Annotated in this window: 49 protein-coding genes (2 of these 49 cut by a window edge); 12 read left to right on the plus strand and 37 right to left on the minus strand. The window is 53.0% G+C overall.

Annotated elements, in window-relative coordinates; all coding sequences use genetic code 11:
• Window positions 1–56, minus strand: partial view of an aldo/keto reductase family protein gene (locus tag QMF38_RS02535; RefSeq protein ID WP_281758563.1) — the 5' portion only. Its footprint begins 919 nt before the window's first position; 56 of the gene's 975 nt are visible here — the first part of the coding sequence; it begins with the start codon at window positions 54–56; its stop codon lies off the left edge, out of view.
• A gap of 164 nt (window positions 57–220) precedes the next feature.
• Here QMF38_RS02535 and QMF38_RS02540 point away from each other — a divergent pair, with 164 nt between their 5' ends.
• Window positions 221–880: an HAD family hydrolase gene (locus tag QMF38_RS02540; protein WP_281758564.1), complete on the plus strand. Its 660-nt coding sequence runs from the start codon at window positions 221–223 to the stop codon at window positions 878–880.
• 56 nt (window positions 881–936) lie between these two features.
• Here the strand turns inward: QMF38_RS02540 and QMF38_RS02545 are convergent, their stop codons facing one another.
• The 9 genes from QMF38_RS02545 to nadC all read right to left on the minus strand — a co-directional run bounded on the left by QMF38_RS02545 (window position 937) and on the right by nadC (window position 12,570).
• Window positions 937–1,893, minus strand: coding sequence for an ABC transporter ATP-binding protein (locus tag QMF38_RS02545; RefSeq protein ID WP_281758565.1), 957 nt, complete (start codon window positions 1,891–1,893; stop codon window positions 937–939).
• Window positions 1,883–2,869, minus strand: coding sequence for an ABC transporter ATP-binding protein (locus QMF38_RS02550; protein ID WP_006447132.1), 987 nt, complete (start codon window positions 2,867–2,869; stop codon window positions 1,883–1,885). The genes QMF38_RS02545 and QMF38_RS02550 overlap by 11 nt, the downstream gene beginning before the upstream one ends.
• Window position 2,870: 1 nt before the next feature.
• On the minus strand, window positions 2,871–3,761 hold the full coding sequence (locus tag QMF38_RS02555; RefSeq protein ID WP_232302132.1) for an ABC transporter permease: 891 nt from the start codon (window positions 3,759–3,761) through the stop codon (window positions 2,871–2,873).
• 47 nt (window positions 3,762–3,808) lie between these two features.
• Window positions 3,809–4,774, minus strand: a complete 966-nt coding sequence (locus QMF38_RS02560) for an ABC transporter permease (protein ID WP_006447130.1) — start codon at window positions 4,772–4,774, stop codon at window positions 3,809–3,811.
• Between the two features lie 58 nt (window positions 4,775–4,832).
• The gene (locus tag QMF38_RS02565; RefSeq protein WP_281758566.1) at window positions 4,833–6,947 is read right to left on the minus strand and encodes a peptide ABC transporter substrate-binding protein; all 2,115 of its coding nucleotides are present in this window, start codon (window positions 6,945–6,947) and stop codon (window positions 4,833–4,835) included.
• Window positions 6,948–7,421: 474 nt separating this feature from the next.
• Entirely contained in the window at window positions 7,422–9,035 is a 1,614-nt protein-coding gene (locus tag QMF38_RS02570; RefSeq protein WP_281758567.1) for a glycoside hydrolase family 9 protein, read from the minus strand.
• A gap of 189 nt (window positions 9,036–9,224) precedes the next feature.
• Window positions 9,225–10,184 carry a quinolinate synthase NadA gene (gene nadA / locus QMF38_RS02575; protein WP_281758568.1) on the minus strand — a complete coding sequence of 320 codons (960 nt, stop codon included), beginning with the start codon at window positions 10,182–10,184 and terminating at the stop codon, window positions 9,225–9,227.
• Window positions 10,175–11,707 carry an L-aspartate oxidase gene (gene nadB / locus QMF38_RS02580; protein WP_281758569.1) on the minus strand — a complete coding sequence of 511 codons (1,533 nt, stop codon included), beginning with the start codon at window positions 11,705–11,707 and terminating at the stop codon, window positions 10,175–10,177. Before nadB ends, nadA begins: the two co-directional genes overlap by 10 nt.
• Window positions 11,704–12,570, minus strand: a complete 867-nt coding sequence (gene nadC, locus QMF38_RS02585) for a carboxylating nicotinate-nucleotide diphosphorylase (RefSeq protein ID WP_281758570.1) — start codon at window positions 12,568–12,570, stop codon at window positions 11,704–11,706. Before nadC ends, nadB begins: the two co-directional genes overlap by 4 nt.
• Window positions 12,571–12,763: 193 nt before the next feature.
• Here nadC and QMF38_RS02590 point away from each other — a divergent pair, with 193 nt between their 5' ends.
• Window positions 12,764–13,708, plus strand: coding sequence for an SPL family radical SAM protein (locus tag QMF38_RS02590; RefSeq protein ID WP_281758571.1), 945 nt, complete (start codon window positions 12,764–12,766; stop codon window positions 13,706–13,708).
• A 37-nt stretch (window positions 13,709–13,745) separates the two neighbouring features.
• Here QMF38_RS02590 and QMF38_RS02595 read toward each other — a convergent pair whose 3' ends face one another.
• From QMF38_RS02595 to QMF38_RS02665, 15 genes are all read right to left on the minus strand, one after another.
• Window positions 13,746–14,765 (minus strand): ThiF family adenylyltransferase, encoded by a 1,020-nt coding sequence (locus tag QMF38_RS02595; protein ID WP_281758572.1) that lies wholly within the window; start codon window positions 14,763–14,765, stop codon window positions 13,746–13,748.
• A gap of 41 nt (window positions 14,766–14,806) precedes the next feature.
• Window positions 14,807–15,604, minus strand: a complete 798-nt coding sequence (locus QMF38_RS02600) for a thiazole synthase (RefSeq protein ID WP_281758573.1) — start codon at window positions 15,602–15,604, stop codon at window positions 14,807–14,809.
• A gap of 47 nt (window positions 15,605–15,651) precedes the next feature.
• Complete coding sequence (gene thiS, locus QMF38_RS02605; RefSeq protein WP_281758574.1) at window positions 15,652–15,852, minus strand: sulfur carrier protein ThiS; 201 nt, start codon at window positions 15,850–15,852, stop codon at window positions 15,652–15,654.
• Between the two features lie 5 nt (window positions 15,853–15,857).
• Window positions 15,858–16,982: a glycine oxidase ThiO gene (gene thiO, locus QMF38_RS02610; RefSeq protein WP_281758575.1), complete on the minus strand. Its 1,125-nt coding sequence runs from the start codon at window positions 16,980–16,982 to the stop codon at window positions 15,858–15,860.
• Window positions 16,982–17,668, minus strand: a complete 687-nt coding sequence (gene thiE / locus QMF38_RS02615; RefSeq protein ID WP_281758576.1) for a thiamine phosphate synthase — start codon at window positions 17,666–17,668, stop codon at window positions 16,982–16,984. Before thiE ends, thiO begins: the two co-directional genes overlap by 1 nt.
• 117 nt (window positions 17,669–17,785) lie before the next feature.
• Complete coding sequence (locus tag QMF38_RS02620) at window positions 17,786–18,715, minus strand: manganese-dependent inorganic pyrophosphatase (RefSeq protein ID WP_281758577.1); 930 nt, start codon at window positions 18,713–18,715, stop codon at window positions 17,786–17,788.
• 84 nt (window positions 18,716–18,799) lie between these two features.
• Window positions 18,800–20,344, minus strand: coding sequence for an MDR family MFS transporter (locus tag QMF38_RS02625; RefSeq protein ID WP_281758578.1), 1,545 nt, complete (start codon window positions 20,342–20,344; stop codon window positions 18,800–18,802).
• Between the two features lie 26 nt (window positions 20,345–20,370).
• The gene (locus tag QMF38_RS02630) at window positions 20,371–20,979 is read right to left on the minus strand and encodes a hypothetical protein (RefSeq protein ID WP_281758579.1); all 609 of its coding nucleotides are present in this window, start codon (window positions 20,977–20,979) and stop codon (window positions 20,371–20,373) included.
• 50 nt (window positions 20,980–21,029) lie between these two features.
• The gene (locus QMF38_RS02635) at window positions 21,030–21,836 is read right to left on the minus strand and encodes a bactofilin family protein (RefSeq protein WP_281758580.1); all 807 of its coding nucleotides are present in this window, start codon (window positions 21,834–21,836) and stop codon (window positions 21,030–21,032) included.
• Window positions 21,837–21,847: 11 nt separating this feature from the next.
• Window positions 21,848–22,471, minus strand: a complete 624-nt coding sequence (locus tag QMF38_RS02640; protein ID WP_281758581.1) for a YhbD family protein — start codon at window positions 22,469–22,471, stop codon at window positions 21,848–21,850.
• Window positions 22,472–22,617: 146 nt separating this feature from the next.
• Window positions 22,618–24,399 (minus strand): peptide ABC transporter substrate-binding protein, encoded by a 1,782-nt coding sequence (locus tag QMF38_RS02645; RefSeq protein WP_281758582.1) that lies wholly within the window; start codon window positions 24,397–24,399, stop codon window positions 22,618–22,620.
• A gap of 262 nt (window positions 24,400–24,661) precedes the next feature.
• A complete protein-coding gene (locus QMF38_RS02650; RefSeq protein WP_281758583.1) occupies window positions 24,662–25,105 on the minus strand; it encodes a DinB family protein in 444 nt (147 codons plus the stop codon).
• Window positions 25,106–25,227: 122 nt separating this feature from the next.
• The gene (locus QMF38_RS02655; RefSeq protein WP_281758584.1) at window positions 25,228–25,716 is read right to left on the minus strand and encodes a DUF1641 domain-containing protein; all 489 of its coding nucleotides are present in this window, start codon (window positions 25,714–25,716) and stop codon (window positions 25,228–25,230) included.
• On the minus strand, window positions 25,691–28,669 hold the full coding sequence (fdhF, locus tag QMF38_RS02660; protein ID WP_281758607.1) for a formate dehydrogenase subunit alpha: 2,979 nt from the start codon (window positions 28,667–28,669) through the stop codon (window positions 25,691–25,693). Before fdhF ends, QMF38_RS02655 begins: the two co-directional genes overlap by 26 nt.
• A gap of 179 nt (window positions 28,670–28,848) precedes the next feature.
• Window positions 28,849–29,220 (minus strand): DUF2294 domain-containing protein, encoded by a 372-nt coding sequence (locus QMF38_RS02665; protein WP_281758585.1) that lies wholly within the window; start codon window positions 29,218–29,220, stop codon window positions 28,849–28,851.
• Window positions 29,221–29,380: 160 nt separating this feature from the next.
• Between QMF38_RS02665 and QMF38_RS02670 the strand changes: the two genes are divergently transcribed.
• Together QMF38_RS02670 and QMF38_RS02675 are read left to right on the plus strand one after the other, a co-directional pair.
• Entirely contained in the window at window positions 29,381–30,271 is an 891-nt protein-coding gene (locus tag QMF38_RS02670; protein WP_281758586.1) for a TIGR01777 family oxidoreductase, read from the plus strand.
• A gap of 93 nt (window positions 30,272–30,364) precedes the next feature.
• On the plus strand, window positions 30,365–31,699 hold the full coding sequence (locus QMF38_RS02675) for an MFS transporter (RefSeq protein WP_281758587.1): 1,335 nt from the start codon (window positions 30,365–30,367) through the stop codon (window positions 31,697–31,699).
• Window positions 31,700–31,770: 71 nt separating this feature from the next.
• Here QMF38_RS02675 and QMF38_RS02680 read toward each other — a convergent pair whose 3' ends face one another.
• Window positions 31,771–32,322, minus strand: a complete 552-nt coding sequence (locus tag QMF38_RS02680) for a DJ-1/PfpI family protein (protein ID WP_281758588.1) — start codon at window positions 32,320–32,322, stop codon at window positions 31,771–31,773.
• A 223-nt stretch (window positions 32,323–32,545) separates the two neighbouring features.
• Here QMF38_RS02680 and QMF38_RS02685 point away from each other — a divergent pair, with 223 nt between their 5' ends.
• Both QMF38_RS02685 and QMF38_RS02690 read left to right on the plus strand, forming a co-directional pair.
• Window positions 32,546–33,208, plus strand: a complete 663-nt coding sequence (locus QMF38_RS02685) for a LytTR family DNA-binding domain-containing protein (RefSeq protein WP_281758589.1) — start codon at window positions 32,546–32,548, stop codon at window positions 33,206–33,208.
• Between the two features lie 241 nt (window positions 33,209–33,449).
• Entirely contained in the window at window positions 33,450–34,970 is a 1,521-nt protein-coding gene (locus QMF38_RS02690) for a succinate CoA transferase (RefSeq protein ID WP_281758590.1), read from the plus strand.
• 157 nt (window positions 34,971–35,127) lie between these two features.
• On the opposite strand, the gene QMF38_RS02695 is transcribed toward QMF38_RS02690, so the two are convergent.
• From QMF38_RS02695 to QMF38_RS02710, 4 genes are all read right to left on the minus strand, one after another.
• The gene (locus QMF38_RS02695) at window positions 35,128–36,624 is read right to left on the minus strand and encodes an aldehyde dehydrogenase family protein (protein WP_281758591.1); all 1,497 of its coding nucleotides are present in this window, start codon (window positions 36,622–36,624) and stop codon (window positions 35,128–35,130) included.
• A 126-nt stretch (window positions 36,625–36,750) separates the two neighbouring features.
• Window positions 36,751–36,999, minus strand: coding sequence for a non-oxidative hydroxyarylic acid decarboxylases subunit D (locus QMF38_RS02700; RefSeq protein WP_390853864.1), 249 nt, complete (start codon window positions 36,997–36,999; stop codon window positions 36,751–36,753).
• Window positions 37,000–37,002: 3 nt separating this feature from the next.
• Window positions 37,003–38,430, minus strand: a complete 1,428-nt coding sequence (locus tag QMF38_RS02705) for a non-oxidative hydroxyarylic acid decarboxylases subunit C (RefSeq protein ID WP_281758592.1) — start codon at window positions 38,428–38,430, stop codon at window positions 37,003–37,005.
• The gene (locus tag QMF38_RS02710) at window positions 38,390–39,016 is read right to left on the minus strand and encodes a UbiX family flavin prenyltransferase (RefSeq protein ID WP_281758593.1); all 627 of its coding nucleotides are present in this window, start codon (window positions 39,014–39,016) and stop codon (window positions 38,390–38,392) included. The genes QMF38_RS02705 and QMF38_RS02710 overlap by 41 nt, the downstream gene beginning before the upstream one ends.
• 114 nt (window positions 39,017–39,130) lie before the next feature.
• Here QMF38_RS02710 and QMF38_RS02715 point away from each other — a divergent pair, with 114 nt between their 5' ends.
• Window positions 39,131–40,021: a LysR family transcriptional regulator gene (locus tag QMF38_RS02715; RefSeq protein WP_281758594.1), complete on the plus strand. Its 891-nt coding sequence runs from the start codon at window positions 39,131–39,133 to the stop codon at window positions 40,019–40,021.
• Between the two features lie 67 nt (window positions 40,022–40,088).
• Here QMF38_RS02715 and QMF38_RS02720 read toward each other — a convergent pair whose 3' ends face one another.
• Complete coding sequence (locus QMF38_RS02720) at window positions 40,089–40,973, minus strand: methyl-accepting chemotaxis protein (protein WP_281758595.1); 885 nt, start codon at window positions 40,971–40,973, stop codon at window positions 40,089–40,091.
• 164 nt (window positions 40,974–41,137) lie between these two features.
• A complete protein-coding gene (locus tag QMF38_RS02725; protein WP_281758596.1) occupies window positions 41,138–42,877 on the minus strand; it encodes a serine-rich family protein in 1,740 nt (579 codons plus the stop codon).
• A gap of 462 nt (window positions 42,878–43,339) precedes the next feature.
• Here QMF38_RS02725 and QMF38_RS02730 point away from each other — a divergent pair, with 462 nt between their 5' ends.
• Window positions 43,340–46,093, plus strand: coding sequence for a hypothetical protein (locus QMF38_RS02730; RefSeq protein WP_281758597.1), 2,754 nt, complete (start codon window positions 43,340–43,342; stop codon window positions 46,091–46,093).
• A gap of 68 nt (window positions 46,094–46,161) precedes the next feature.
• Here QMF38_RS02730 and QMF38_RS02735 read toward each other — a convergent pair whose 3' ends face one another.
• Window positions 46,162–47,751 (minus strand): APC family permease, encoded by a 1,590-nt coding sequence (locus QMF38_RS02735; RefSeq protein ID WP_281758598.1) that lies wholly within the window; start codon window positions 47,749–47,751, stop codon window positions 46,162–46,164.
• A 390-nt stretch (window positions 47,752–48,141) separates the two neighbouring features.
• On the opposite strand from QMF38_RS02735, the gene QMF38_RS02740 reads away from it, so the two are divergent.
• The gene (locus tag QMF38_RS02740; protein ID WP_281758599.1) at window positions 48,142–49,632 is read left to right on the plus strand and encodes an aldehyde dehydrogenase family protein; all 1,491 of its coding nucleotides are present in this window, start codon (window positions 48,142–48,144) and stop codon (window positions 49,630–49,632) included.
• Window positions 49,633–49,716: 84 nt separating this feature from the next.
• On the opposite strand, the gene QMF38_RS02745 is transcribed toward QMF38_RS02740, so the two are convergent.
• Window positions 49,717–51,381: an ABC transporter substrate-binding protein gene (locus QMF38_RS02745; protein WP_281758600.1), complete on the minus strand. Its 1,665-nt coding sequence runs from the start codon at window positions 51,379–51,381 to the stop codon at window positions 49,717–49,719.
• A gap of 193 nt (window positions 51,382–51,574) precedes the next feature.
• A complete protein-coding gene (locus QMF38_RS02750; protein ID WP_281758601.1) occupies window positions 51,575–52,582 on the minus strand; it encodes a LacI family DNA-binding transcriptional regulator in 1,008 nt (335 codons plus the stop codon).
• A gap of 189 nt (window positions 52,583–52,771) precedes the next feature.
• Between QMF38_RS02750 and QMF38_RS02755 the strand changes: the two genes are divergently transcribed.
• From QMF38_RS02755 to QMF38_RS02765, 3 genes are read left to right on the plus strand one after another with little or no spacing between them, the layout of a single operon-like run.
• On the plus strand, window positions 52,772–53,650 hold the full coding sequence (locus QMF38_RS02755; protein WP_281758602.1) for a LysR family transcriptional regulator: 879 nt from the start codon (window positions 52,772–52,774) through the stop codon (window positions 53,648–53,650).
• A gap of 51 nt (window positions 53,651–53,701) precedes the next feature.
• Window positions 53,702–54,352, plus strand: a complete 651-nt coding sequence (locus tag QMF38_RS02760) for an MBL fold metallo-hydrolase (protein ID WP_281758603.1) — start codon at window positions 53,702–53,704, stop codon at window positions 54,350–54,352.
• A 16-nt stretch (window positions 54,353–54,368) separates the two neighbouring features.
• Window positions 54,369–55,763, plus strand: coding sequence for an MFS transporter (locus tag QMF38_RS02765; protein ID WP_281758604.1), 1,395 nt, complete (start codon window positions 54,369–54,371; stop codon window positions 55,761–55,763).
• Between the two features lie 139 nt (window positions 55,764–55,902).
• On the opposite strand, the gene QMF38_RS02770 is transcribed toward QMF38_RS02765, so the two are convergent.
• Both QMF38_RS02770 and QMF38_RS02775 read right to left on the minus strand, forming a co-directional pair.
• The gene (locus QMF38_RS02770) at window positions 55,903–57,213 is read right to left on the minus strand and encodes an MFS transporter (RefSeq protein WP_281758605.1); all 1,311 of its coding nucleotides are present in this window, start codon (window positions 57,211–57,213) and stop codon (window positions 55,903–55,905) included.
• Window positions 57,214–57,318: 105 nt separating this feature from the next.
• Window positions 57,319–57,671 carry the final stretch of a sugar phosphate isomerase/epimerase family protein gene (locus QMF38_RS02775; protein ID WP_281758606.1) on the minus strand. The gene runs 457 nt beyond the window's last position, so 353 of the gene's 810 nt are visible here — the last part of the coding sequence; its start codon lies beyond the right edge, outside the window; it ends in the stop codon at window positions 57,319–57,321.

A 57,671-nucleotide genomic window follows, 5' to 3' on the forward strand; every position in this document is an offset into this window, starting at 1 on the left:
CCGAGGCCCACTTCACTGACGCGCAGCCCACTACTTCCAATTTGACGATACCTCATGAGATCACCCTCTCGAAAGCATGCATGTGATTTTCATATTGTAAACGGTTCCGCCAGAATCCGAAAACATTGCTTCTCCCAGCATAGCGTGCTACGTTCGTAGAAGACGTCAAATCACCGATGGCAATTGCCCCCGAGCCCTCAGCTTAAAGGAGCCTATGCCCATGATTCGAGGCATCGTGTTCGACTTCGATGGAACTTTAATCGACACCGAATCTGCCTGGTACACCGCCTTTTGCGATCTCTACCAGCAACATCAGGTAGAGCTTCCACTTTCCTTGTATGCACAATGTATCGGGACAACCCATGATGCATTCGACCCAGTCGCACACCTGATCGCATCTGCAGAAATGCCCATCACCAAAAGCGAGATCGAGCGGTTTATTCAGCGCCGTCACCATGAGCTTATGCGTGAAAAAAGCTTGCGTCCCGGAGTGAAGAAAACCATAGAAACGGCTCGTACACTTGGCCTGCGCATCGGCCTTGCAACGAGTTCACATCGGGCGTGGATCGATCCGTTTCTCGAACGTCTGGGCATCGCGGATGCCTTCGATTGCATTCGCACCGCGGATGATGTCAAACGCGTCAAACCTGATCCCGCCCTCTACGATCTCACCCTTGCCTGCCTTGGACTAAAGCCAGATGAGGCTGTTGCCATTGAGGATTCTCCGAACGGCGCCCTTGCAGCCGTACGTGCCGGTATGCATGTACTATGTATTCCAAACGATGTCACTCGCCAGCTTCCGTTCCCCGAAAATTGCAACCATGTATCGTCTTTGGACGAGATCGATTGGCTAACCTGGCTGCAAGAACGAAACCGGTAGGATTCGTGGCGATACAAAAACCCGGCCGCACATGCCGCCGGGCTTTGCCTGCTTCTTCAGTTTGCCAAATGACATGTGACCGAGTGCTGACTGCCAACCAATTTGCGCTCTGGTTTCTTTTGACGACACACGTCAGTTGCAAAGGGACAACGCGGATGGAATGTGCATCCGCTGGGCGGGTTAAATGGCGACGGTATTTCACCCTGAATCGATGTCAGCGCCTGACGTTTGTCCGTGTCTTCCGGCATCTTCAAAATGGACTGCAGCAACACCTGGGTATAAGGGTGCGTCGGGTTGGCGAACAACTCTTCGGCCGGACCCTGTTCCACCACTTCACCGAGATACAACACGGCTACTTGGTCACTGAGGTATTCAACTACGGCCAAGTTGTGCGAAATGAAGATATACGTCAGATTGAAGTCCTTTTGCAGTTCTTGCAACAGTTGAATAACCTGAACCTGAATCGACACGTCCAACGCCGAGATGGGTTCGTCGCATATAACCAGCTTCGGATTTAACGACAGCGCACGGGCGATACCAACGCGTTGCAACTGACCACCTGACAACTCATGCGGAAACGCGTACTTCACCACGGTTGGCAAGCCGACGCGTTCAAGCAGTTCGTCGACGCGCTTTTGCCGCTCCGCCTTGGTTCCGATATTGTGAATCGCCATTGCGTCCTCAATTGCAGCGCCTATCGTCATCCGTGGACTCATGCTAGCTTGCGGATCTTGAAAGATAATCTGCATATCTCGGCGCAACGGGCGCATCTGTTTCGGTGTCAGCTTTGTGATGTCCTGGCCGTTAAAGACGATACGCCCCTCGTTGGCATCGAGCAGGCGAAGCACCAACCGCCCAAGCGTCGATTTGCCTGAACCACTTTCGCCGACGAGTCCCATCGTCTTGCCCGCGTCCAGCTGGAACGACACTTTTTCAACCGCATGCAGTTCTCGACCTTGCACGCGAAACCGCTTGGATACTTCCTCAACTTGCAGCAATGGACTAGATGGCATGAGCGAGGACCTCCTCCGCACGATGGCATGCGACATGGTGATTGGGACTGATTTCCCGCAGTGCCGGTAACTCCGACCTGCATCGCTCTGTGGCAAACGGGCAACGCGATGCGAAGGAACAGCTCTTGGGCGGTTCAGTGAGCGTCGGTGCCATGCCAGGAATCGGCGACAATTGGCGATCGCGCTGGCCTATTTCGATAATGGAATTCTTTAATCCCATCGTGTACGGATGAGCGGGTTGGCGCAGAAACTGACGAGTGTCCGCCATTTCCATAATCTGTCCAGCATACAGAACGATGATCCGGTCGCAGAAGTTGGTCGCCACACCAAAGTCGTGCGTGATCATCGCAATGCTCATCTGCTTTTTTCTACGTTGTTCTTGCAACAGGGCAAGAATCTGCATTTGAACGGTCACATCAAGTGCCGTCGTCGGCTCGTCCGCAATCAGCAGTTGCGGTTCGCAAGCGAGCGCGATCGCAATCATAATGCGTTGGCGCATTCCTCCTGAAAACTCATGCGGATAATTGCGAAAACGCGCTTTGGGCTCGGGAATGCCCATTTCATGCAAAAGTTGCAATGTGCGTTCAAACGCCTCGCGGCGTCCAGCGTATTGATGCGTCAACATGGATTCCATGATTTGATCGCCAATCCGCATGACTGGGTTCAAACTCGTCATCGGATCCTGAAAGATGACACCGATGTCGCGCCCGCGAATATCCTCCAACTGCCGAGGGCGCATCTTGAGAAGATCATGCCCCTGAAACTTTGCAGTTCCCGCCATAATCTTTCCGTTTTCCCGAATGAGGCCGAGGGCGGACATCAAGGTCACCGATTTGCCGGATCCGCTTTCGCCCACGATGCCAAGAGCTTCGCCTTCGGCGATGGAAAAGCTCACGCCGTTGACGGCGAATACCTCGTCTTCACCGCGATCGAACTGCACGCGTAAATCGTCAATTGCCAATAATGCCTCTGCCATCTCACATGCCTCCTTTCGGATTGAACGCTTCCTGTAAGCCGTCGGCTACAAATAGGAAGGATAGCAGCGTGATGGCGAACACACCGGCAGGGAAATAGAGCAACCATGGGAAGCCGAGGATATTAGCGCCTGCCTGGGCTAGCATATTACCAAACGATGGCATAGGTGGGTTTAAGCCCATGCCCACAATGCTCAATCCTGCTTGCGCAGTCAAATCGTACGGTATGCCAAAAGCCAGTGACACCACCATGCTTCCGACGACGTTAGGAAACATGTAGCGACGCGCAATGTGCCACTGGGGCGCTCCCAAGGCGCGAGCCGCTTCCACCATCTCGCCATTTCGCATGGAGAGGACCAGCGAACGAATGAGACGGGCATAACCCGCCCAACCAGGGACACCGATGGCGAGAATCATCGGAAAGATGCCCTTGCCGAGCAGTACCACTAGAATGAGGGCGAAAAAGAACGACGGCAACGCAAACATGAAATCGACGGCACGCATGACAATCATGTCGATGATGCCTCCGGACAAACCCGCCCATAAGCCCAGCACAATGCCAATAAGGAAACTCACGCAGGTCGCGCCAAGTGCAATCTCAAGCGCGTATCGAACGCTGTACAAGATTTGGCTGAAGACGTCGTACCCCACCGTGTCTGTACCGAACAAGTGCTGCCACGATGGCCCGGAATGCATGTGCAGAAAATCTGCATAGGTATAGCTGTACGGCGCAATCCAAGGACCGATAATCCCTATTATGAAAAAGAGAATGACCCAGCCGAGTCCGGCCACCGCAAAACCATTGCGACGATATCGCTGCCACGCGCGGTACATCGGCGAATTCTTCCGTGCCCGGCGCACTGACTGCTGGGATTGTGATACGGCAATTGCCACGTGAACATTCCTCCTATCCCGGCTTTGTCACCTGCGCAACGCGGCACTCACTGCAATTTGACTCTTGGATCCATCACCGCGTATATGACGTCGACAGCCAAATTCGTCAACATGATGGTTGCGCCCAAAATGAAGACCGCCGTGATGGCCAATGGGAAGTCAAAGTTTGTGAACGCCGTCGAAATCACCTTGCCGAGACCGGGTATGGCAAAGATGTTTTCAACCCATACAGTACCGACCACCGTGAATGCGAACTGAGGACCGATTACGGTGATGAGCGCGGTGAGCGAGTTCTTTACCCCGTGTTTAAGAACAAGAGGCCAATACTTGACACCCTTTGCTTTCGCAGTACGAATAAAATCCTGCCGCATGGTTTCGATCAGGCTACCTCGCATGTAGCGGGCTACCACACCGATATTTCCTGCAGCAAGAGACACCACGGGCAACACAGCTTCCGGAACGGTTCCCCATCCTGTAACAGGAAGCACATTTTGCCACACCACACCAAAGAGCAATACGAAGATAACCGCCAAGACGAACGACGGAATAGCCTGGCCGAACATAGAAAGAGTCGTGACCAAGTAATCAACCCACGTATTTCTCTTAATTGCAGCAATAATACCCATAGGTATGCCCACAACTACGGACAAAACCACCGATGAAAAAGCTAGAATCACACTGATAGGCAGAGCCGTCTTCAGCTGGGACATGATGCTAAGCGTCGGATTTTGCATTGAATTACCAAAGTTAAGCGTAAAAGTATGCCACTCGTAGAGAAGCACCTGATGCCAGAGTGGAAGATTTAGGCCATACCGGAGTTGAAACTGCTCCATGAGTTTCTGGTAGGCAGCCGGATCCTGAGCTGCAAGCGGAGCGAGCGACGACGCAAGCTGCGTCGTGTTCATGAACCCTCCCGGCGAGCAATACATCATGATATACGAGATGGCAATCACAGCCGCGAGCGTGATCACAATAGCCACAAAGCGCTTGGCGAAAAATTTGGCATAGAACATCGCTGGCCTCCTTCCGAAGCGCCCGTGGGCAAAGCCCACGGGCCGTCTTTACGCCACCTTACTTCGTGGACAAGTACTGGAATTGATAGAAGTTGCCCCACGCCCACGGGTTCGGTTGAGCACCCGTCACAGTCGAGCGTTCCAGGTAGTAGGTCTGGTTGTAGTACAAAGGAATGACCCATCCCTGCTGCATGAGCGAAGTCACGAGTTTACCTGCCCAAACGGCAGCTTGAGACGATTGCATGCTGTTCTGCTCATAAGCCTGCCACATGCGCCAATCGCGCTCTTGTGCGGACTCCTGCGTATCCCAATACACCTGCAAATCAAGCGCGCCGGTGTTGGTTCCACCGAGTGTCGTCGTGGCCGACTCAGGCGCAACAAACTCCCAAGCGAGGACATATGCGCCATGCTTTGCGCTGGCAGTCTTCGCGGACTTCCACTGCGCGACAATCGAGTTCCACTGCTGTTGCAACGACGGAGTACCCGGCGGGCTTAAGATAGCGCGCCACTGTGCGGGTTGTTCCTTCGTCCACTTCTCAATGATAGGAATGTCCTTTTCGACTTCCTTCTGAAGTGGGATCCAGTCATTCCAGCTCACACCGGTATTCGCATTCTGCGGGTTTCCATACTTCTGGACCGAGGTGGGATCATACGGTGTGTTGTACCACGGCAGAACGTGTTGGACCTGCTGCGGCGTCCATCCATAGTCGCCCGGGAAGTAGATGCCCTGGCTTGCCTGAATGTCCATGTTTGCAGGTTCAAACCAGTTCACAGCACCAGCGGCGACCACAAATCCAGGCTGAATCCCCTTAAGCGGCCCTTCCCACACAAGCGCGCTGTAATTGGTCTGGTTCTCCTGGATGATCTTCGTTTGGATGCCCAAGTTCTGTTGCAGCTCTTGAGAAATAGCTTCTGCTACAGGTACGCCTTGTTGGTTGACGTCTGGTACCGGAGCATATAGGTACAACACGGGTAAACCCTTGCCGTTTGGATAACCAGCTTCCGCAAGCAGTTTCTTGGCCTTTGCCACGTTTTCAGGCAACCCAGTCTCGTACTTCTCGGCGGGCCAACCTGGGGTCGCAAACTTGTTTGTCACACCACCCATGTTGTTTAGCACGTCTTGAACAATGGGTTGGCGCTGCACTGCCATAGCTATCGCTTGACGAACCTTTGGATTGTAATACGGCGACGAAATCGCCGAGTGATCCCATTCCAGGTACTCAATGCTGTAGTCGGGCGCAGTATGCAGTTCTTTGCTGAGATTGTGCGTCTTAATATATTGGAAATCCGACGAAGAACCTACTAACGCGACGTCCAATTTGCCCGCCATGAAATCTTCAACGGCAACCGTTGTGCCCGGAACCAGGTTGATGACCTTCGCGTTGCCGTGATTGACTTCACCCGGATGACCGACATATTTCGGATTCGGAACCAAGGTTATCGTGCCGTTCGGTGTAAACGATTTCACGATGTATGGACCATCGCCGACAAAGTTCTGTGGTAAGTACCAATCGGTCGGATGCGCATTGACGGTCTTCGGGTCAAGTGGCATGGACCCTGAGACGGCGAGTTCGCCCAAGATATAATGGGGCGTGGTCGTCGTAATCTGCAATTCATAGTTGTTTACAACCTTGATGCCAACCTGACTTGCCGGTACGGCACCAGAGTGATATTGATACGCATTTTTGACATTGTTCAGAACGCTTGCCCAAAGCTGCGCCTGCGAGTTGGCTGGATTCAGCTGGCGCATCCAAGCGTAGTAGAAGTCCTGGGCCGTGACAGGATCGCCATTTGACCAGCGCGCATCCTTACGCAAATAGATGGTCCATGTAAGCCCGTCCTTGGACAGAGAATACCCCGATGCAATCTTCGGTACAATCTGATTTTGTTGGTTGTACCCGTAGAGACCTTCGAGGATAGTACCCTGATCCACAAGAATCTGCGCCGCCCATTGCGAAGGATCCAGCGACGAGATACCCGGAGGTGACGGATATGTGATGGTCACCGAGCCACCCGCATTGGAAGCCGAGTGCACGAGCACCGATGCCGATCCGCTGGCGTTATTTGCCGTGTTATTTTGACCATGCACGGACGTCGCACAACCAACGAGGCCACCGCTCGCCATGAGTACCGCCACTGGAAGTTGCCATTTCCTTGTCTTTCGCTTGCCCATTGTGTTCACTCCTTATCCACACCACTCGTCTTTGCTAACGCTTTCATAGACCCCCGTACTCAATCAGGTTCCTTCTGCATCGCCAGGTCTGGCTGTTTAACCCCCCCATTCCCACTTCGTTGCTTAGGAACCAAGGTACCCAAATCGATTTGCACTAGGACAAAAAGATTCGGTTCCTACCAACAACATAAAATCGGCCCAACCCAAAATCAATAGTCCTTTTATGTGGTTATTGTCTTTGGTGAGCCCGAACGCAGCAAGCACGTTTCGAATCCAAATCGATTTGTGCTTACAGATTCGTTGATGCTTCAAACATAAAATTGGCGCAGGGCGAAATCAATAGTCTATTTCGTCAATTATTGCTTTTCTCTTCACTCTTCTTGTCCTGGTTTGTTGAAGGTCACAAATCAGGACAAGAAAAGTTCAAAATCACAAGCTGGTGCAGATAGGCAAAACAGGTCGTGTAACGAACGTTCAGGCACCCACAAAATGAGAAACCACAAAGACGGCTGGCGAGTTCCAGTAGACAGCCACTTCATTGGTCGAATAACTTTCTTCGTGATCGAGAAAACATCGTGCTGCAGGCTGGCCCTGCAGACGTTCGCGGGCCACTGTATCTTGCAAATTGCGATTGGGGCCACCGGCCAACATGCCTGGCACAGGGGCCTCGACTGTATCAGCCACCGATGGACGATGGTGAGGATGAAGGAGCTGCTTTCTCCCATAGCCTGAAACGTAGCACTGTTGTAAGGCATTTTCGCCCAGCACGTAATGAACAGTCTGTAAAGCTCTGTCGACGTACAGATCTGAAGGTTCCAGCGCGTGTGCAATAAGCAAGTGCATTCCACAATTTAACAAAACCATGTTGCTTCCCCAAATGTAATCCTGCTCCGCGAGCGGAATACCAAATGCCGTACGTGCACCAAGGCTGACCAACCTATCCGCCTCTGTCAGCCAAGCTTTGCGCAGATGTTCCCAAACCTGCGCCTGCGTAAAGGCACGATCCGCCCGCAAATACGCAATTGTGCCGTAACCGCCAACATCAGCCCAGCCTAGCTCAGTCAGGGAAAACCCTCCACTTGCGAAGGCCTGCAAGCATGCCTGATGATAGCGATCTTCTCCCGTCGCTTGCAAAAGCGAAGCCGCTGCCCAGTAGTGTTCATCGCTCAGCTTCTTATCGCCATACTCGCCTGTGGCTACGCCATCCGGATTGTGAAACGGTTCGGCGTCATGACTCGTGCACCATTCGTAGGCCCGCTCGGCAGCGTTCAAACACCGGGTTGCGAAATTCGCATCAAACGCCCGATAGATGCGGGCCGCATGGGCAAGCGCAGCCGCGAATGTCGCAGTAGCTGCGTATGAAATCGGCGAGAGCACCAGTTCCCCATGATCGTCCTCAGGCATCGTTGACAAAGGAGGGAACCGATAAGTTGTGACCTTGTGATAGACACCTCCCGTCTGCTCATCCTGCATACGCAACATCCAATCGAGTTCAAAGCGAACCTCACTGAGCACATCAGGCAAGCCCGATCCCGACTCCGGGATGCCTACCGGGCTCATAAATGCCTTCGGATAGAATTCATAGGCGAGCAACAAGTCCGCAACCGCTTTCGCTGCAGGCACAACGTATTTCCCGTAGTCCCCAGCGTCATGCCATCCGCCGTGACAGTCGATACGCCGCGATGGTTCGGCATACACATGTGCCTTTTCCGCGTGACAAGCCGCATGCGAGAAGTCGCCGGCGTGCTCAGCAGACAATTCGACGCCACAGCGCTGAAAGTAGAAAAACTTCTGTAAGCCTTTATGCAGATCTGCATACACATCAGGATGAATGGCCAAGGAGACCGATTGTCCTATGCCCGGCACTGTGAGTTGATATGTGCCGACTTCGGTGACGTCACTAATGTCGCCGATGTACACCTGCACTCCGGTTGCCCTGTCGTCTCCGAATGCCTGCAATTCGCCAGCGAAAACCTCGCTGCCATCCGCCCGGAAGACGACAAACGCCCCACCGCAACCGCTTACACAAAAGCGTTTTCGATCCTGTGGACGATAGCCCAACTGGTTTATATGTATTGCTGCTTGCATAGTCGCCTCCATATCGCCCATTCGCCATAAGCTTATTTTCGTGATTCCTTCCCTATCATACACGTGATAGCAAGCAAAGGAAATGTACGAATGCAAGCTTGCACAGTCACGAAGGGCGCAACCGTACCCAAACCAGGTTTCCAGTCCCGCCCTCGTGAAACACCATACTTTGTTTCCGACCTATCTGCCTTACCCGATTTCGACCATGCGCTCGAGAGCAATGCGCGCCCGCTGCGCCGTTTCCACAGGCACCGAAATGATCGTGCGCATCTCGACGAGAGACGCAAGCACCTTCTCCAGCGTGATCATTTTCATGAACGGACAAATGGCCTTGCGATTGGCCGGAATGAACCGTTTGTGCGGATTCTGCCGTTCCATTTGATGCAGGATTCCCACTTCAGTGGCCACGATGAACTCGTCCTGCCCCGACGTTTTCGCTCGCTCCAACATGCCGCTTGTCGATAGCACGTGTGTGCGATCCGCCGGCAATTGTCCTTCTGCGAGCAGATACATATTGGAAGTTGAACACCCGCATTCTGGGTGGATCAAAAGTTCAGCCTGCGGATGCGCAGCCAAGGTATCGGCAATATCCGCCGGAGCGATGCCCGCATGGACGTGGCACTCACCGAGCCAAATGTGCATGTTCTCGCGCCCTGTCATCCGCTTGACGTACGAACCGAGAAACATGTCTGGGCAAAACAGCACTTCTTTATCAGCAGGAATGCTGCGTACAACGTCGACTGCGTTGGCCGATGTGCAACAGTAGTCGCTTTCTGCCTTCACTTCCGCAGATGTGTTGACATACGAGACAACCACCGCACCTGGGTGCTCCGCTTTCCATGCCCGCAATTGATCAGCCGTGATCGAATCGGCCAAGGAACAGCCAGCCTCTGCATCCGGCAGGAGTACCGTTTTCTCGGGGTTTAAAATCGCCGCTGTCTCCGCCATAAAGTGGACGCCACAGAGGACAATCACGTCTGCCGATGTCTTTGCGGCAGCACGCGCCAATGCCAGGGAATCGCCGAGCACGTCAGCGACGTCCTGCACCTCGGGCAGCTCGTAATTATGAGCAAGGATCAGCGCGTTGCGCTTCTCTTTCCAAACGCGGATTTGTTCCAACAACGTACCTTGTTCGACTGTCATCGCCATCCGTATACCGTCTCCTCACTTCGAATCGTTGTACTTCTCGACTTCACAATCTCGCTGCTATGCGCAAAGGCGAGCTTTGGCATGGGGTAATCCGACCGAAAGTGGGCACCGCGGCTTTCCTCGCGTGCCATGGCCAGCTGCGAAATCAACCATGCCACGCACGCGGCTGCCGATTGCGGCCGCTGCCTGGCGAGATCGAGCAATGTATGGTGTGCTGCCAACAAGCCCGTACCCGTTCGCTCGATCCCGACGCCATTCCACATTGCCTGTTGCACTTGTGACAAGACCGCCTCCGATTCGACGGCACAAATCCGCGATTCGACATCGGCCTCGGGCAATCTCGGCGCGCATGGCGCATGGCGCATGGCTTGGGCGAACAACTTCGCCATAACGACGCACTCCAAAAGAGAATTGCTCGCTAGCCGATTTGCGCCATGAACCCCGGTACACGCAACCTCCCCCAAGGCAAACAGGCCGGGAACCGAGGTCTCGCCGTTCATTCGTGCGATCACGCCGCCCATCATGAAGTGTGCAGCGGGCGTGACAGGAATCGGCGACGTGATCGGATCAATCCCGATTTCCGAAAGCCGACGCGAAATGTTTGGAAACCGCTGGTCAAAATGAGAAACGCCCGTCGCATCGAGAAAGACGGGGCCCCTTTCGCGCTGTGCACGATAAATTTCGCGTGCCACGACGTCGCGCGTTCGCAGATTGTCGCTCCGGTTCGCGAACAGCGGTTTGCCGCACGCATCGACAAGTTGTGCGCCCGCCCCACGCACCGCCTCGGAGATGAGCAAAGCGTCGCCGCTTACATCGTTGACTACAGTTGGATGAAACTGTATAAATTCGAGATTACCCAGAACCGCTCCTGCGTGATACGCCAAGGCCAATCCTTCACCTATCGCCCCGGGCGGATTGGACGAATGTGGGTACAACCGTCCGGCTCCTCCGGTTGCCAGAACAACGGCTTTGCGAGCCCGCCAAAACGTCGTCTCGCCATCGCAGTTGGCGACAACGCCAATGGCCCTGCCACTGACGTCCTTCACCACGGCCTCGACGAAACTGCCTGTGATCATTCGCACACGTCCGTTCTCAGCCAAAGCGCCTGCGAGCGACTGTACGACCACGCGTCCTGTAGCGTCGCCATCGGCATGGACGATCCGCGAACGACCATGTCCGCCTTCTAAGCCAAGGCGCAGTTGGCCTTTGCGATCGCGATCGAAGGCAACGCCTGTGCCCACCAACCATGCGATGGCCTGCGGCGCCAGATCCGTCAACGTTCGCACGGCAGCGGGATCTGACAAACCTGCCCCTGCAGCCAAGGTGTCTTCCATATGCCAAGCCGCGCGATCGGCGGGGTGAACACTGGCCGCAATGCCACCTTGCGCGAAATATGAATTGGTGCCAGCGATGCCCGTCTTGCTTAACACGACGACATCGCTGTGTTCCGCGGCCGCCAATGCTGCCGCCATGCCAGCAAGCCCAGCACCGATGATGACGATGTCCGCCGTGTCCTGATTCATGGCTGATCCCCCACTCGCAAAGTCATGAACGGCTCGATGTCGAGGCCCACATCAATGCTTCGTGCCGCATGCGTCAAAGCGCCCATCGAAATGTAATCCACGCCTGTCGCCGCGACTTCTGGCAAACGCGACAACGTCATGTTGCCAGATGCCTCGAGTGTCACCCGTCCGTCCGACATGGCAACGGCCTGAGCAAGTTGGCTCGTCGACATGTTGTCGAGGAGAATCATATCGGGCTCGGCTGCCAGGGCCTCTGCCAACTGCTCCAAGGTATCGACCTCGACTTCGATTTTCTGTGCAACGCCGACTTGCGCACGCGCGCGCTCAATAGCCACGCGCACACCACCAGCCATTGCGATGTGGTTGTCCTTGATCAAAACCATATCGTCCAAGCCATGGCGGTGATTGCAGCCGCCACCAACAGCCACCGCGTATTTCTCAATGCTGCGCCATCCGGGTGTGGTCTTGCGCGTGTCGAGCAACCGGGTCTTCGTTCCGGCGATCAGATTTGCGGCATCGCGCGTCTTTGTCGCAATCCCCGTCAGTCGTGCCAAGAAGTTCAAGGCCGTCCGCTCTGCGGTCAAAATGGAACATGCCTTGCCCACAATCTCACAAACCGCCTGCCGATCCGCCAGGTCATCCCCATCGTGAGCCAAGTACGTAAATTGCAATGTGGGATCGACCGTGTGGAATACGCGTTCCGCGAGCGGCAAGCCAGCAATGCGACTGGGCTCCTTCACCCACACGACAGCACGGGCCTGTAGCGCCGGATCCACTGTGTACATCGTGGTGCAATCGCCTCGCCCGATGTCCTCTGCCAACGCCAAGCGAATGAGCTGTTCTGTATGAAAGTCGATCTGCAACGCTGCAGCCTCCTCATCTTCACAGTTACGAGTGTCTGACTTTTTGCTAGCTGTATATACAGTAGCATACACAGATTGGTTTTGCACTATGGAACCATTTGGGCTTTAAGAAGATCAGTTGACAATCTCCATACATCGTGTAAGCTCATACCCAGAACATATGTTCGTTTTTTGTGGGGAAGGGTGTTACGCCGTGTTGGAGGCTCCGCAATACGTTGACATGGCGGTGAAACAGGCGGTTCATAAAGTGCAAGCACCAAGCATGCCATTCGCGTGGTCGCTTAATCCTTATCGAGGATGTTCGCATGGTTGCGCATTTTGCTATGCGCGGTCCACGCATAGCTTCCTTGGATTTGCCGCCGATGACACATTTCGCAAACACGTCATGGTCAAAGCGGCGATACCAGAAGCTTTGGAGAGGCAGCTTGAGACGAAGTTGCGGGCCTGTGGTGGCAATCTTGAACGTCTGTCTACGTCGTTTGGCACACTGGCCATCGGCACCGCAACAGACCCTTATCAATCCATTGAAGCGAAGCGGGAAATCACGAGAAGTTGTCTGGAGGTGCTCGCAAAATACCAAATTTGGACGACCATCACTACGAGATCGCCTTTGATTCTACGAGACGTGGATATTTTGAAACGAATGCGGTTGGAATCCGTTCAATTGAGCATTCATACGCTGGATGGAGACATTTGGAGGGCATTCGAACCAGCGACACCCGCCCCCAAAACAAGGCTTGCCACCGTGCGCAAGCTCGCAGAACACAAGCTGCCGGTTGGCGTCTTCCTCGCCCCCATCTTGCCTTATATCAGTGACGGCGAGGCTCAAATGCATAGCGTGATCGAACAGGCTGTGGCACACGGAGCACACTTTGTTATGCCTTCCATACTGCGCCTGGCGCCGGAAGTCAAACCTTGGTTCTTCGACGCCCTCCGCCAAACGTACCCGCACCTGCTGGAGCAGTATGAAAAGTTGTACAAAACGCCATACGCACCACCGTGGTACCGGCGCCAGATCATCGCCAAGGCTACTGCCATGGTGCGCAGTTTGGGCGTAAACATCGAATCTGTACCATCGACGCAACCGGTCGCCAGGACACGTGAGCCGCAAAGTCGGCAACTCACGTTGCCCCTTTGAAATTGCATTTTCTGGGAAACGATATTTCTGTTGGCATTTACATGCCTATGTATTGAGCATACAGACTGCGGGCCCGGGCAGGATCGTCCGTGCCATGAACCAAGGCGCGGCCGTCTGGAAACACACTGATGGCAATTTCGCCGTGTTGCCAACGTAGCAAGTGCTCATTCACACGCACTTCGCCAAGCGCCCGCAGGCGTTCGGCGAGTCTGTCAAGTGACAATGGGCGGCTGGTGGTTGGACGCACCTGAACAGTCTGCCTGCCACATAGCGAAACGGTCAAAGCGCCTCTACTGCCCGCCAACGCTTGAAACTCTCGGTTTACGCAGCACGGACACTGCAGACTGGGCCCGCCGAGGGCGGTTTGATGAAACTCATTCTGCCACACGTCGACCTGGAAGATGGCGTCGCTGAGCGCATCCAGATTGCCTGTCAAATACTTAAGGGTCTCGGCGACCTGATAGGACGCAACCATCGCCACCACGGGTGCAATAACGCCCACCGTTTCGCATGTGTCGTGCCCACCCCCAGCATCTGGCCCGAGCAAACAAACAAAGCAAGGCGTTTGCCCAGGCCGGAAAAACGCCGCCGTTCCATGCGAACTGACGGCTCCCGCGTACGCCCACGGCAGGCCGTGTTTAACAGCGACGTCGTTCAACAGATATCTCACCTGAAAATTGTCCGATCCATCCACAATCACGTCGACATCGGCCAACAGCGATTCCGCGTTCCCAGCATGGACATCATCGACCACAGGCTCCACCGTGATATCGCTGTTTGCGGCACGCAGAGCCTCCGCCGCGGCAATCGCCTTCGGTCGCCCCGCCCTGGCGTCTGCCTCAGTATACAGCGACTGCCGTTGCAAATTGGACGGTTCGATAACATCGCGATCGATCACGCGCACATAGCCGACGCCTGCCCGCGCCAATTGGGCTGCTGACACAGTTCCCAGCGCCCCCATGCCGACAATCGCGATGCGAGCGGCGCGCAACCGCTCCTGTCCCGCGCCCCCGATGGGGCGAAATCGAATTTGCCGCGAATACCGTTCGTCGTTCATACCGTGACCCCTTTGTGAACCTGGCGAGTTCATACTTTCTTTCACGATTGCACTAGAGTAGCATCGGATCCGATACGTCCGGACTCTGGGCTACTCGGTGATGCAACGGCGGAACGTGGAATTCTGCCGGCCTGCCGCGCCAGCCAGCCCGCCTCCACAGCCATCGCCATAGCTCGCGCCATGGCGATTGGATCGCCAGCCTTTGCAATGGCCGTATTCACCAATACGGCATCTGCACCCGTTTCCATGGCAAGTGCCGCATCCGACGGGGCACCGATGCCCGCGTCGACGACGACCGGGACGCGGCCTGCGACCACATCCACGATTCGCGCAATACGCTCGAGACTTTCGAGTCCTTGTCCGGTGCCAATGGCGGAAGCAAAAGGCATGATGGTGGCGCAGCCGACATCCAGCAGGCGACGTGCCACTGTGTGGTCGTCTGTCGTGTACGGCAGGACCACGAACCCCTCCTTTACCAGCTGTTCCGCCGCCTCCACCGTTGCAATCGGATCAGGCAGTAGCGTGCCGTCATTCGGGATGACCTCGAGCTTCACCCAGTTCGACAAGCCGGCAGCGCGCGCTAAGCGCGCCGTGCGAACGGCCTCTTCGGCAGTGTGGCAACCCGCTGTATTAGGAAGAAGCGTATATTGATGCAAATCGATATAGGACAGTATGGACTCCTCGCGGGCATCCAAGTTGACACGCCGCACTGCAACCGTGACAATTTCGGCACCGGAAGCCGCAAGTGCCTCCCGCATCTGTGGCAACGATGCATACTTTCCCGTGCCCACCATCAATCGTGATCGAAACGACTTGCCTGCAATCGTCAACTGCTCCATCGTCGATATTCCTCCTTTGTTTATGTTAACCACGCCAAGCGTCTTGCTTAGCCCCCACCGACAAAGCGCACCACTTCGAGCACGTCGCCTTCTACGAGCACGGTTTCTGCGAACGCGCCGCGCTCAAGCACCTGTTGATTATGTTCGACGGCTACGCGCTCCTCCGCCAGATTCAACTGCATGAGCAGTCCGTCGACCGTGATCCCAGTTGGCACGTCTATCAACCGGCCATTGACAATTACTTGCACGCGAATCACCTCCCTATTTGCACGGTCTGTGCAGCATGAAACGGCTGCCAGCGCTCCGGCCAGCCGCGGCCTGTGGCAGCCGCTGCCACCATCTGCGCCGTAACGGCTGAGAGTAAAATGCCATTGCGAAAGTGACCAATGGCAATCATGAGTCCCGGCAGCCCTGGCAACTCGCCGATACGTGGTTCACCGTCGGGCGAACCGGGGCGCAATCCCGTCCAACTCTGCAGAAATTCCGCATGGCTAAATCCTGGTGCGATCTCGCGCAAGGCTTCGCTCAATGCCGAGATGGCTCCAATCGTGACATCGCGGTTGAAACCCGCGTCACGCTCCTCGGTTGCGCCGACAACAACTGTCCCATCTCGTTTTGGCACAAGGTACGTGCCGCCGACGTAGACCGTACGCTGCAAGGAGGTCCCAAACGGTGGGCGGATCGACAGCATTTGCCCTTTCACCGGTTGAATCCCCCAGGTATAGCCCAAGGGTCGCAGCAATGAGGAAGACCAGGCACCAGCCGTAAGCAGTACCTTGTCTGCATGGAAACGATCCGTTGCGGTTGTCACCGCAAAGGTTCCACCAGTCTGGGGTGAAATGGCCAATACGGGAGATCCCTCGCGCACGTCACAGCTCATGCCAACCGCTTTGGCCAACGCTTTTACCAGCCGCGGCGCGCTTACATTGCCGTCGTCCGGCAAGAATAATCCTCCATACACAGGACGAATGACCGGCTCTGCTGCTTGAACCTCCGATGCGTCCATCCACACAGCCGAATCGCCTGCCTGCCTCTGCCAATACGCTCGTTCATGAAGCAACGTCGCGTCCGCCTCTGTGTACGCGAGTTGCAAAATCCCGTTGTGGACGAGTTGTGCATCAATGCCCGTGAACTCCAGCAACTCCGCGACATAAGTAGGGTACAAGGCGCGGCTCTCGCGACAGAGTTCATAAAACGGCCCTGGGCGATGCGCTTCCAGCTGTGCACCGAGCATGCCTGCCGCGGCACTGGACGCCTCACCACCCAAACGCCCTTTGTCGACGACGAGCACTTTCATGCCGGCCTGGGCAAGACGCCAAGCACTCGCCATGCCAATGGCACCGCCCCCCACGACGACCACATCGTAGCCAGCGGTCATCATCTATCCCCCCTACCTATTGTCATCGTTGGGAAAGCAACCTTTGGCTCTGCGTTCGCATCCTCCATCGCCTCTTTCAGCCGCGCCGCCGCGTCGCGAGGATGATCGGCGGACAGTACCGCACCGATCACTGCGATCCCGCTACACCCAGTCGCCAGTACATCGCGAACGTTGTGCGTATCGATGCCACCGATAGCAATAACCGGTATCGAAACAGTCTCCACTACTTGCGCCAACGCGCGCAGTCCCTGTGGTGGAAGCCCGGGATGAGATGCACTCGGGAAGATGTGGCCAAAAGTGACATAGTCCGCACCCGCGCGTTCCGCCGCAACGGCCTCAGCAACGGCATGGACAGAGCACCCTACGAAAAAAGAAAGGTTGAGCCGCTCGCGCACATCATGCACTATTTTCACAGGAAGCGACTTAGCAGCCAAATGCACACCATCCAGTTCCGCCGCGATCGCGATATCGACACGGTCATTGACAAACAGTTGCGGATGGCAATCCCTGTCGGCTAATGCCGCACGCAACTCACGAACCAGGTCATACGTGACGGAAGCGGGCGCCTTTTTATCCCGTACCTGCAGCACGTCCGCACCACCCGCAGCCGCTTCGGCAAGCGCCGAAACCAATGGAACCGCTCCGTTGCGGGTTCTGTCACTCAATACGTGTAAAACAGCCGCCATATTGTCACCTCGACAAAAAAGCCGTACCCAAAGAAACGGGTACGGCAGGTTTCCACTTTGAACCTCACAAACGCATCCTGAAGCCAAATCTATGCAATTGCCAAAAACGTCATACCATCATTTCGAAAGGACGTCAGTCAGCACCGGCACAATTTGTTTCTTGCGCGAAACGACACCCTTCAAAAGCGCTTGGTGATCGACCAATGTCACGCCATAGGCCTGTTCGACCGCATTGGCTGCCTTACCGAGCGCGATGCCCACAGAATCGTTATTCAAAATGTCGGTGACGACGAAGAAGAACAGATCCAGTCCTTTTTCCGCAATCACGTTCTCCAAGGCCGCTTCCAACTCTGCTTTACGCGAAAGGACGTCGTTCACGTCGACCGCGTTGACTTGCGCGATCTCGACCTTGTAGCTACCCATCTGAAATTCTTTCGCGTCGAGTGAAATAAGTTCTGCGATGGTTTTCTGACTGAGGTCAGCACCTGCCTTGAGCATCTGCAGCCCGTACTCTTCCAGACGCACACCAGCCTTGGCTGCTAATTCGCGCGCTGCAGTGACATCTTGCTCCGTGCAAGTAGGCGACTTAAGCAACAACGTATCGGAGATGATGGCGGAAAGCATCAGACCCGCCATCTCCTTGGGCACGTCTACCCCGTGCTCTTTATACAACTTGTTCAGGATGGTCGCCGTGCAACCAACCGGTTCCGCACGATAATAAAGTGGGTTGGCTGTCTCAAAGTTGGCGATCCGGTGGTGGTCAATCACTTCGACGACCTCCACCTGTTCAATATCTGCAGCACTCTGTTGACGCTCGTTGTGATCGACCAAGATAACCTGTTTGACCTCGTTGGCGACAGTCTCGACGAAGCGCGGCGCAGCGACGCCGAAATGATCCAGGACGAACTGCGTCTCTGGGTTTGGATTGCCTAGCCGCACCGCCTCGACGTCCTCGCCCAGCTGCGCCTTTAAATGTGCATAGACAATTGCCGACGTAATGGCGTCCGTATCTGGATTTTTATGACCAAAAACGAGCATTTTTGCCATACCTCAATACTCCTTCACGTTATGTAGTAAGCACTAACGTAGAGTATATCAGTTTTAAGCCTATCTCTGCATTATCAATGACCATTAACCATTCGGTTCGGGCTTTGCGGCCACTCTTTCGGCATACGAGGAATTTGCCCCTTGAAATCGAGATTTCCCCATCCAAAGGATGGCCAACATGGTCACCCCAGCCGGAATCAAGTCCCAAAGAAATGTGGTATGCAAGGACGCATTCATCGCGTGGGCTAGCTTCTCGACAACAGGACCGGGAATCTGACTTCTCGTCGCAGGCGTGAGGATAGCCCTCGGGTCCATGCCTTTAAAGCGACTGGAATACATGCCCATACCACGAAAGGCAGTGGCCACATCCCGTTGAAACGCATGCTTTTGCACCACGCCATAGATGACGATTCCAACCGCCATGCCCAACTCGCGCACAAACGCGTTCGTCGAACTAGCAGCACCGCGATTCCGGGCATCAAAGTCGCCCATTGCGGCCATACCAATCACCGAGAAAAACGGCCCGATGCCAAAGCCCACCATCAACATCTCGAGCAACAACTGCCAAGTTGGCGTTGCGGCGTCCAAGTGGCTGAGAAGGTAGATACCTGCAAAGAAAAGCACACAAAACGGCCACAAGACATTTCGATACGTTGTCCGTCCCGCAAGTTGCCCGGCAAACGGCGCCGTAAACGAAGACCCAAGCATCATCGGCAACAACTCTAGCCCAGCTGTCATCGCCGATCCGCCGCGAACCCCTTGGATATAGATGGGCACGTAGACAACCGCGACAATGTAGGCACTGCCACTTAAGATGCCAACCACGTTGCTGCTCGCAAAAGCCCGTTTGCGGAACATGTGAAAGGAAACGACCGGTTCGCGAGCTCGCCGCTCATTGACGAGGAAAACAGCAAACAGAAGTATCGCCACGACAAACCCACCGATGATTTCGGGCGAGTTCCACGGATACTCCGCACCGCCAAATTCGAGCGCAAACATAAAGGCCGCGACCGCTGGCACCAGCGTGATGATGCCCAACCAGTCAATCATCTGCTTGCCATGTCGCTTCGACTCGTGGTAACCCAAGGTGACAAGTGCAAAGGAGACAATTCCAATCGGCACGTTGATATAAAAGACCCACCGCCAGCTCATGTGCTCTGTGATATAGGCACCCAACAATGGACCGAAAATGCTGGCAATCCCGAACACCGCTCCGAACATCCCGGAAAATCTGCCCGATTGCTCCGGCGGGACGATGTCGAAAATGATGGTAAACGCGATCGGCATCAATGCACCACCGCCAACCCCTTGAATGGCGCGGTACAGCGCCAGTTGGTCCATGTTCTGAGCCGTGCCGCAAAGAATGGAACCGAGCAGAAAGGCAATCAATCCAAATGCAAAAAAACGCTTGCGCCCATACATGTCAGAGAGCTTTCCGAAAATCGGCATACCTGACATCTCGGTCAACATATACGCGGCTGTGATCCAGACGATTTTGTCCAAGCCGCCAAGGTGGGCGACGATGTTTCCGGTCGCGGTGGCCACAATTGTATTGTCCATGGCCGAAACGAAAATGCCAAGCAGAAGTCCCGCGATCACAAGGCCCAGGCGCGATCGCTCACTGTTCATGCAAAACTCTCCCTTCACATCGACACCTACGATCCACGCTGCTCACAAGATGCCACGTGCGCCCGAGGATGACATGCATACTCCGTTTTATACTCGATCTTGTCGATGTCGCACCCAAGGCCAATGCGGATTCTGTCTCCACGTACGATATGCGCCTTCGTGTATGTCAACATCACGTCGTCTCCCTCAATCACGTCCGCCGTCAACACGTGCCGTACACGTCCAAAAAGCGGTTTTTTCAGTGAAACGCGCAGCGAGCCACAGCCAATCTCCCGAACGTGACAAGGCCCGTACAGACGCACATCAATGGTTCCTGCATTCAATAAGCCATCGATGGAAAACGCGCCGCGCGACAAAAACTGCTCCACTTCGCAGTCACCGTGAACGGTCAATTCCCCCATCACGCGAACACGATGGCCACGCAATTGGCCACCAACATCCATCTGCCCCATGATGTTGGCGTATCCCACCTGCACATCGGCGTGCGTTTGAAACATCCCCATGACGCGCAACAATTGGCACTCCATATCGCCCGTCGTCACAGCTTCGCCCATCACGTTAATATGGTTATACGATCCGCCGGATGTGGTGGAACTACCCATGACGCGCCAATTTTTTACCGGTTCAGCCTGCATCGCATTCACATCCTGTATTCATCTTTCGTGGGACACATGGTCGCCTACACTTACACTTGCACGATCTCGCCGACCCTCGCACCGTGTTGCCGCTTGAATTCCTCGCGATATTCAACTCGTTCCACATAAACGCCATGACCAACTGTAATCCGGTTGCCGCGAATTCGCTTGGCGACGACATTCTCCACATAAATATGGTCGCCCTCGATCATATCGACCACCAATTTATGTCGACGTGCAAAAAAGCCATGCCCCCGCTCGATGCGCAAATCCGTACAACCGATTTCCTGTACTCCAGATTTAGCATGCAGACGAATATGAATCTTTTCCGCGTTGATAAGCCCTGAACTGTGCAACTGTCCTCTACAGAAAAATGCCTCAGCCTCACACAAGCCGCCTAAACGAAGCACACCATTACAGTCGATGCGTTCCGCCCGCACATCTTTTGCCAACTGAGCGATTCCGCGCACCTCAATCTCTCGCGCAACACATTCCGCCCCAACGTGCGTGCGTCCGTGTATATGGATGACTTCTGCGTGAACCGCATTTTGCAGCCGAGAAGATCCGTGCATGCGAAGCGTCTTCTGCACGTCACAAACGCCACTTATGTTCATAGATCCGTGGATGTCAGCCGAACCAGCCACAACATCGCCGAAAACGTCCGCTTTTCCGTGAAACGCGGCCGTTTCGGCTCGGAGATTGCCATGCACTCGAACAACGCCGTGCGCTACGCATTGCTCGCACACTAAGTCGCCGTCAATGGTGCTTAGACCCTCAAGGTGTACCATTCGATAGATACCACCCATAGCCGACCCATTGCCGGACAAATGGAGATCATGAGCCGCCTCTGTCTGCATGCTGCGCCCCCTCACATCAACCTTAGTTTGACATCTTCAATGCACTCGCTCACATCCGCGTCAAACACCAATTTTGCATCCGGATCGATGACTAACTGACCACCCGCACCTTGAACCACCCAGACGGACACCCCGAGCTTACGAACACAGGCAATCCGCATCCGAAAGTCAGAAAACATTGTTATGCTCTGCTCCAGAGTTCGCAAGGCATTTCGAGCTTCGTCCAAACCCACATTTCCACTTGCAAGTGCGCGATGCACAACACTTGCAAACACCACGTCCCGAAATGAGCAAACCTTCGTATTCGGATGCTCAAGCCGGTAGACGCGCCATGCCTGCTCCGACACGATACTCCTTTTCACCATGTCTTCACCGCTCAGCGCGATGTCCGCCGGATCCGGAGAAAATCTGCGAGCAAGCTCATCGAGAGATAAATCGTCCTTTAATTGCTTAATTTGCTCGATCCGGCTGAGTATCTTTTCCCTCGGAAAAAAGGTCTCCTGGCCTGTAAACGTCGATTTGCGGATAAACCATTCCTCCGGAATCAGATCCTTTCGCTTCCATCGGTACAATTGACCGTATGAAATCCCCGTTAAATCGAGCAACTCCTTTTTCGAGATCAACTCCTGTTCCACACCACCATCTCCTGTGCAGAATCATCGTAACATAACATTGTTATACACACAATAAAAATCTGCACATTAGTTCCCAAGCATAAAAAAGCCCGCCATGTCGGCGGGCTGAGAACCTTCGCAATAGCACCACGCAATTGGTGGTACAATTACTTGTTCGAAACGGTCCAGTATTGCATTTCCGGAACACCAGTTGCACCGTTGTAGTACGGCAGAACGTTGTGTACGTTCGGTGCCACGACAGCCAAGGTTGCGACATTGACACCCCACAGGAACGGCAACTGCTTAGCCGTGTACATTTCGTATTGGTAGAAGTGCTGCATCGTTTCCTGCTGTGTTGCATACGGAACGTGGGTAGCGTTGATCAAAGCGTCTTCCTCTTTATCGCTATAGCCGGTGCCCGAAGGCGCACCCGTGTTGAACAGACCTTCTCCGGACGGATAGAAGCCCGGTCCGTTGTATACCCAACCGGAGCCCGTAGCTAAATCCCAACTGTAGTCTTTCGGGTTGCTCGTCTTCGATAGGAACGTCATAAACTCTTCGCCCTTAAGCGACACTTTGACCCCGATTTGCGCCCAATCCTGTTGCATTAACTCGGCTGCGTCCAGCGAAGACTGATTGCCCGTCACATACATCAGCGTCAGATTCAGCTTCTGATTACCCTTCGTCATCACGCCATTGACAAGCTTCCAACCGTGCGATTCGAGCAATTGCTTTGCCTTGGTTGGGTTGTACGGATAAAGGTTGTTTTCCGCCGGATCATAGAACTGCGTTCTTGGCGTACCCGGAATCGGACCCGACAGCGGTTCAGCAAATCCTTTGTAGATGCTCTTCGCAATCGTGTTATTGTCGATGCTCATCTGCAGAGCCTGACGGACATACAGTTGATCGAAGACACTCGCGTGTGGTGCCCCCGAGTACATATTCATCTCCGTCCAGAAGATTCCAAATGGATATTCTGGCGTAATACTGTCACCCAGCGAGGTCAGCGCAGATTCAGATCCCAACTGGGATTGATCCAGATAACCAACGTTGATTTGACCGCTGCGCAGAGCCGCGAATTCAGCAGCGTTAGAACCTTCGTACTGGAAGACAATCTTGCTCACCGTGCTCTTGTGTCCAGCGTAGCTGGGGTTCGGCGCAATGACCCAATCCTGGCTCGACTTCGCGCTGACCGGCTTAAACGGACCGTCAACGACCTTGTCAAACATCAAGTTGGTTGCATTGGCACCCAAGTACTTGATTTCATCCTCAATGTTGCTCTTGACATCCATATACGAAGCCGGAAGCGGCGTCAATTGAACAATGCCGTTGTATTCAAACCATTGCTGGTTGGCCGGTTGCTTCAAAGTGATAGTAACCTCATACTTCCCTGTGGCCTGAACGCTCTTGATGCCATCCGGAATATCGCCTGTGCCGACGCCCACAAACGGCCAAGGAGCTGGGGCGTTTTTCGCGGAGGCCGCCTTAATGACGTTCCAAGTAAACAGAACATCCTTCGATGTAACAGGTTGCCCGTTCGACCATTTCCATTTCGGATTTATGAAGATGTGGTACACGGTTCCTTGTTTGTTGTAGGTGATCTTCTGAGCTATCGAATTATTCCAGTTGATTGAGTAGTCGTTGTTCAACTGCAGCATTGGGATATATAGCTGATCGACCAACTGTGAATTGTAGAGTGAGTCGTTTGCCGCGTTAAAGATTGGCAAAAACCACGTCAGGTTTGTAGCAGGCGGCAATGCAAATTCGATCACGCCGCCAGTCGCCGTGCTCGCTGCCCCTGTTGTCGCCGTGTTCGTTGCGCTCTGATTTGCTGGCGTTGAATTGCCGGACGTGTTGCTAGCGCCGGTCGTTCCACATCCAGCGACACCCAAAACAACAGCAGCCGCCGCGGCCGCAGACATGAGAACCCGTTTCTTTTTCTGCACCATTTGTACCTCCCAGAAAATCGTCATACCAATCTGTAAACTAATTTAACAATTCACTCTCCGCACAATCCGCCAGTTTCATCGGAAGACGCGGATAGTTCAGATAAACCTAGCTCATTGTAAACTTTCGCGAATAGTTTTGTAAAGATCGTACTGCATTTCGTCAAGACAAAGAAGTTTTCGTCTGAACTTTCGTAAAATAATCATACATGGACCTGTATATATACACACTGCGGCCGGCATTTTCCCGGCCGCAGTACACACATCAAATCCCCAAAAGTTTCTTCACGAGTGGTATCTGACCGCGATGATGAGCTGTGTGAGCAATCGCGTAGGCGATGAGTTGCCGTTTGTTGACCTCGCCAATACCGAGTTGGGCTCCAAATTGTGTAAGGTCCGGTTCCGTTAAAGCCTCGAGTGCATGTTTGGCAAAGTCCAAGTTATCAGCCCACAATGCCTTGATTTTGGGAACCTCCCACGACTCGGCTCGAAATGGAGCACCCGCATCGAGCTCAGGAACTTCGCCTTTGACTTGCGCAAAGAAGCGGCGCTCGACCAACGCGGCATGCTCGACAATCGAGGCGATATTGTTAAAGTTCGGCTGCGGCTTTTTGACCCAGTCGTCATCTGATAACCCTTCCAGCATCTTGTCGACGCTTGCGTGTACGTTTGCGAGCAGTTGATACAGATCGGCAACTTCCTGAATCATGTCCTTTCGCCTCCAAAGCAGACAAAATTGTAGGGTGCAGGGCGTGTCAACATGTCATCATCCGACGGCTAACATACCACCCCACGTATGCATCGTACATCAATTCAGGCCTAATATCTTCCTCACTGTCCTTCCACGTTGAGCTCGCGTCCAATCCCTTCAAGTGTCCCAAGCAAAAACGCAACAGCACGATTGACGTCGGGTTTGGACAAAGTTCGCGCCAACTCCAGGAAGCTTACCTTCCTGCCACCGGCGATGCGTCGCTGCCCTTCCCCAACACCTGCTGCCAAGGCCTGTGTCAAAGTACGTACCACTTGCGGATCGAGCCCGCCTACCAGCTCGATAAATGCCATCGCATTTTGGATGGCACCGAGGACTCCAGGCTTCCTCACTTGTTCGAGAACAATCTCTGCAATTTGCTGTTTGGCACCGAACAAGCCATGTGCCAGATCCAGAAGACCACTTCGTTGCATATCTTCGAGTACGGTCAGTGCCGCCGCCAGCGCCTGTCCATGGCGAGCAACTTCAGTCTGCAGCTGACGCAGTGCTTCCACAACGCTCTGCTCTTCACTGATGGTTGGGCGCTCAACGGCTTGAATCGGTTGTGCCATCTTGCATTCTCTCCTTTGCCAGCCGCTCCACAGAAACATAACCCGGGCGCTTCCACTTGCGCCAAACCTCCACGCCCTGTTGCGGGCGGCGCTTCCCGTAACGCGGACGTGGCTTGTCCAGCGGCCGTCGGCCGCGCCGTTGTAAGATTTCCAAACGCACATAGGTCTCCTTATACGCAGGCGTATGTGTGCGCAAGTCGACCGCAGGACCGGTCAGCAAGTTAACAGCTGACTGTTCACTTACCGTATTCATCGGTAGATAAATCTCTTTGCCATGCACGCGATCCGTCACCATGACCCGTACCTCAACCTGACCATGTGGCGATATCAAGCGCACCCGTGCGCCATCCTCAATGTTTCGTTCAGAAGCCAATTCTGGCGAGATCTCGACAAACGTGTCAGGCACTTTGTGCGTGAGACCTGCTGATTGATTGGTCATGTTCCCTTCGTGAAAATGTTCTAGCAAGCGCCCATTATTTAGATGTAAGTCGTATACGGCATCCGGCCTGTCCGGAGCAATCCAGTTGGCTCGGGCCAACTTTGCCCTGCCATTGGGGTGCGCAAATCGATCTTTGTACAATAAAGGCGTACTCGTTCCATCTTCGGCCACCGGCCAGATTTGGCTTGCATAACCCTCCAGACGGTCGTATTGAATCCCTGCAAAAAGCGGCGCGATCGACGATGCCTCCGCCATGATGTCAGATGGATGTGTATATGCCCAGTCAGCACCAAGGCGATTCGCAATGTCCATAATAATTTGCCAGTCTGGTCTTGCGTCCCCCAAAGGTGGAAGCACTTGATAAAGTCTTTGAACACGCCGCTCAGTGTTTGTAAATGTTCCCTCTTTCTCTAGGCTCGGGCTTGCAGGCAAAACAACATCGGCAAATTGGGCCGTCTTTGACAAAAAAATGTCCTGCACGACAAAAAATTCGAGCTGACTTAGTGCCGCATGTACGTGGTTGGCGTTCGCATCAACCCACGCCATCTCTTCGCCCATCAGGTACATGCCACGCAACTCGCCGCGCACAATCGCATCGAGCATCGCCTGATTATCCATGCCAGGCCGCTCCGGCAATTCCACGCCCCACACGGCGCCTAACCGCCTGCGGGCAGCCGCATCGCTGACGAGTTGATACCCGGGTAACCAATTTGGCAATGTCCCAAAATCGCATGCACCTTGCACGTTGTTATGACCTCGTAAAGGGAAGGCCCCTGCCCCAGGACGTCCATAGTTTCCGGTTACGAGCAGGAGGTCACTGATTGCCGCGCTGGTCTCGCTGCCCCCGCGCTGTTGTGTGACGCCCATAGCCCACAGAATGGCGACGCCATCCGCCTCACGAATCATCTCAGCCATGCGCTTCAAAGTCGGAACCGGAATCCCTGTAACTTCTTCCGCGTATTGCAAGGTATAGTCGCGGAGAGATTCCACATACGCTTCAAAGCCATCGACGCGATTGCGGATAAACGCTTCGTCGTGCCACCCCTCATCGATGATGTAGCGCGTGATAGCCGACAGCCAGACGTGATCCGTACCGGGGTTAGGGCGGACGAACAAATCAGCGCGATCGGCCATCTCGTGGCGACGCAAATCGACCACTATCAACTTTTGCCCATGGAGCTTGTGTGCGCGTTTGACTCTCGTCGCCAACACGGGATGTGCCTCTGCCGGATTGGCTCCAACGATGATGACAAGACCTGCTCTTGCGATGTCGTCAATTGTCCCCGAGTCGCCCGCCAAACCTACGGTGCGCAGGAGCCCGTCAGTCGCTGGCGACTGACAATAGCGCGAACAGTTGTCGATATTGTTTGTGCCGATCACGGCTCGCGCAAGTTTCTGCATCAAGTAATTTTCTTCATTGGTGACCTTGGAAGATGATATAAAACCAAGCGCGTCAGGGCCGGATTCATCGCGAATCTCCCGAAACTTGCTCGCGATCAGATCCAAGGCCTCATCCCAAGTGGCCTCGCGGAAGCTGTCTCCCTGCCGAATAAGCGGCTTTGTAAGGCGCTCTCTGCTATTGACAAAATCCCAGCCAAATTTGCCTTTCACACACGTGGAAATGCCATTCACAGGAGCATCTATGCTCGGCTCCACCTTCAAGATCTCGCGCCCCTTAGTCCACACATCAAAGGAGCAACCGACACCGCAGAATGTGCAAACGGTCTTGGTCTTGCGGATCCGCTGTTCCCGCATGGCAGATTCCATTTCCGAGATCGCAAAAATGCCACCATAGCCTGGTTCAACCGCTTTGATCAAATCAATCATAGGCGACAAAACGCGATCTGGGATGCCTGATAAGTAGCCGGCTTTCCCAAGCATCGACTGTTCCATGAGAGCATTGGTCGGACACACGGTTACACAATGGCCACACGATACACAGGAGGATTGGTCGATGGGAACATCCTCATCCCAAATGACGCGCGGCATCTCGCGCTCCCAGTCGATAGATAACGTCTCGTTAACCTGCAAGTTTTGGCACGCCTCTACACAGCGGCCGCATAAGATGCATTGATCCGGATCGTAACGATAAAACGGATTTGATAGATCCTTCTCGTACCCTTTTGGTCGGTACGGATAAGCCTGATGCTCAATGCGCATCAACTCCGCTGTGTTATGCAACACGCAATTTCCGTTGTTGTTATCGCAGACCGTACAGTACAGCATGTGATTCTCCAGGATCCGGTCCATCGCTTCTGTACGCGCTGATCTGGCTAACGCGCTCGATGTTGATACGCTCATGCCCGCTCTTACCGCGGTGGCGCAGGCTCTCACCAATTCGCCGTCGACTTCCACCATACACGTGTCACACGTTTGAATCGGTCCAAGTTGCTCGTGATAACAAATGTGTGGGTGTTCGATGCCAGCGTCCATCATCGCCTGCAAAATCGTTTTGTCAGTCTTCGCTTCGATAGCTCGTCCGTCAATCTCGACAGTGCAGACACCTGTATCCAGCGATTGCGCCACGGTGACCCCTCCAACATGGAAACCGAAATTTCTTTGCAACAAAATAAAAACTCCACCAAAATCCACGCCAAAACAGGCCTGAATTTCGGTGGAGTAGCAAAAAGCACAAGCGGTACTTTTAGACCAATCCACATAGAGATTATGTTGATAGAAACAATTTATCACACTCAGGACGGCGAGTCGAGTCCAAGCGCTCGATCAAAGACGTAGACCGTTACGGCCATGTCGAGATCGACATCAAAATCACAGAACAGCGTGACAAGCGACGCCCCGACCAACTGCTCGACGTGTGACTTTACTTTTTCATCTTTGTAAATTTCCTTGATAAACGTCGTTCGCAATTCGCGGACAAGCCGACGTCCCTCTTCCGACTTGACCGCGAACTTCTCGACGCTTGTAAGATTGCCTCTAAGTTCACAAATCGCCCAAGGACCGACAAAGCGTGTAGTAATGTGCTCTGGACCTTTGCCAACGTGTTGTTTGCGCACTTCTCGAACCAAGTTGCTGAATGCATGTGCTATCTTGATTGGTTGAGTCATGTAGGGCCCCACCTCGCGAAGAACTACCCTCATGACTATACCCCTGCAGGACTAGGTATGGCAAAGTCACGAGTGAGTCGGGAAGTGCAATGTCTGCATCAATACAGAGTCTCATATTCTGCTATGATAAGCCCAATCCACACTTCCGGAGGGATGCCGCGTGCGCATCGTCGTCATAGGCGGATCGGGCTTTATTGGCAGTCATTTATGCAAACACCTAGGGCTCGCAGGGCACCAAGTAGCCGTCGTGCGGCGGCCCTATACCGTCGAACGTCTACTTGCCGCTTGCACGACCAACGCTACACAGAATCTAAACACATCCTCCGACGAAGACCAAGGGTACGCCATTGTCAATCTGGCAGGCGCCTCGGTTAACCGCGGACGTTGGTCTGCTCACGACCGCAAGGAGATCCTCACATCGCGCGTTGCGACCACCAAAGCCGTCGTAACTGCCATCTGTCAGGCACCGCAGCCCCCTCATGCATATGTACAAGCGTCAGCTATCGGCTACTACGGAACTTCATTCGACGCCACATTCACAGAAGACGATGCGCCAGGGGACGATTTTCTGGCCACCGTATGCACCCTATGGGAACAAGCGGCGCAGCCTGTCTATCAGCGTACGCGCGTTGTCTACATTCGCTTGGGCATGGTGCTAGGCAAGGACGGCGGCGCCCTCCCTTCGCTCTTGCCGCTTTTTCGCATCGGCTTGGGCGGGACCGTTGGCAACGGTCGACAATGGGTATCTTGGATCCATGTGGCGGACGCGAGTGCCCTCATCGAATGGTCTCTACGAGACGACCGCATCACCGGTCCGCTCAACGCGACGGCACCACATCCAGTGCAAATGCGCGATTTCACCGGTGCGATCGCGCGACAGCTGCACCGTCCACACTTGTTGTCGGCCCCGGCCCCCATTCTTCGGTTGGCCCTTGGTCAACGAGCCCAATTGGTGTTGACAGGCCAGCGCGTTCTGCCTGCAAAAGCTGCGGCCCTCCACTTTCAGTTTGCGTTTCCTCATCTTGACGCCGCACTCGCTGACATCTTGTGAGCAAGACTTGTCTCCAGGCCTGTCCTGGACTTAAAATGAAACCGATTTCCTAACTACTTCGATGTACAAAACAACAAAGGAGGGAAACACGCGATGCGATCTCGTTTTCGCTGGGTTATCATCGCACTACTCTTTTTCATCACGGTCGTCAACTACATTGACCGATCCGCCATCTCCTACGCCATCTCCGACATTTCCAAAGTGCTTCATCTGAATGCGGATCAAACGGGTCTCATTCTCGGTGCGTTCGGCGTCGGCTACATGATTACAACCTTCTTCGGCGGCATTTGGGTCGATCACGTTGGCGCCCGGCGAGCTCTGTTCTGGGCATCGCTCCTGTGGACTTTATCCATCGGCTTGACTGGTGCGGCTGTCGGCTTTGCCATGATCTTCTTGATGCGTATCCTGCTGGGCGTCGCAGAAGGCCCGAACTTCCCGGCGGTCAACCGGGCGGTAGGCGACTGGTTGTCCAGTCGCGAACGCGCAATTGCGCTGTCAAATTCATTGGTCGCCGTTCCGCTGGCACTCGCCATCGGGGGGCCGGTTGCAACGGCACTCATCCTCGGCACATCGTGGCGCGGGATGTTCATCATCCTTGGCGTCATCGGCCTCATCTGGGTACCCGTGTGGTATTTTCTGTTCCGCGATTTCCCAGAGCACAGTAAGCGTGTCAATGATGCCGAACTGCGGCATATTCGTGGCACAGATACAATCGACCGCAGCGTTCAATCCGCCGACATGCGCAAGGCACAAGCCCATCGCCTGCCATCCGGATCGTTGTGGAAATATTTGCTTGCCAATCGCACGTTGATGGCGAACAACTGGTCATTCTTTGTCTTTGGCTATTATCTCTTTTTCTTTATGACCTGGCTTCCGTCGTACTTTGAAAAGCAATACCATCTTAATTTGAAGTCGGTAGGTCTGTTCTCGGTCCTGCCTTGGGCATTGGCCACCATCCTACTGTGGCTCGTGGGCTATTTATCGGACGGTATTCTGAAACGCACAGGTAGCTTGCGCCTTGCGAGATCGTACCCAATTTGGATCTCGCAACTCCTGTCAGCCCTATGCGTCGTACCCCTCACCTTCACACATAACTTTACGATCGCGATTATCTTTATCACACTCGCTGTCGGATTTGGCATGAGTTCCAACTCGACGTTCTACGCGATCAACGTCGATATGATGCGCGATCGAACAGGCACCGCACTTGGCGTTATGGATACGTTTTTCGCGATTGCGGGCTTTCTTGCCCCTGTCATTACTGGCGCGATCGTCAATGCCACCGGGAGCTTCAACAGCGCCTTCTGGCTGATGGCGGCTTTGGCGGCAACATCGGTACTGGCGGTTCTCTTTTTCCACCATCCAGATAAGCAAGCCCGAATTGATAACCCGGTGGTACCAGGGTCGGGACGTTCCATTTCATCTTAACGAAGTGAAAAACCACAAAACACGTAACGGGAGCGTGCATCGTGCGCTCCCGTTACGTGTCTGAAAGCTTGTTATCCCTGTATCAGTTTCATAAATTCTCGCATGAACCCTGGCAAGTCAGGCCACGCATGTCCCGATACCAAGTTCCCATCAACATATAGGGTCTGTGTTGCATAATGAGCACCCATCGCTTCAACAGACGGTTTACAAGCAATGTAGGCTGTCAGGGTACGCCCTTGCAATTGTTCACGTACAACTTCAAGCACTTGCGCCGCATGACAGATGGCCCCAATTGGCTTGTTGGCCATGAGAAAGTGGTTTAGAATGCGTGGGATGTGCTCGTTCAGGCGAATGTACTCGGGCGCCCGGCCACCAGGAATGATGATGCCGTCAAATGATTCCGGCTGGACGTCGGCAAATGCCATGTCTGCCTGCAACAAGTATCCCGGCTTCTCGGTATACGTTTCCCAATCGGTAAAATCGTGGACGACCGTGTGCAGCGTCTTTTTCGTCGGCGCTGCAATGATCGCTTCCACGCCCCCTTCCAAAAGACGATAGTACGGATAGTAAACCTCCAAAGCCTCAACCGCGTCACCGGTTAGAATGAGAACCCGCTTCGGCATGTACCTTCCCCCTTCATGGCGACTGACTTACCACCGGTGCTGACAAGCAACCATGACGACCAGCACCTGTACAGTGGTTTGGCACTTCCGTTCTATGCTGGTATAGAGTTGAACATGCAAGTTCACGGTCATTTGATAAAAGGTTATCGACCTTACTTTGTCACTCTCGGAACTTGACGTGCTAGACTGTTGCTAGACCCTAAGTGATAAAGGGGGTGTACCCATGAACCACTCACCCATCCTGCATGACTTGCCGCAGGTGCTGAAGGAATGGGTCCCAGCCGAAGCGTCCATCGCCATTGCGGATGGAGAACGTTACGTTTTTTATCGTGCCGGAGGATATGATTTGCATTTGCGCCCCGGTGATCCGGTCCACCCCGAAAGTGTGGCGAATCGCGTATTTCAGATAGGTAAGCGCGTGGAAACAGACGTGGACGCATCGGTTTACGGTATCCCATATCATGGTCTTGGATATCCGTTACGCCCTCAACCTGGTCACAACATGGCTTTGACGGTGATTTTGCCACCGGAAGCGAAGGAACGTCCATCGCAATTAGATTTTGTCGTTGGACAACGAGGTGAAGTGTGGCGCCCTCTTTCCATAGATGAAATTGCCTGGATCGAAAGCTACGAAAAGCGCACCTGGCTACACACGGCGGATGGTGCATATAGCACGCGCTTGACCTTACAGACGCTTGAGCGCCGGCTGCCTTTCGCAAAATTTTTGCGTATCCACCGTTCGTACCTGGTTCAAATTGCTTGGATAGAAAAGATGGAGCGCGATTTCCACTCGAGCTTACTGATCACGCTCCGTCCCCCGCTTTCGAAACAGTTGCGTGTATCACAGAGTTATGTCCACCATGTGCGACAAACCCTCGGCTTTTAGTCAAGACGCATATGGCCCTAACGATTGGCGGGTAGCAAAAAGATCGGCTACCCGTCTTCTTGCTGTTACTCACGATTCATCGCACATTATATGGTTTTGTCCGCAATAATCGTCGTTTATCACAAAACCAATGCATGACACAAAAAATCTGTCTATGTTTGTATCAGACGCAGCGTATCCGCTTTCATACGACTGCCCATTTGCCATTTCCATGGCCCGATTGCATAAAGAGGTGGACACCATGTTAGAACAACGAATTCGAAATGTGGCCTTGCGCTCTCGGGTTTGCACCGCCGACGAAGTGCAGAGTTGGATTCAAAACGGTATGACCATCGCCGTGAGTGGATTCACGAAATCAGGAGATGCAAAAGCCACTTTACAGGCACTGGCACGACGAAAGGATAAGACCGGCGAACCTATAAAAATCAATCTGCTTTCAGGTGCTTCCCTTGGTGAAACCGATGGCATTCTGGCCAGCCGTGGTTTACTCGGTATGCGACTACCATTTCAGTCGGATCCAGATCTCCGGAAAGGTATTAATCTCGGGGAAACCGCATACATCGACCAACATCTCAGTGAAACTGCCGAGTGGGTGCGCAACGGTTGGCTCGGAGACATTGATTTTACCATCATTGAAGCCACTGCCATTACGGAAAATGGTGGAATCATCCCAACGACTTCTGTTGGTAACAGTCCCATATTTGTTGAAAAGGCCAAAAGGGTTATCGTCGAGATCAACCTATCTCTCCCGTTAGAGCTTGAGGGCCTACATGATATTTATCTGCCAACTGCGCGTCCGAATCGGCAACCGATCCCGTTGGTGAATGTTCGCGATCGTATTGGGACTCCGTATATACCGTGCCCACCCGACAAAATTGCCGCTGTGATTCTAACCACAGCGCAAGATACACCTTCCAATGTCTCTACACCAGATGCGGAAACGGCTGCGATGGCTGGCCACATACTCGAGTTTCTTGCGCATGAAGTAGACCGCGGGCGTCTTCCCAAAAATATTGGTCCACTGCAAAGTGGGATTGGTTCGGTGGCAAACGCGGTTTTAAGTGGACTTGTGCAAGGTCCCTTTCACGATTTGGAAATTTATACAGAAGTGATGCAGGACGCAGCCTTTGAATTGTTGGATGCCGGTAAAGTCCGTTTTGCATCCAGTTGTTCTTTTACACTTTCACAGGCCATGCGTCGGCATGTTCTATCACGTCTCGGGGAGTATCGAGAAAAAGTCGTGCTTCGCCCACAGGAGATCTCAAACCACCCCGAAATTGTGCGCCGTCTTGGCGTGATCGCCATGAACGCCGCACTCGAAGTCGATCTCTATGGCAATGTCAACTCCACGCACGTTTCAGGAACACACATGATGAATGGAGTGGGCGGATCTGGTGACTTTGCACGAAATGCGGCACTATCCATCTTCGTCACGAAGTCGACAGCCAAAGATGGTAGAATCTCGAGCGTGGTCCCGTTCGTAACACACGTCGACCACCCGGAACACGATGTGGACGTCATCGTCACAGAGCGTGGAATCGCGGATCTGCGCGGTCTCGCTCCACGTCAACGCGCTCGCGCAATCATCGACCATATAGCGCATCCGGATTACCAATATGCCCTCCGGGACTATGTACGACACGCTGAAAGTCACGGCGGAAATACTCCTCATGCCTTGGACGAAGCATTCGGTTGGCACCTGCGACTCCAGCAGCAAGGCGATATGCGCACTATGCCGAGCCCAGTTCGAGCTGTCAATTAAGCTTCGGAGGGAACCACAGCGCTGACATGATGGGAACAGAATTGAGAATTGCCATCAAAATTGGCTCTGCTGTCCGTTGCGTACGCGCAACATTGTGAGGGCCCCGTGGGAATTCAGAAACAGCCGCAGCGAGCATCTGCTGCGGCTGTTTCTCTACTTATTCTGGAATGTTAGGGAGTTCCCCGACTTTAGGAACATTGATGACGTGAAGCTCTGTATATCCGAGCAGACCTTCGACACCATACTCGCGGCCGATACCAGACTGCTTGAAGCCACCAAACGGGTAACGAATGTCGAGCCCCTGCACAGCCGCAGTATTAATCATCGTGGTACCCGCCTCGATTCGGCGTGCAACACGGAGGGCATGTTCTTCTTCGCCCCATACAGAACTGGTCAAACCGTAAATACTGTTGTTCACCAGTTGAATGCCCTCTTCTTCATCGTCATACGGCAAAACCGGGACCGTAGGTCCAAACTGTTCCTCAACGACAATCGGATCGTCATGTCCAGCACCCAACACCAAAGTTGGCTGCATAAAATAGCCTTTTGCGAACACATTCTCGTCGAGAATACGGCCAAGTGGTATCACCTGTGCTCCGCGGCTCTTCGCATCCTCAATCAGCCGCTCGACATGACGTACCTGCGGCAAATTGTTGACCGGTCCAATGGTGACATCAGGATGGAAAGCATCACCGACGCGAATCCACTTGTTAGCAGCCTCAATATACTTCTCGACAAATGCGTCGTAAATCGAACGATGGACATAGACGCGCTTCGCAATCATACAGATTTGTCCGGTCGTCAGAAAGTTCGAGATGACAAGCCGCCGCATCGCCCGCTCGTCGTTGACATCAAAATCAGACAAAACCAAAGCGGCATCGTTTCCACCAAGCTCGAGCGTCATATTTTTAATGGTATCGGACGCAGACTTCATAATGTGCGTTGCCGTCTTCGTACCACCAGTAAACGCAATCTTTGCGACCTTGGGGTTAGTTGTCAACTCGACACCAACATCCGCGTCGCCGTGCACCATATTCAAAACCCCTGCCGGAAACTCGCTGGCCATCCATTCGACCACCTTGCTGACAGCAAGCGGAGCGAACGGACTCGGTTTGAGCACCATCGTGTTCCCTGCGATCAAGGCTGGCGCAATCTTAATGGTGGACAGTGCCAGCGGATAGTTCCACGGCGTGATTGCCGCAACGACACCCATTGGGTCACGCGTGATGATGGTCTTGCCATTCTCGTGTTGCTCCACCTTTTCCGCCAAAGCCTCTTCCGCAATGTCACAGGCATAATCCATCCATGCCAGGCTCACGAACATCTCGCCCTGCGCGTCGTAGACGGGCTTCCCGTGTTCACGCGACAACAACGGCACCAACTCGGGGATCGCTTCCCGGAATCGTGCAATCGCGCGGCGCATGTGTGCGATCCGCTCGCGCAGCGGCGTTTGTGCCCAAGCTGGAAATGCTGCAGCTGCCGCATCGATGGCCCGCACAGCGTCTTCGCGTGTATTCACCGGACCGTACCCGACAATTTCTTCTGGGTTGGCTGGATTTTCACGCGAATAGCGCTTCTCCGTATCTACCCGCTCTCCGTTGATAATGGCGTGAACCACCACGGGCTCTGTGACATTCTGCAACTCCTCTTGCATAAGTCGTACCTTCTTTCGCACATATCATTGGTCTTCGTAGATCAAATTGGCAGGACACCGGTTCTGCTGAAATCTCCTTTGAGGCTATGATAGCGCTCACGCGCTCCCACTGTCTATCCGCTTTATTCACTGCCGTGATACGCTCTTCGAGGACCTCTCGGGTATCGCTGGTACGATGATGGCATGCTCAATATCCTCCCATCTTACCTTGAACGCAGGATGATATTGGACCGGGTCGACAATGCTCCTTGGCTCACTGGATCGCCAGGTGAATTTACATGTCAAACAAAAGAAAACCTCCCAGCAACCAGCGACTGGCGACTTCGCCACAACATCAATGGACTCAGACTCACACCTTGGACATAACATCGTCATTTGTCACCCTCTTTGGCTCAACAAGTTTTGCAAGATCGCTTCCCATTTCTCCGTGCCTAGTGGCTGATCCAGTTCTTGTGAGTAATGCCCGCGGGTCTCCGGTGCCATGGGCGTCGTTGCATCGATGACCATCTTATGTGTGATGCCCGTAGGCTCGGATCCGGGATCAAGTGGCATTACCGGCATCTCCGGAACAATCACGACGTCATATTTAGCATTCACCTTGGTCGATAACGCCCACATGACCTGAGGTAGATTAAACGGATCGACCGTATCGTCGACGACAATAACCAACTTGCAGTACCCTAGTCCGTGGGGCGTGGTTAAAGCGCATAACCCAACAGCCTTCCCAAAGCCACCGTAACGGCGCTTCGTTGAAATAATGCAGACTAGCCCGTGAGTATACATGGCGTTGACAGCAATGATTTCGTTCGGAAAGGCCTCCTTTAACTGTTGATAAATTGGAACACACGTATTCACACCAACCATGTAATCTGTTTCTGTCCATGGCATACCAATGTACAGGTGCTCAAAAATTGGGTTTCGGCGGTGATATACACGGTGAATCTGGATGACCGGCATTTTGCGCCCACCGGAATAGTGTCCTGTAAATTCTCCAAACGGTCCTTCAAATTCGCGAACCCCAGCTAGAATTTCACCTTCCAGTACGACCTCAGCTCCATACGGAAGATCCAGGTTTGACGTTTTTGCCTTCACAACTTTATACGGTTGCCCCTGAATGGCACCTGCCATTTCGTACTCCGATTGATCATAAGCAAGCGGCGCACCGGCCATGGTCGTGATCACAGGTTCACACCCGATAGCAATGGCCACAGGCAGGTTTTCTCCGCGCTCTTCGGCAATTCGCAAGTGAACAGCGATATCATGTTGGGGAACTGGCTGAATGCCTAATCGATCCTTCCCCTTGACTTGAATCCGATAAATACCTACGTTCTGCTTGCCAAAATGTTCAGGGTCACTCGGATCACGCGAAATGACACAAGCTTTGTCGATATAGAAGCCACCGTCATACCGATTCAACCGAAATAGCGGCAACAGCTCATAAAGATTGATATTTTCCTTAATCTCAACTTCGTGAAACGGTGCCGTGTTGACCCGCTCAACGGGGACTGGATATCGCTCCCACCGGCGTGCAAATTCGAAGAATTGTTCCTTTACAGGTGTATGCTTGGGCAGTCCCATCATTAGTGCGTGATTCGGCCAAGAGCCAATTACGTTCATCGCGACCCGTGCACCTTGATACCCATAGATGTTTGTGAATAAGAGTGCGGGACTCTTGTCTCCTAAATTACTAATAGCGCGCCCTGCTGCGCCTAGATCAGGTTCGGGCATCACTTGATCTTCAATTGTCAAAAGTTGTCCTTCGTGCTTAAGTGCGCTGAGAAATTCCCGGAAGTCCTGATACGCCACGACAATTCCCCCTTGCTGATTTTGCAACGGTCATCCCTTGCCAACGCCCATCGTGGGCTAAGTCGAGATCGAACTGATCCAATGTTCTAACAACGATGTGATCCACCATATCCGCTAACGTTTCTGGCTGATTGTAGAATGCCGGCATAGGAGGCACGATAACTGCACCGATACGTGACAGTTCCAACATGTTCTCTAGGTGTATGGTGCCAAGCGGCATCTCGCGAACCATAAGCACCAATTTTCTCCGTTCCTTTAACACAACATCCGCGGCACGGGTCAGCAGATTCTCGCCCAAGCCAACCCGAATGGCAGCAAGCGTCTTCACGGTGCAAGGTGCCACAATCATGCCATCAACGCGGTACGATCCGCTTGCTATAGGAGCGCTCTGATCTTTGTACGAATAAACGTACGTCGCCATCTCCTTAACATCGGCAGGTGTGTATGGCGTCTCTAGCGAGATCGTTGAAGCCGCCCAAGGTGACATAATAAGGTGTGTCTCGACACCGGCTGCGCCTAGCATCTGTAGACAGCGAATGCCGAAAATAGCGCCGGTGGCGCCGGTGATGCCAACGATGACGCGCATGCTTACACCCCCATCCTTCAATCCCTCTGATAAGAAGTGTACTTTGCAGATTGATATATGAAAAATATTTAGTTAGTCTCATATGTATATCAGATCAATATAGGTGAATAGATCATGGATATTCGGCAACTGCGCTATTTCGTCGCGATCGCGGAAACTGGCCAAGTGACCGCTGCTGCCCGTAGACTAAAGATTGCGCAACCACCTTTGAGCCAACAGCTTAAACTTATGGAGGACGAGCTAGGGGTATCGCTTTTTGAACGAGATCGCAGACAAATGATTCTTACTGAGGAAGGAAAGGTACTCTACCAGAGAGCCTTGGATATCCTGCAGATGTTCGATGAGTCGATTCGGGAAGTGCAAGACTTAAGCTCGACGGTACATGGAACCCTTGCTATTGGTTGCACGTTATATGGATCACCACTGCTTTTGCGGGCGGTGAAACAGTTGCGCGCGTCGTACCCCGAATTACGGTGCAAAGTATGGGAAGGGGAACCTAGCCATCTTGCATCTTTACTTAATCATCACAGTATCGAGATCGCCGTCATGAATACACCTTTGCCCTTGTCAAACACAATCGTTATCCCAGTCCAACGCGATCCGCTAGTCTTTGTCGCGCCCTCTGCACACGACTACAATTTTGAAAGTACCGTGAGCTTGGCCGAACTGGCGAATGTCCCTTTGCTTTTACTAGGACCGACTATTGCCATGGGGACCTATGATCAGATCCTGGCATCCTTTCATCGAGCGAATGTTGAGCCACGAGTCGTCTGTGAGTGCCATGACTCGACGATGCTGTTTCACTTAATTCGGCAGGGACTTGGCGGCACTATCATACCTAAAGGTGTACTCCCATTGATTGCGTCCAATGACCTACAAAGCTATACAATCACAGACGATGGACTCACGTATGATTCGGCCATTGTCTATCGAGCGCATGGTCACCTTTCCAGAGCGGCTCGTCTCTTTCTTGCGACTATGCAGTCTATGATTGAGCGCACCTAATTAAAATGTGCAGCGCGACCGGAACCGAAGGGCTTGAATGGGTTCCGCTCGCGCTACCTGAGGTTTGTTATTCGTTTTGACCCCCATCGCCAGACACAATGCTCTCTGCGTACTTCGCCAAGGCAACTGCAGACTGGCTGACTTCCTGAATGGTGGACGCCAACTCCTCCGTGGCGGCGGATTGGCTTTCCGTCTCGCGATTCACAACTAGGATGGATTCGGCCAGACGCTTTAACAAACGCTCTACTTCATCCACTGTGCCGCTGATAATTTCGGTTTGACGCTTTGCATCGTCTGCTAGCTTACGAACTTCGCGCGCAATGACAGCAAAGCCCTTGCCTGCCTCGCTCGATCGCGACGCTTCAATCGACGCATTTAAACCTAGAATACGGCTATTATTCGAGATCTCCTTGACGCGCTCGGAAATTTTCCGTATATCTTTCATACTCTTTAGGACTTCATCCGATTGATGGGAGATATCGGACATGTTGTCAGCCAGCACGTTGATGGAACCAGCCACTTCTTCAACAGTCGCGCTAATTTGTTCCACAGCACTGGAAAGCGTCGAAGCGACTTCAAATAGATGGTTGTAGCGCTGCATGCTGATGCCAACGCCCATGGCACCAACGATATTCCCTTGCTCGTCACAGAGTGGGATGGAGTTGGCCATCATCGGTACTCCGAATACCGATTCAGGTACAAACGTGCGAGTCGCTCTGCCCTGATCCACGACCTCGTACATGCCATCCCCAGGCGTTAAACGATAACCTGGCTGTAAACCAAGCGAAAACGTCTTACCTGGAACGGACAGCCATAGCGTTGTTAGATCGGAGACGCCGATGGTGACATCGTCGGGAAAAACCTCTGCCAATGCCGGAGCCAACTGTATCATCGTTTCCACAACGGGATGCAATTGCGGTTTGACCACTTCATTCACGGTATCGTTTGCCATTTGATTGTCTCCTCGTCCCTGACAAAGTGCAAGATCTACCTATTTATTATAGGCGCAGAACGGAGTCGTTGGCTAGGTTATAAGAAAAGTCATCATGACGTGAAAAGGCTACACCGCAAGCTAAAAGCCTACGGTGTAGCCTTGTCTCCCTGATAGCTTGCACGTTAGCTCCAGATAGAAATGCCGTCGGCAGAAGACGAATTCGAAGCATCCTGTGACTGGATTACGGTCGTCGATCCGCTTTGTGACTGTGTCGTATCCGTCGAGCCATTCGCTTGCTGCCCAGAAACGTTCGCAGTAGCTGCCGATTGCCCTTGGCCGATGGAGGCATTGTGTGCGCTCTGGGTTTGCATAATGTTGGTTCCGGTAGTCTGTACCTGTGTTACGTTGGTTGCCCCGTTTGCACGTTGACCAGCCAAATTGGCAATGCCAGCGGTTTGGTGTTGTGCCGTATCGGAACCACTCGTAGATGTTTGGCTTTGTGTAATGCCAGATTGATTGATTTGGTACTGCCCATCAGCACTGTTGTCACCAATCTGTCCCGTGGAACCATTTGCTTGTTGCCCATCTACATTGAGAACACCGGCAGCCTGTGTTTGGTGCGAATCAGAACCTAAGTTCGTTTGCGCCTGGCCTAGGTCGTTCGAATTTGACTGCGACTGATACTGACCATTTGATCCTTCTGCAGACTGCAAACCTACATTAATAGCTCCGCCAATTTGTGTCTGGCTGCGGTCTCCACCCAAACCGATTTGTCGTTGGGTCGAACCCGTGGACGTCGTTTGATACTGCTCAGAATTGACTGAACCGTCGGCAGATTGTAAGTCCACATTGAGGTTTCCGCTCGCTTGCGTTTGCGGTAGATATCCTCTGCCTACTCGCCCTTGCGACTGCTCTGCGGCATACGTGTTGGACTGCCCCTGAATCGTACCTGTTGCGTGCTCTGCCGACTGACCACCAAGGTTGGCAACACCACTCGCCTGCGTTTGCGTCGCCATACCACCAAGCGATTTTTGCTGTTGTACTGCGCCGTTCGTATCGTTCTGATCCTGTAATGTTTCAGTCGAGCCATCCGCTTGTTGCCCGCTCAGATTCAGTACTGCGTCGAACTGTGACTGTTCTGCCCCAGAGAATGCAGCCTTTTGGGTCTGCGCACTCGCTGTGCTGGTGGTTTGGCCTTGCACGCTACCATTAGCTCCTTCTGCGGATTGACCGCCGGCTGTGACAACCGCTGTTCGTTGATCTTGCCCAGTCATCGAGAAGAAACTACTCTGAGCCTGTTTGCCATTCGTGGTGTTTTCCTGATTTTGATATGCATCAACTGAGCCGTCCGCACGCTGGCCCGACAACGTATGGTTGACGAATGACTGTGACTGCAGTCCAAGGAAAGAGGCACCCAATTTCTGAGACTGTGCTAGCCCCGTGTTATTAGCCGATTCCTGCGTGTTATACCCCGCGACTCCAATTGCACCATTAGCGGACTGTACGGACTTCGTCGTGTTAACTGCATGTTGGTTTTGATCGGACAAGAATGTCCAATTACCCTTTTGCGATTGAGAAGCGGATGTCGCGCCTGTCTCCTGTTGGCCAACATTTGTCGATCCATTAGCGTCCTGTGTTGCATTTGTCACGCCACGATATTTAGCTGTTTGTAGGCTTCCCAACGATGACGTGTTCGCCTGAGATTGTCCGACAACCGTTCCCGGATCCTTTGGCGTGCCATTTCCGTAATCTTGCAGCTGTGCAACACCACTCGCCCCGTTCGCCGACTGACTTAGAACGTTTTTCTGGGTAACGGCTTGCTGCTGAGGCTTAACACCAGCAAACGCCATAGGAGACGCCATTGCCAAAAGGGTCACTGCTGCAGCCACTGTCATGCCTGTCTTGCTCTTTCCATTCATCAACGCTTATTTCCTCCCTATTGCTCCTTATATAGGAACCTCATGCACATACCAAGCATCTACACGAGGATTCCTCCACCCTTAACCCCACGGAGGTTCGCGCTGATGATTCCGCAAGAACACAACCGTGGTCTTCGCTGGAGTTTATGTCTATCTTGTCGTGCTCTTCATCCAGCCGCTCTGAATCTATTCCCGCATCACCACCCTTTATACCGATCACGCAAAGAAATTTTTAGCTGTCATGATTGTGCGATGAACAAACGAAGTCATCATACGTCGGGGCTGCGACAAAGTTGAAGTATGGAACGTTCTGAGTGTTGCCGGACAACCTACTTTTCATACGTCATTTGTGAAATTTTCAAATATGGGTTTGGCAGAAGCATATTTGCGGAAAGCTGAACATCAAATAGACCGACTTGAAGACATAGAAACAGGTACACAATCAAATCGTGAGGGTGAAAATGGGTGATTAGAAGTTTGGGGATCACAATTGCCGCCTCATTCGCGGGACTTGCTGGCGGCTATGTTACAGTCCACGCCGCGACACAATCGCAAAGTCAAAGCACGTTCAGTCAACAATATCAAGGTATCCAGAATAGCAATAGCAACGCGCAAGAGTCAGCGTCGCAAACTTCGACCATATCTACCATACAAAGTTTGCAACTCCCTTCTCAAACCAGTTCTAGTCCCGTCGCAAGTTACCAGAGTTCTCAAACGTCAGCAGACGAAACTTCCACGGGTACAGACAGTTCCAGTGCTTCAAACATTCAGCAAACGCAAACCATTGGTAGTTCTGAAAACCAGAACCAGTCAACCCTCTTTGGGGATCCAGCGCAACCTGTCGTTTCCGGATCGCACAATCCGTCTACTACATCAACCAATGATTTCGCTGGTTACGCCGTCTTTGATGCATCCGGACACATGTTGAGCGATACGTTTGGGAGTCTGGGTAACGGAGTTCAACACTTTGACGACTTTCAACCAAATATCCCCGTCGTACTTGTTGTTCGTGCGGTTGATAAACTGGGCAATCCGATTGCAAACCCTGTAGCAGCAAGAATCTACCTTCACTCGAACAACCCCGACGGACAAGTGAGTGTAGTCAACAAACACACACACAGTCTCTACATGCCAATTGGATCCCTTGGCATACCGTTTATCTACACAAATTTAGGGAATCAAGCCGGGTTTGACGTAATCGATGCTGAAGTTCTGCGTAGCTGGCCTACTGCTAGTTCTATTTGTAATCCACGTAGGACAGGAGACTCATCAAGCGCTTGGTCACAGACGTTTTCCTGGTCGAACGGCACCTGGACCTCCAATCATACGGTAGCTTCCCAGCAAACAGTTGCCGGTTACGCTGTCTTCGATTTAAAGGGCAATCGCCTGAGCGATAATTTTGGTAGTGCGAGTAATGCCACAGCGCACTTTGACTGCTTCCAACCCGACCAACCCACCATTTTGCTGGTCTGTGCCGTTAATTCCTCCGGGATGCCCATTGTATGTCCGGATAATTGCTATGTGAATTTGTATTCCAGCAATCCGAACGGCATCATATCCGTTGCGGGGCAGGCTACTTTCGGCGTTGAAGTTCCGGAGGGATCATACGGTGTACCGTTCGTGTATACCAATAAGGGAGCTTCTCCTAGCTATGACGTGATCGACGCTAAAATATGCAGTCCAGGTGTCATTACGCAATCAGCGTCGAGCGCATTCGTTCCAACGCCCGGGACCGCTGTACAAACTACCAACCTAACTGCATCCCAAGAAGAAAGCGGCACGGTAAGTACACCAATCGCTGCCGTTCAAAGCGAAACCACAGGCGTTGGAAGTTCTCAAACACAGTCGTTTAGCGGAACAGCATCCGACAGTCAAACGCAATCGAGTGGCAACATCACGAAACAAACACAACAGATCTCGACGATCGGCGCAGTGAGTTTCGTACAAAGTCAGTCTACAAATACAAACACACTTCAGGTGCAGTCTGCGACTATGTCTTCGCCGGTTGCAATACCTGGCACGAAGACGACCATTGCGATGAACCAGATCCAAGCGATACAGCCTGCAAATTCATTATCAAGCACACCGAATCAAATGACGACAACAGATGCAAACGCTGCTGTGAACGCCGGTCAATCTCAGTCGGCAAGTTTCCAAGTGGCGTCAGTCACGAACCTCTATGTAACGCAGCACGCCACAGCATCTACATCGGGTGTACTACTATCGGAAGGAATAGAAGTGGATTTATCATCCACGGGAAACTCCAGTGCAAACAACGGGGTTTTGAATGTTTACATTAATGGACAGTTCTATCACACATACGAATGCGACGGGATCGTAAACATTTCGGAACATCAGTCCGCAACTCCTATGGATCAGAACGTACCTTTAATCAACCTTGCTGACGCGCAAAGCGATAGTGCTTCCGCGGGTGTTGACCAGATTCAGAACACGCAATCCAGTGGTTCCACGCAATCCAGTGGTTCCACGCAATCCAGTGGTTCCACGCAGTCCAGTGGTTCCACGCAATCCAGTGGTTCCACGCAGTCCAGTGGTTCCACGCAGTCCAGTGGTTCCACGCAATCCAGTGGTTCCACGCAGTCCAGTGATTCTGCGCAGTCCAGTGGTTCCACGCAGTCCAGTGGTTCCACGCAATCCAGTGGTTCCACGCAATCCAGTGATTCTGCGCAGTCCAGTGGTTCCACGCAATCCAGTGGTTCCACGCAATCCAGTGGTTCCACGCAATCCAGTGGTTCCACGCAGTCCAGTGGTTCCACGCAGTCCAGTGGTTCCACGCAATCCAGTGATTCTGCGCAGTCCAGTGATTCTGCGCAGTCCAGTGATTCCACGCAATCCAGTGGTTCCACGCAATCCAGTGGTTCTGCGCAGTCCAGTGGTTCTGCGCAGTCCAGTGGTTCCACGCAGTCCAGTGGTTCCACGCAATCCAGTGGTTCCACGCAATCCAGTGGTTCCACGCAATCCAGTGGTTCCACGCAATCCAGTGGTTCCACGCAATCCAGTGGTTCCACGCAATCCAGTGGTTCCACGCAATCCAGTGGTTCCACGCAAACCTCTGACGCTTCCATGGCCAATCAGTCCTCGGCAGTTGCAACAGAAAGCTCTGACTCTTCACCGCAGCTGTCTCAAGAGTCGGTTTCAAGTAGTGCAACATTAACCTTCAGTCAAGACGGCCAACAAGTAACTGTTCAACTTCCCTAACCCTAAAAACGCCGGTATGAGACGCTTGTCTCACACCGGCGTTCGTTCTACGTTCCAGTGGCTTGAGATTACTCGCTCTGTGCGGTGTTCGCATCCCCGTCGCGGAAATTCGGCTTCGCAAACGCGCTTCGCACTCCCCAGACGTAAAACAGCAAGGCCGAAATCGCAACAACCACCATATCGATCCCGTAGGGGATGACGTTGCTGCCACCAAACTGCTTACTCCCCAGGAATGAAATCAAAGCCATCCACAAGAGGTAAACGATAAGCCAGATACCTGAGCGAATTTGACGGCCAATGTCCTGCCAACCGCCTTTGGCCATATAGTAGAAGTAAATTGGCAACCCGATAATGATAACCACAATCACTTCTCCGGTCAGCGGCCACTGCGCCCAGTAAAGAATGAGTGATGCAAAGATGAACGCGATCGGCGCGATCACGGACATCCCACGTACCTTGACCGGACGCTTGACGGCGTCGCCCATGCGCCGAAACGCAATCACCGAAATCGGCCCCGTAACGTAGGAAATGAGTGTCGCAACGGAGATGACGCCGGACAACTCTCCCCACCCTCGGAACATCAGCATGAAGATGTATGCAATCACAAGGTTCAGCCACATGGCCGCACGCGGTACACCATACAAAGGATGAATGCGTCCAAAGACACTAGGGAAATACCCGTTTTGTTGCATGCCATGCACCATGCGTGCGGTCGTTGCCGTGTACGTGATACCTGTACCCGATGGCGAGACGAACGCATCTAGGAAGAGAACAATCGCCAACCAGTTGACGCCAAGCGATAATGCGAGATCCGCGAACGGCGAGTTCAGATTCAAACCAGCCCACCCGTGCGTCAACATGTTGCCACGTACTGCTCCAATAAACGCGATTTGCAACAGGAGATAAATGACGCCCGCCAACAGAATAGATCCAATGACGGCGAGTGGAATGTTCCGACTCGGATTACGCGCTTCGCCCGCCAAGTTTACAGGACTTTGGAAGCCATTAAAGGCAAAGATGACGCCGGATGTCGCAATCGCAGTCAGCACGCTGGACCAGCCATTGGGCGTGAAGCCGCCGTATTGCGTGAAGTTCTGCCCGTGAAATCCCGCAGCCATTAACCCAATCACCGTCAAGGCCGGGATGATGAATTTGAAAACAGTGATGGTTGTATTGGAACGCGCAAATACTTTTACCGTCCAATAGTTCAGGAAAAAGTAAATGAGAACGAGTACTCCGGCCAGGACAAGTCCGGGTGGTGTTAACGTTTTGTTGTGGTACAGCCCATGTGTCCATGCCGCCCAATGCCACGGCCAGGAACTCATGTATTGGATGGACGCTTCCGCTTCCACCGGAATCACCGATACAATGGCAATCCAGTTGGCCCATCCCGATAGGAATCCTACAAACGAACCGTGTGAATAATGTGCGTAGCGAACCATGCCGCCAGACTGTGGAAACATTGAGCCTAATTCTGCATACGTAAGGCCAATGAGCAAAATGACGATCACGCCCAAAACCCAGGCGACAAGCGCACCAGGGCCAGCGACTTTGGCCGCTTTCCAGGCGCCAAACAGCCAGCCAGAGCCGATGATAGAACCTAGCCCTGTCATCGTCAAAGCCAGTAGGCCAATGTCTCGCCGCATGCCTTTCTCCATGCGATCCCTCCTTAACAAAATACGATCCGGTTGAGGCCACTCGGACATGTTATCCACTTTTTGTGAATCCGATTACACCAAAAGACCTAGGTTTCTCTCGATACAACGAAGAACGAAACCTACAAGCACAAATCCCCCAACCTAATGCAATTTATGATGATGAAATCGGGCCAATTTGTCAACGTAGATACTTATTGGATTTACAATCCAAATCCCGCGTATGATTGGTTATTATAATTTTATGTATTTTTAGATTTATCACCAAAGCGATGCGACTTAGGATGCATCGTTCGACAAAACTTCTCATTGATACTCCTATTTGTAAGGGTTAGGATCTCATATGAAAGCGATTTCTTGTTGCTTTCGTGAAATTTGAGGGAGGGAAACATGATGACTGTCAACCAAGTAGGCAGCTCACTACATCCGAACGTGATCGATTTCTTACAAGGTACAAAGGAATTGTTTATCGATGGTCGGTTTGTCCCTTCATCATCCGGAAAGACTTTTGAAACTTTAAATCCGGCGACGGAAGAAGTGCTCGCTGTCGTCGCCGAAGCCGAAGCGGCTGATGTCGACAAAGCAGTACGGGCGGCACGACGCGCGTTCGACGAAGGGCCATGGTCAACCATGAGTGGCGCCGAACGTGGACGACTCATTTACAAGTTAGCCGATCTCATGGAAGAACATCGCCTGGAGCTCGCACAGCTGGATACCCTTGATAATGGTAAACCAATTCGCGAGACGACGAATGCAGATGTCCCACTTGCCATCGAACATTTCCGATACTACGCTGGCTGGGCTGGCAAGGTCGTCGGCCAGACCATACCCGTTGCGGGAAACTACTTTAACTACACGCGGCACGAACCTGTCGGTGTCGTCGGTCAAATCATCCCATGGAACTTCCCGCTCCTCATGGCGGCATGGAAATTGGGTGCGGCGTTAGCGATGGGCTGTACTGTCGTTCTCAAGCCTGCAGAGCAAACGCCGCTTTCTGCTCTTTATCTCGCGACGCTTATCCAAGAGGCTGGATTTCCAGACGGCGTCGTGAATGTGGTACCCGGCTTTGGTGAAACCGCCGGTGCCGCCCTCGTCGACCACCCGCAGGTTGATAAAATTGCTTTCACCGGATCGACCGAGGTTGGCAAGCTGATTATGCGCCAGGCCTCGCAAACCCTTAAACGTGTCACCCTGGAGTTGGGAGGTAAATCGCCGAATATCATCCTGCCGGATGCCGACCTGTCGCGTGCCGTCCCGGGTGCGTTGATGGGCATCATGTTTAACCAAGGGCAGGTTTGTTGTGCGGGTTCGCGGCTGTTCATTCAAAAGAAGGCTTACGATAATGTGGTTGCCGATCTCGTCTCCATGGCAAAAACCATTCGTCAAGGTAGCGGTATACAACCCGAGACCGAAATGGGGCCCCTCGTCTCAGATGAGCAGCAAGGCAAAGTCCTCCGCTACATCGAAAGCGGCGTCAACGACGGCGCAGAATTGCTCGTCGGCGGCGGTCGGCCGACAGACCAAGGCTACTTCGTCTCCCCAACGATTTTTGCCAATGTCCGCGACGACATGACGATTGCTAAAGAGGAAATTTTCGGACCCGTTGTGGCCGCCATGCCGTTCGAGGATCTTGATGAAGTAATCCGCCGCGCAAACCAGTCTGATTACGGTTTGGCTGCAGGACTTTGGACGGAAAACGTTCGTAATGCACACTACGTGGCAAGCAAGCTAAAGGCAGGAACGGTGTGGGTCAACTGTTATAACGTATTTGATGCCGCGGCACCATTTGGCGGCTACAAGCAGTCAGGCATCGGTCGTGAGATGGGATCGTATGCCCTGAATAACTACACGGAAGTCAAGGACGTGTGGATCAACCTACATTGACACATCGTTTATTTCGACACTACATCAATAAAGCCCCGCTTGCTTGCGGGGCTTTATTGATGGATACGCGGACGTGGATGTGCTTTATTGAACTGGCTTCAGATGTTGCATGACAATTGCCGCAGATTGATAGTTGGCAGGGCCAGGGGTGATCCATAGGTTTGCTTTGGTCGGCCAACCTGTATAATTCGTGTCATTGTATTCGTACCAGTACGCTCCTGTCAGTAGTGGGATGACTGGCAACTTGTCTGCGGCAATCCGCTCAATCTTGTACATAGCCTGCTTCTGTTTCGCCAGGTCCGTGGTTGACGCGAACTCGTTCAACGCTTGGTCGACCTCAGGATCCTTAAAGCCCTCGACGTTAAACGATCCATTCGAATCAAGCATGTCATAATAAGCCAAATATGGAGTTGGACCTGAGTTCGTCCAAGAAATGGCGAGATCGTATTTGCCGACTTTGACGCCATTCGCGGACGCGGTTGGTGCGATATTCGAATAATACGTGCCGAAGTTCACTTGATTTATCGTGATCTTGATGCCGATTTTCGCGAGATCCTGCTGTATCAATAAGCAGTCTTCGTCCCAATCGCTCCATCCTGATACGACCTCGAGTGAGAAATTGAGTTCTTTGCCATTCTTCGCGTAAATGCCGTGCGCGTCTTTGCGGAAACCAGCAGCCTGCAACAGTTGTTGAGCCTTCGCATCATTAACGGCTGGGAACTGCAGATAGGATTTTGGCAAACTCGGATCTAGCCAACTCTTATAGTTCGGCAATGGCAGACTGATGGGGTTGCCAACCGCCTCGTAACCAGTTTCACCAAGCGTAGAAAGCTTGTTTCGATCAATCGCCAAACTGATGGCCTCGCGAACGTTATAGTTGGCCAAAAGCGGGTTGGTCAGATTGGGATACAACTCGACTTCGTTATCGGGCGGGAAGTAATAGTGGTTGTGCGGATTTGCCGCAACATACGTCTTCTGCACATTCGGAATATCAAGGTTGCCATATTGGACGTTGCCTTGAGCCAGGGCCAAATCCGCACTGCTGTTGCTTGTAAAGGCTGGATAGTCAAGTTCGGGAACTTTTGGAGCACCAAGATAGTAGTTTGGATTTGCTTTGAATTTGTAGTCTTGCGGCGAAAAATACGAGACGATGAAGGGACCGGTTCCAATCGCTTTGTCCCAGGTGATCTTGGCCTTCGCGGGATCGCCGAGAGAAGCCCATTCGTGTTCCGGGAGAATATAGGTGGAACCTAAAACATATTGCTCCGCAAATGGGACGTTTACCGTTTTAAACGTGAACACAACTTGATAGTTGCCGACAGCCTTGACGCTTGCGAGATGCTGCCAAACACCGTTGGCATCTGCGTCCGGATACTTTTTCATGGCGTTAAACGTAAATACGACGTCTTGCGCGGTGAATGCCTTCCCGTCTGTCCATTTTGCATTGTGTCGCAGATTCACCGTCAGCGTCTTATTGTTATTGGAAAAATGATAGTTGGTTCCGAGCAGGTCGAACGTATGCCCACTAACTGCATCAAAATAGAACAAGGTCTCATACACGTTGCCCAACGTTCCGGCCAAACTGCCAGAGGCATATGGGTTAAAGTTGTCCGCGTAAGTTCCTTGCGGGCTGGTGCAGACAACCAGAGGTGGCAAAGTCTTAGCCGTCGCCGTGGCTGCTGGAATTGCAAAGCCAGCCACCGCGACGGCAGAACTGGCCAATAAAACCGATAACCTTTTCTTATCCATGCATAAGAACCCCCCTGAATTGGCATAAAGCAGTCGGCAGTACCCGATAAACCTAACCTTCACCTCTTCAACTTTACCCCCGGAGCCCCTCATCACGCGGGCCAACATCCCTCCCAATCTTATAGCAAGCGCTTTCATACGCGCTTAAACGTTAAAGCTAACATACACTTTCCTCTCATCCGATGCAAGACATTTATTGATTGGCATGGGATATTACGGATGTGGATTCGCGTGGCACAAAGCGCACTGGAAGTATGACAGGACACTTATACTCTCGTCCGTCTAGCTTGGCGATGAGCATGGAGGCTGCCTCCCGCCCCGCCCGATAAATATCGTGGTGCACTGTCGTAATAGATGGCCGTACATACTTCGAGAAGTCGGCATCGTCAAACCCGACGACGGACATATCGTCTGGCACGCGAAGCCCGTGTTCATGCAGATACTCTATGGCACCAAGGGCCATGATGTCGGTGGATGCAAAAATCGCCGTTGGTCGGACACCACGAGCCAAAATGGCCCGCATTGCGGACACCCCACCTTCTCGGCTGTTCTCTCCTGTCGCACAAAGTCGCCTATCCAATGACAATCCTAGTTCAGCGTGCATGCGACGGAATGTGCGATAGCGTTCGCAAACATATTCGTAGCCAAGCGGGCCCAGCAAATAGCCCAGGTGGCGATGTCCCAAGCGATAGACGTGATTGACCGCTTCTCGAATGCCACGATTCGTATCTGAAATGACGTAATCACGCAGGGTCGGATCGCCGCCTCGCCCCAAAGCGACAAACGGCATGCGAATTCTTTTAAAATACTGTACATATTCATCCTTGTTTTTCAGCTCTGTGAGCACGAGTCCGTCGATCCGTTGGCGCACAGAGTCACTTAGGCCGTCCGAATAAATGATGGAGACCACATAGCCATATTGTAGGGCTACTTCGGTCATTCCACGAAGCGCTTCGGCGAAATACGAATCGGATAACACGCGCGGTGAAGCTGGGATGAAGAGTCCTATCGTATAGGTGCGCCGCTTGACGAGAGCCCGCGCAGACATATTGGGCGTGTACTGCAACTCTTCGACAGCCTGTAACACGCGCCGCCTCGTCTCATCACTGATGCGGTTGGTTCCATTTAACACGTTCGATACGGTGGTTGGCGTGACGCCGACAGCCTTCGCCACATCCTTAATTGTGACTTTTTTACGCATGGCCCTCAGTCCCTAGCAAATAACGGAATACAACGCTGTTTACTACGGTGCCAGCTTCGAGGAAATCCGTCAAGTGCACCGTCAAACACGGTAGGATAACCTAACCTTGACACGAGTATCTGAAAACGATTTCATTTTGATGAGAAAAGGTTCCCGGCCATCATCATGTTCAGAAAGGGGATCGGCGCTATGGACTGGTTCCAGTTGCGTTACTTCATGCGCGCCGCTGAATTAGGGAACGTCAGTAAGGCGGCTGAAGAGCTTTCGGTTTCGCAACCAGCCCTCAGCCGGGCCATTGCAAAACTGGAAGAGGAACTCGCGGCTCCCTTGTTCATTCGAGAAAGCCGCGGCGTGCGCCTCACTCCGTATGGCGAGACATTTTTGCCTTACGTTCAACGGGCATTCGCAGAGCTTGCTCAGGGAAAAGAAGCTGTGCGCTCACTGGTGGACCCGAGCCACGGTGTGCTCCATATTGGCCTTATCTATTCTTTGGGAACACGGTTTTTGCCCGAGCTCATCCACTCGTTTAGCCAAGAGGAACCCCATGTCTCTGTGCAATTAATCGAGTCACCCACGCATGGTTTACTGGAGTTTCTCGAACGGGGCGATATTGACATCGCGTTCTGTTCACCAGGGGAAGAATTCCGTCACCTGGAGCGGATCGAAGTACTGCGTGAAGACTTGGTATTTATCGTGCCGAACGGGCATAGCTGGGCGGGCTATGAGCGAGTCCCGCTGATCGATGCAAAGGATGAGCCATTTGTCATGTATAGCAAGGAAAGTGGTATTCGCGCAATGATTATGCGATACTGCAAGGAAGCAGGCTTTACACCGAAAATCGTCATGGAAGGCATTGAGGATTTGACGGTCGCAGGCTTGGTCGCAGCAGGCCTCGGAATTGCCATCGTTCCATACAACCGCCATTTGCTTCAACTCCCTGTCCATATCGTGCATATCGACATACCTGAGTGCTTTCGTGCCGTGAGTATGGTTTGGCGAAAAGACCAGTTACTCACGCCAGCAGCACGCAAATTCATAACATTCGTGACCCAGAACCGAGCCAAATGATGTTCATAGCCTTACCCGACAGACCATTCGACGAACAGGAGGAACCCGCGTATGGAAGTTCGTTGCTTTTTCATTTCCCCACTTCGCTCATGTTGCTATGTCATTGCCGAGTCGTTTGAACAAGGGGCGCAAGCAGTCGTGATCGACCCGGGAGATCTTCATCTTGACCCAGTTTTTGAGTTTATTGATGGCACAGGACTACAAATTGTTGCCAACTGGAATACACATGCGCACTTCGATCACATCATGGGTGTCGATGTTCTGCGCGATCGCTATGGCATTCCGGCCTGGGTGCATGAAGCGGATGCTCCAGTCTGGGCGAAGGCGCATGTGGCGCATGAACAGTTTCTTGGCACACCGGCACCAGCTGTGGCAAAACCAGATCAATACATGCACGATGGTGACACGCTAACGCTGGGCGACGAGACCTTCACAGTCTGGCACACGCCAGGCCATTCACCGGGCAGCGTCTGTTTGGTAGGGAAGCAGATTGTCTTCTCGGGAGATACGCTGTTTGCCGGTACCATCGGACGAACCGACTTGGAAGGCTCAAGTCCAGAAGATATGCAGCAATCGCTTGCACGTATTCTGGATTGGCGGGATGATCTGATGATTTACCCAGGACACGGGGTGCCGACGACAATGGCCGTGGAACGGCGGAACAACCGATTTTTGCGCGAGATCGCCAGCCGATTGTCGTAAGGCGCCAGTGGACAGCATGACTACAAAGACCAAGGACTCCCCTTTTTCCTGGAGATTCGTGGCTCCTCTATATATGGGGTCTACGTTGAATCCCATCAATAGTTCCATGATTGCGACCGCACTCGTGCCGATTGCGACACACATGCACGTGTCTGTCGCGCAAGTCACGATACTCGTGACGGTTCTTTATCTCGCAAGCGCGATCGCTCAACCCACGTCCGGGAAACTGGCAGCAGAGTTTGGCCCGCGACGGATCTTTCTCGTGGGCATTCTGCTGATCTTTCTCGGAGGTCTGTTGGGTGGCTTAGGGCGCAACTTACCCATGTTGGTTTTGTCTCGTATTTTGATTGGCATTGGAACTTCCACTGCCTATCCATCCGCTATGCTTTTAATTCGGCGTCGTGCCGAATGGTCGGGGATGCAAAAGCCTCCCGGAAACGTACTCGGTGGTCTGCAGATTGCGGGAGTCGTTACAAGTGCCTTGGGCCTCCCGATTGGCGGTGTCCTTGTTGATGCATGGGGATGGCGAACCGTCTTTTTCGTCAATATCCCTTTCTCGCTTGTCGCGCTCGTCATGGCGATGCTTTGGATACCAAGAGATATGCCGATTAAAGGGGCTCAGTCAGCCCGAACCATCGTAACGCGCATTGACATCCCGGGCATTGTCGGCTTTGCGCTTACCATAGGATCCCTGATGTTCTTTTTGTTCTCCTTGCCTCATGCCGATTGGGTGGCCTTGGGAACATCCATTGTCCTGTGCGGGTTGCTAATTCTGTGGGAGTCAAAAGCAAAAAGCCCGTTTATTGATGTGCGTATGCTAGCTTCAAATCTCGCGCTCAGCCGCACGTATGTGCGGTTTGCAGCGATGACCCTGTGCATGTATACAGTTCTTTACGGTATCACGGAATGGATTGGCGCTGTACGCAGTGCGTCTGCACTCGAAGCAGGATTGTTAATCTTGCCGATGAGTATCGTGTCGGCTTTGGTGGTTGGCCCGATTTCCAAGCGCAATTTGGTGCGCGGGCCACTTATGGTTGCTGCGGGATCTTCCATCGTCGCGTCCATTGGCGTACTCTTTCTCACGATGCGCTCACCCGTCGTGTGGATCATTCTCATTACCTGTATCTTCGGCGTCATGATGGGTGCAGCCTCAAGTGGTAACCAAACGGCGCTATACATGCAGGTTTCAACTGAACATATGGGTACGGCGTCGGGACTTCTCCGTACTTTTGGATATATTGGTTCGATCGCTTCATCCGCATTCATCAGCGTGGTGTTCCATCGAAGCGTCTCGGATAGTGGACTTCATCACATCGCCGTGATCATGATTGCCGTAAGCATCATCGCGTTCGTCATCACGATTGCGGATCCTCGACTTCAGACGCCCCCTAAACAAGCGAATATGCCATGAGGATTGCGCACGGAAAACATATGGGGCTGTCGTCGATCCGGTTAACGGATTGGCGACGAGCCCCATATGGAGGATAGGATACTCTTGCTATCCCTGTAGGATCAAACACTCGGTCGACGATGGCTACGCGCGCACCCTCTCACAATGGGTTCGACCGAGAGACCGAATGACTGCCTGTAGAAGTTCGTTGCATCGGCGAGATCGGATCGAGATCAGTGAGCAGAAATGCATAACTCAGAATGCCGATGACGAGCACGCCAGCGGCGCAGAGAAACGCATCCATGAACGAACCTGTCGCTTGCACAATGAACCCGGTGACAATCGGTGCAACAATGCCCATGGCGTTATTTCCGAAGGTGAGGAAACCGGTAAGGACGCCAACCGTGCCGCGCGGGGCAATGAACGTAGGCACACTGTACGCGACCGAGGAGGTACATACAAGCGAACCCAACGCCAGCGATATCCAAAACACTGCCCATCCCGCTGAGTGTACATAGGCGGCTCCGATGACGGATAATCCGAGGAGAAGGCCAATAACCAGAACCGCTTTACGTACCCGCAAAGGATTGCGCCCACGGCGAATCAACGCATCGACGAGCATTCCACCCACCAGCATCTCAGCCAGGAACCCGACGAGCCATGGCACCGCCGCATACCAACCTGTTTTTAAAACGGAAAGGTGCATCTGGTCTTCCAAATAGCCGGGCAGCCAGGACAAAAAGAGCCACCAAGAATACCCGTAAGCCGCAAAACCAATGAAGACACCCCAAACCTTCTTGAACCGAAGCAGATACAGCAAATTGCTCCAAGTACCACCGACGGCCTCACCTTCAGCTTGCGTTCCTCCCGCCTCAATGTAGGCGCGTTCTTCTGCAGAAAGTCGCCGATCCTCACTTGGATTGCGATACATCGCCCAGAAGATGATGACATAAACAATGCTGAGTACGCCGGTCGCAATGAATCCCCCGCGCCAGCTCCACTCTGTTACTGCCCACGCGAGTAAGGGGGCCCCGATGGCACTGGCCAGTTTCGATTCCGAATCGTACAGAGATACCGCGCGGGCACGTTCAGCAATGGGAAACCAATACGCCGACGCCTTGGTCGCGGCTGGGAAATACGGTGCCTCGCCAAAGCCCAGTAGTACGCGTGCCAATAAAAGTAATCCCTGGCCCGTGGCCGCCGCCGTGATGAAACATGCAATCGACCATAGCAACATACCCAAACGAATGACCCATTTTACGCCGACCTTATCGAGCAGTGCGCCAACCGGAATTTGAAGCAGTGCATACGACCAACCAAATGCCGATAAGATAATGCCCATTTGCCCGGCCGACAAGTGAAAGCCCGATTCGATTGGCTTGGTCGCGATCGACATGGTCGAGCGATCCAAGTAATTGACGATCACGCCGAACGCGATCAGTATGCCAATCCACCAACGTCGATGTTTCATTGCGTCACTCCCCTATAGTTCGTGTTATTACGTTCTGGTTGACTGCCGTCCATTCCTGCCACAAGCGGATTGAAAGGGCTTACATCATAGGCAAAACAAGGGCGATTACGCTGATCGCCCACGGCACTCCACAAGCGAACGCAATAGTGCGCTCCACCCACGACGCCCAAAATACTCTAAGGAAACGTAACCGGTGTAGCCCCGCCCTTGCAACTCACGTAACACAGCCGCATTGTTCACATCCCCGGTCGGATCAAACGCAGACACCGGCTGGCTACGATACCAACAATCGTGATTCCAGTGATAGTTTTTGCAATGGACATGTGCGATACTTGCATACATCGCATCCAAAACTTGCAGCGGATCAATGTGATCTGGATTGAAATTGGCCGGGTCAAAAATCAGTTTGACGTGGCAATCCTGCGTGGCTTCAATCAGCTCCTGAAGCGCATCGAGGT

Origin of the sequence: Alicyclobacillus hesperidum subsp. aegles (genome assembly GCF_027923525.1) — a bacterium.
GTDB lineage: Bacteria > Bacillota > Bacilli > Alicyclobacillales > Alicyclobacillaceae > Alicyclobacillus > Alicyclobacillus aegles.

Coding starts and splice junctions, on each gene's coding strand:
- QMF38_RS02540 (WP_281758564.1), top strand. CDS start 221: ATGATTCGAGGCATCGTGTTCGACTTCGATGGAACTTTAATCGACACC.
- QMF38_RS02545 (WP_281758565.1), bottom strand. CDS start 1,893: ATGCCATCTAGTCCATTGCTGCAAGTTGAGGAAGTATCCAAGCGGTTT.
- QMF38_RS02550 (WP_006447132.1), bottom strand. CDS start 2,869: ATGGCAGAGGCATTATTGGCAATTGACGATTTACGCGTGCAGTTCGAT.
- QMF38_RS02560 (WP_006447130.1), bottom strand. CDS start 4,774: ATGTTCTATGCCAAATTTTTCGCCAAGCGCTTTGTGGCTATTGTGATC.
- QMF38_RS02565 (WP_281758566.1), bottom strand. CDS start 6,947: ATGGGCAAGCGAAAGACAAGGAAATGGCAACTTCCAGTGGCGGTACTC.
- QMF38_RS02570 (WP_281758567.1), bottom strand. CDS start 9,035: ATGCAAGCAGCAATACATATAAACCAGTTGGGCTATCGTCCACAGGAT.
- nadA (WP_281758568.1), bottom strand. CDS start 10,184: ATGGCGATGACAGTCGAACAAGGTACGTTGTTGGAACAAATCCGCGTT.
- nadB (WP_281758569.1), bottom strand. CDS start 11,707: ATGAATCAGGACACGGCGGACATCGTCATCATCGGTGCTGGGCTTGCT.
- QMF38_RS02595 (WP_281758572.1), bottom strand. CDS start 14,765: ATGAACGACGAACGGTATTCGCGGCAAATTCGATTTCGCCCCATCGGG.
- QMF38_RS02600 (WP_281758573.1), bottom strand. CDS start 15,604: ATGGAGCAGTTGACGATTGCAGGCAAGTCGTTTCGATCACGATTGATG.
- thiO (WP_281758575.1), bottom strand. CDS start 16,982: ATGACCGCTGGCTACGATGTGGTCGTCGTGGGGGGCGGTGCCATTGGC.
- thiE (WP_281758576.1), bottom strand. CDS start 17,668: ATGGCGGCTGTTTTACACGTATTGAGTGACAGAACCCGCAACGGAGCG.
- QMF38_RS02620 (WP_281758577.1), bottom strand. CDS start 18,715: ATGGCAAAAATGCTCGTTTTTGGTCATAAAAATCCAGATACGGACGCC.
- QMF38_RS02625 (WP_281758578.1), bottom strand. CDS start 20,344: ATGAACAGTGAGCGATCGCGCCTGGGCCTTGTGATCGCGGGACTTCTG.
- QMF38_RS02630 (WP_281758579.1), bottom strand. CDS start 20,979: ATGCAGGCTGAACCGGTAAAAAATTGGCGCGTCATGGGTAGTTCCACC.
- QMF38_RS02635 (WP_281758580.1), bottom strand. CDS start 21,836: ATGCAGACAGAGGCGGCTCATGATCTCCATTTGTCCGGCAATGGGTCG.
- QMF38_RS02645 (WP_281758582.1), bottom strand. CDS start 24,399: ATGGTGCAGAAAAAGAAACGGGTTCTCATGTCTGCGGCCGCGGCGGCT.
- QMF38_RS02650 (WP_281758583.1), bottom strand. CDS start 25,105: ATGATTCAGGAAGTTGCCGATCTGTATCAACTGCTCGCAAACGTACAC.
- QMF38_RS02655 (WP_281758584.1), bottom strand. CDS start 25,716: ATGGCACAACCGATTCAAGCCGTTGAGCGCCCAACCATCAGTGAAGAG.
- QMF38_RS02665 (WP_281758585.1), bottom strand. CDS start 29,220: ATGACTCAACCAATCAAGATAGCACATGCATTCAGCAACTTGGTTCGA.
- QMF38_RS02675 (WP_281758587.1), top strand. CDS start 30,365: ATGCGATCTCGTTTTCGCTGGGTTATCATCGCACTACTCTTTTTCATC.
- QMF38_RS02680 (WP_281758588.1), bottom strand. CDS start 32,322: ATGCCGAAGCGGGTTCTCATTCTAACCGGTGACGCGGTTGAGGCTTTG.
- QMF38_RS02685 (WP_281758589.1), top strand. CDS start 32,546: ATGAACCACTCACCCATCCTGCATGACTTGCCGCAGGTGCTGAAGGAA.
- QMF38_RS02690 (WP_281758590.1), top strand. CDS start 33,450: ATGTTAGAACAACGAATTCGAAATGTGGCCTTGCGCTCTCGGGTTTGC.
- QMF38_RS02695 (WP_281758591.1), bottom strand. CDS start 36,624: ATGCAAGAGGAGTTGCAGAATGTCACAGAGCCCGTGGTGGTTCACGCC.
- QMF38_RS02700 (WP_390853864.1), bottom strand. CDS start 36,999: ATGACGATGTTATGTCCAAGGTGTGAGTCTGAGTCCATTGATGTTGTG.
- QMF38_RS02710 (WP_281758593.1), bottom strand. CDS start 39,016: ATGCGCGTCATCGTTGGCATCACCGGCGCCACCGGCGCTATTTTCGGC.
- QMF38_RS02715 (WP_281758594.1), top strand. CDS start 39,131: ATGGATATTCGGCAACTGCGCTATTTCGTCGCGATCGCGGAAACTGGC.
- QMF38_RS02720 (WP_281758595.1), bottom strand. CDS start 40,973: ATGGCAAACGATACCGTGAATGAAGTGGTCAAACCGCAATTGCATCCC.
- QMF38_RS02735 (WP_281758598.1), bottom strand. CDS start 47,751: ATGGAGAAAGGCATGCGGCGAGACATTGGCCTACTGGCTTTGACGATG.
- QMF38_RS02740 (WP_281758599.1), top strand. CDS start 48,142: ATGACTGTCAACCAAGTAGGCAGCTCACTACATCCGAACGTGATCGAT.
- QMF38_RS02745 (WP_281758600.1), bottom strand. CDS start 51,381: ATGGATAAGAAAAGGTTATCGGTTTTATTGGCCAGTTCTGCCGTCGCG.
- QMF38_RS02750 (WP_281758601.1), bottom strand. CDS start 52,582: ATGCGTAAAAAAGTCACAATTAAGGATGTGGCGAAGGCTGTCGGCGTC.
- QMF38_RS02755 (WP_281758602.1), top strand. CDS start 52,772: ATGGACTGGTTCCAGTTGCGTTACTTCATGCGCGCCGCTGAATTAGGG.
- QMF38_RS02760 (WP_281758603.1), top strand. CDS start 53,702: ATGGAAGTTCGTTGCTTTTTCATTTCCCCACTTCGCTCATGTTGCTAT.
- QMF38_RS02765 (WP_281758604.1), top strand. CDS start 54,369: ATGACTACAAAGACCAAGGACTCCCCTTTTTCCTGGAGATTCGTGGCT.
- QMF38_RS02770 (WP_281758605.1), bottom strand. CDS start 57,213: ATGAAACATCGACGTTGGTGGATTGGCATACTGATCGCGTTCGGCGTG.